The organism is Paenibacillus sp. P22 (genome assembly GCF_000469945.2).
GTDB classification, from domain to species: Bacteria; Bacillota; Bacilli; order Paenibacillales; family Paenibacillaceae; genus Paenibacillus_O; species Paenibacillus_O humicus.
On sequence record NZ_CBRA020000003.1, the window covers coordinates 1 to 56,336 of the forward strand.

58 protein-coding genes and 2 pseudogenes (1 of these 60 running past the window's edge) are annotated in these 56,336 nt (G+C 57.2%); 28 read left to right on the forward strand and 32 right to left on the reverse strand.

The features are described 5' to 3' along the window. Positions 1–205 precede the first annotated feature (205 nt). Complete coding sequence (locus tag BN871_RS00610) at positions 206–1,381, reverse strand: hypothetical protein (protein WP_048743701.1); 1,176 nt, start codon at positions 1,379–1,381, stop codon at positions 206–208. A 359-nt stretch (positions 1,382–1,740) separates the two neighbouring features. On the opposite strand from BN871_RS00610, the gene BN871_RS28125 reads away from it, so the two are divergent. Then, the gene (locus BN871_RS28125; protein ID WP_021880166.1) at positions 1,741–1,914 is read left to right on the forward strand and encodes a hypothetical protein; all 174 of its coding nucleotides are present in this window, start codon (positions 1,741–1,743) and stop codon (positions 1,912–1,914) included. Positions 1,915–1,978: 64 nt separating this feature from the next. Here BN871_RS28125 and BN871_RS00615 read toward each other — a convergent pair whose 3' ends face one another. From BN871_RS00615 to BN871_RS00650, 9 genes are all read right to left on the reverse strand, one after another. Then, positions 1,979–3,169: a Ger(x)C family spore germination protein gene (locus tag BN871_RS00615; protein ID WP_048743703.1), complete on the reverse strand. Its 1,191-nt coding sequence runs from the start codon at positions 3,167–3,169 to the stop codon at positions 1,979–1,981. A 16-nt stretch (positions 3,170–3,185) separates the two neighbouring features. Then, positions 3,186–4,268 (reverse strand): GerAB/ArcD/ProY family transporter, encoded by a 1,083-nt coding sequence (locus BN871_RS00620; RefSeq protein ID WP_053086920.1) that lies wholly within the window; start codon positions 4,266–4,268, stop codon positions 3,186–3,188. A gap of 18 nt (positions 4,269–4,286) precedes the next feature. Then, entirely contained in the window at positions 4,287–5,792 is a 1,506-nt protein-coding gene (locus tag BN871_RS00625; RefSeq protein ID WP_048743705.1) for a spore germination protein, read from the reverse strand. Further along, complete coding sequence (locus tag BN871_RS29545) at positions 5,789–5,923, reverse strand: hypothetical protein (RefSeq protein WP_269745398.1); 135 nt, start codon at positions 5,921–5,923, stop codon at positions 5,789–5,791. Before BN871_RS29545 ends, BN871_RS00625 begins: the two co-directional genes overlap by 4 nt. A 147-nt stretch (positions 5,924–6,070) precedes the next feature. Then, positions 6,071–6,868 (reverse strand): undecaprenyl-diphosphate phosphatase, encoded by a 798-nt coding sequence (locus BN871_RS00630; RefSeq protein ID WP_021880169.1) that lies wholly within the window; start codon positions 6,866–6,868, stop codon positions 6,071–6,073. Positions 6,869–6,937: 69 nt separating this feature from the next. After that, positions 6,938–7,297 (reverse strand): Lin0512 family protein, encoded by a 360-nt coding sequence (locus BN871_RS00635; RefSeq protein WP_048743710.1) that lies wholly within the window; start codon positions 7,295–7,297, stop codon positions 6,938–6,940. Between the two features lie 108 nt (positions 7,298–7,405). Further along, the gene (locus tag BN871_RS00640; protein WP_048743713.1) at positions 7,406–8,554 is read right to left on the reverse strand and encodes a DUF3900 domain-containing protein; all 1,149 of its coding nucleotides are present in this window, start codon (positions 8,552–8,554) and stop codon (positions 7,406–7,408) included. Continuing rightward, on the reverse strand, positions 8,544–9,089 hold the full coding sequence (locus BN871_RS00645; RefSeq protein ID WP_048743715.1) for a hypothetical protein: 546 nt from the start codon (positions 9,087–9,089) through the stop codon (positions 8,544–8,546). Before BN871_RS00645 ends, BN871_RS00640 begins: the two co-directional genes overlap by 11 nt. Then, on the reverse strand, positions 9,079–10,221 hold the full coding sequence (locus BN871_RS00650; protein WP_048743716.1) for a glycosyltransferase: 1,143 nt from the start codon (positions 10,219–10,221) through the stop codon (positions 9,079–9,081). Before BN871_RS00650 ends, BN871_RS00645 begins: the two co-directional genes overlap by 11 nt. A 155-nt stretch (positions 10,222–10,376) precedes the next feature. Here BN871_RS00650 and BN871_RS00655 point away from each other — a divergent pair, with 155 nt between their 5' ends. Then, a complete protein-coding gene (locus tag BN871_RS00655; protein ID WP_048743717.1) occupies positions 10,377–11,876 on the forward strand; it encodes an NAD(P)/FAD-dependent oxidoreductase in 1,500 nt (499 codons plus the stop codon). A gap of 183 nt (positions 11,877–12,059) precedes the next feature. On the opposite strand, the gene BN871_RS00660 is transcribed toward BN871_RS00655, so the two are convergent. The 13 genes from BN871_RS00660 to BN871_RS00720 form a co-directional block, all read right to left on the reverse strand. Then, positions 12,060–12,245, reverse strand: a complete 186-nt coding sequence (locus BN871_RS00660; RefSeq protein ID WP_021880173.1) for a hypothetical protein — start codon at positions 12,243–12,245, stop codon at positions 12,060–12,062. 187 nt (positions 12,246–12,432) lie between these two features. Then, the gene (locus BN871_RS00665; RefSeq protein ID WP_083436164.1) at positions 12,433–12,867 is read right to left on the reverse strand and encodes a GNAT family N-acetyltransferase; all 435 of its coding nucleotides are present in this window, start codon (positions 12,865–12,867) and stop codon (positions 12,433–12,435) included. Between the two features lie 230 nt (positions 12,868–13,097). Next, positions 13,098–13,499 carry a monovalent cation/H(+) antiporter subunit G gene (gene mnhG, locus BN871_RS00670; protein ID WP_021880175.1) on the reverse strand — a complete coding sequence of 134 codons (402 nt, stop codon included), beginning with the start codon at positions 13,497–13,499 and terminating at the stop codon, positions 13,098–13,100. Then, the gene (locus BN871_RS00675; RefSeq protein WP_021880176.1) at positions 13,492–13,767 is read right to left on the reverse strand and encodes a Na(+)/H(+) antiporter subunit F1; all 276 of its coding nucleotides are present in this window, start codon (positions 13,765–13,767) and stop codon (positions 13,492–13,494) included. Before BN871_RS00675 ends, mnhG begins: the two co-directional genes overlap by 8 nt. After that, positions 13,764–14,243, reverse strand: coding sequence for a Na+/H+ antiporter subunit E (locus BN871_RS00680; protein WP_048743720.1), 480 nt, complete (start codon positions 14,241–14,243; stop codon positions 13,764–13,766). The genes BN871_RS00675 and BN871_RS00680 overlap by 4 nt, the downstream gene beginning before the upstream one ends. After that, positions 14,243–15,727, reverse strand: a complete 1,485-nt coding sequence (locus BN871_RS00685; protein WP_021882177.1) for a Na+/H+ antiporter subunit D — start codon at positions 15,725–15,727, stop codon at positions 14,243–14,245. Before BN871_RS00685 ends, BN871_RS00680 begins: the two co-directional genes overlap by 1 nt. Further along, positions 15,720–16,058 (reverse strand): Na(+)/H(+) antiporter subunit C, encoded by a 339-nt coding sequence (locus tag BN871_RS00690; RefSeq protein ID WP_021882178.1) that lies wholly within the window; start codon positions 16,056–16,058, stop codon positions 15,720–15,722. The genes BN871_RS00685 and BN871_RS00690 overlap by 8 nt, the downstream gene beginning before the upstream one ends. Beyond that, positions 16,059–16,463 (reverse strand): Na(+)/H(+) antiporter subunit B, encoded by a 405-nt coding sequence (locus tag BN871_RS29820; protein WP_048743724.1) that lies wholly within the window; start codon positions 16,461–16,463, stop codon positions 16,059–16,061. Continuing rightward, the gene (locus tag BN871_RS00700) at positions 16,421–18,907 is read right to left on the reverse strand and encodes a Na+/H+ antiporter subunit A (protein ID WP_332310193.1); all 2,487 of its coding nucleotides are present in this window, start codon (positions 18,905–18,907) and stop codon (positions 16,421–16,423) included. Before BN871_RS00700 ends, BN871_RS29820 begins: the two co-directional genes overlap by 43 nt. Before the next feature lie 267 nt (positions 18,908–19,174). After that, positions 19,175–19,357, reverse strand: a complete 183-nt coding sequence (locus BN871_RS00705) for a hypothetical protein (protein ID WP_021881273.1) — start codon at positions 19,355–19,357, stop codon at positions 19,175–19,177. After that, a complete protein-coding gene (locus BN871_RS00710; RefSeq protein ID WP_048743726.1) occupies positions 19,354–20,649 on the reverse strand; it encodes a Ger(x)C family spore germination protein in 1,296 nt (431 codons plus the stop codon). Before BN871_RS00710 ends, BN871_RS00705 begins: the two co-directional genes overlap by 4 nt. Continuing rightward, positions 20,646–21,746 carry an endospore germination permease gene (locus tag BN871_RS00715; protein WP_048743729.1) on the reverse strand — a complete coding sequence of 367 codons (1,101 nt, stop codon included), beginning with the start codon at positions 21,744–21,746 and terminating at the stop codon, positions 20,646–20,648. The genes BN871_RS00710 and BN871_RS00715 overlap by 4 nt, the downstream gene beginning before the upstream one ends. Continuing rightward, positions 21,743–23,029, reverse strand: coding sequence for a spore germination protein (locus tag BN871_RS00720; RefSeq protein ID WP_053086921.1), 1,287 nt, complete (start codon positions 23,027–23,029; stop codon positions 21,743–21,745). Before BN871_RS00720 ends, BN871_RS00715 begins: the two co-directional genes overlap by 4 nt. Here BN871_RS00720 and BN871_RS27305 point away from each other — a divergent pair. The 3 genes from BN871_RS27305 (at position 23,028) to sigE (ending at position 25,148) form a co-directional block, all read left to right on the forward strand. Continuing rightward, positions 23,028–23,180 carry a hypothetical protein gene (locus tag BN871_RS27305; protein WP_157060171.1) on the forward strand — a complete coding sequence of 51 codons (153 nt, stop codon included), beginning with the start codon at positions 23,028–23,030 and terminating at the stop codon, positions 23,178–23,180. The genes BN871_RS00720 and BN871_RS27305 overlap by 2 nt on opposite strands. 294 nt (positions 23,181–23,474) lie before the next feature. Next, positions 23,475–24,401, forward strand: coding sequence for a sigma-E processing peptidase SpoIIGA (spoIIGA, locus tag BN871_RS00725; protein ID WP_048743733.1), 927 nt, complete (start codon positions 23,475–23,477; stop codon positions 24,399–24,401). A 27-nt stretch (positions 24,402–24,428) separates the two neighbouring features. After that, a complete protein-coding gene (sigE, locus tag BN871_RS00730; RefSeq protein ID WP_076354877.1) occupies positions 24,429–25,148 on the forward strand; it encodes an RNA polymerase sporulation sigma factor SigE in 720 nt (239 codons plus the stop codon). A 280-nt stretch (positions 25,149–25,428) separates the two neighbouring features. Here sigE and BN871_RS00740 read toward each other — a convergent pair whose 3' ends face one another. Further along, positions 25,429–26,778: an NAD(P)/FAD-dependent oxidoreductase gene (locus BN871_RS00740; RefSeq protein WP_048743737.1), complete on the reverse strand. Its 1,350-nt coding sequence runs from the start codon at positions 26,776–26,778 to the stop codon at positions 25,429–25,431. A 188-nt stretch (positions 26,779–26,966) separates the two neighbouring features. Between BN871_RS00740 and BN871_RS00745 the strand changes: the two genes are divergently transcribed. The 13 genes and pseudogenes from BN871_RS00745 to nfsA all read left to right on the forward strand — a co-directional run bounded on the left by BN871_RS00745 (position 26,967) and on the right by nfsA (position 38,502). Beyond that, positions 26,967–28,685 (forward strand): ABC transporter ATP-binding protein, encoded by a 1,719-nt coding sequence (locus tag BN871_RS00745; protein ID WP_048743740.1) that lies wholly within the window; start codon positions 26,967–26,969, stop codon positions 28,683–28,685. Between the two features lie 317 nt (positions 28,686–29,002). Then, positions 29,003–30,061: a D-2-hydroxyacid dehydrogenase family protein gene (locus tag BN871_RS00750; RefSeq protein WP_083436166.1), complete on the forward strand. Its 1,059-nt coding sequence runs from the start codon at positions 29,003–29,005 to the stop codon at positions 30,059–30,061. Between the two features lie 203 nt (positions 30,062–30,264). After that, positions 30,265–30,699 (forward strand): GntR family transcriptional regulator, encoded by a 435-nt coding sequence (locus BN871_RS00755; RefSeq protein ID WP_021880984.1) that lies wholly within the window; start codon positions 30,265–30,267, stop codon positions 30,697–30,699. Next, on the forward strand, positions 30,696–31,385 hold the full coding sequence (locus tag BN871_RS00760) for an ABC transporter ATP-binding protein (protein WP_048743744.1): 690 nt from the start codon (positions 30,696–30,698) through the stop codon (positions 31,383–31,385). The genes BN871_RS00755 and BN871_RS00760 overlap by 4 nt, the downstream gene beginning before the upstream one ends. After that, entirely contained in the window at positions 31,382–32,215 is an 834-nt protein-coding gene (locus BN871_RS00765) for a hypothetical protein (RefSeq protein WP_048743746.1), read from the forward strand. The genes BN871_RS00760 and BN871_RS00765 overlap by 4 nt, the downstream gene beginning before the upstream one ends. 9 nt (positions 32,216–32,224) lie before the next feature. Beyond that, complete coding sequence (locus BN871_RS00770; RefSeq protein WP_021880986.1) at positions 32,225–33,430, forward strand: hypothetical protein; 1,206 nt, start codon at positions 32,225–32,227, stop codon at positions 33,428–33,430. A gap of 201 nt (positions 33,431–33,631) precedes the next feature. Continuing rightward, positions 33,632–34,195 (forward strand): annotated as a pseudogene (locus BN871_RS00775) (sigma-70 family RNA polymerase sigma factor); the annotation flags it as partial. A gap of 7 nt (positions 34,196–34,202) precedes the next feature. After that, positions 34,203–34,445: pseudogene (gene ureC, locus BN871_RS26420) on the forward strand (urease subunit alpha); the annotation flags it as partial. A 53-nt stretch (positions 34,446–34,498) separates the two neighbouring features. Beyond that, entirely contained in the window at positions 34,499–35,167 is a 669-nt protein-coding gene (locus BN871_RS00780; protein WP_307721775.1) for an urease accessory protein UreF, read from the forward strand. 232 nt (positions 35,168–35,399) lie between these two features. Further along, positions 35,400–36,155 carry an urease accessory protein UreG gene (gene ureG / locus BN871_RS00785; RefSeq protein WP_048743750.1) on the forward strand — a complete coding sequence of 252 codons (756 nt, stop codon included), beginning with the start codon at positions 35,400–35,402 and terminating at the stop codon, positions 36,153–36,155. Continuing rightward, positions 36,152–37,021: an urease accessory protein UreD gene (locus tag BN871_RS00790; RefSeq protein ID WP_048743751.1), complete on the forward strand. Its 870-nt coding sequence runs from the start codon at positions 36,152–36,154 to the stop codon at positions 37,019–37,021. Before ureG ends, BN871_RS00790 begins: the two co-directional genes overlap by 4 nt. Positions 37,022–37,204: 183 nt before the next feature. After that, positions 37,205–37,648 (forward strand): MarR family winged helix-turn-helix transcriptional regulator, encoded by a 444-nt coding sequence (locus BN871_RS00795; protein ID WP_048743753.1) that lies wholly within the window; start codon positions 37,205–37,207, stop codon positions 37,646–37,648. Between the two features lie 104 nt (positions 37,649–37,752). Continuing rightward, positions 37,753–38,502, forward strand: coding sequence for an oxygen-insensitive NADPH nitroreductase (gene nfsA, locus BN871_RS00800; RefSeq protein ID WP_048743755.1), 750 nt, complete (start codon positions 37,753–37,755; stop codon positions 38,500–38,502). A gap of 80 nt (positions 38,503–38,582) precedes the next feature. On the opposite strand, the gene BN871_RS00805 is transcribed toward nfsA, so the two are convergent. Then, a complete protein-coding gene (locus BN871_RS00805) occupies positions 38,583–39,023 on the reverse strand; it encodes a hypothetical protein (RefSeq protein WP_021877866.1) in 441 nt (146 codons plus the stop codon). 246 nt (positions 39,024–39,269) lie between these two features. Here BN871_RS00805 and BN871_RS00810 point away from each other — a divergent pair, with 246 nt between their 5' ends. Then, complete coding sequence (locus tag BN871_RS00810; protein WP_021877867.1) at positions 39,270–40,226, forward strand: 3'-5' exoribonuclease YhaM family protein; 957 nt, start codon at positions 39,270–39,272, stop codon at positions 40,224–40,226. Between the two features lie 91 nt (positions 40,227–40,317). Beyond that, positions 40,318–41,049, forward strand: coding sequence for an NAD-dependent protein deacylase (locus BN871_RS00815; protein WP_021877868.1), 732 nt, complete (start codon positions 40,318–40,320; stop codon positions 41,047–41,049). Between the two features lie 97 nt (positions 41,050–41,146). Here the strand turns inward: BN871_RS00815 and BN871_RS00820 are convergent, their stop codons facing one another. Both BN871_RS00820 and BN871_RS00825 read right to left on the reverse strand, forming a co-directional pair. Further along, positions 41,147–41,392 carry a hypothetical protein gene (locus tag BN871_RS00820; RefSeq protein ID WP_021877869.1) on the reverse strand — a complete coding sequence of 82 codons (246 nt, stop codon included), beginning with the start codon at positions 41,390–41,392 and terminating at the stop codon, positions 41,147–41,149. 13 nt (positions 41,393–41,405) lie between these two features. Then, positions 41,406–41,723, reverse strand: a complete 318-nt coding sequence (locus BN871_RS00825) for a hypothetical protein (RefSeq protein ID WP_021877870.1) — start codon at positions 41,721–41,723, stop codon at positions 41,406–41,408. A 302-nt stretch (positions 41,724–42,025) separates the two neighbouring features. On the opposite strand from BN871_RS00825, the gene sigK reads away from it, so the two are divergent. Further along, positions 42,026–42,727 carry an RNA polymerase sporulation sigma factor SigK gene (gene sigK, locus BN871_RS00830; RefSeq protein WP_048743760.1) on the forward strand — a complete coding sequence of 234 codons (702 nt, stop codon included), beginning with the start codon at positions 42,026–42,028 and terminating at the stop codon, positions 42,725–42,727. Between the two features lie 210 nt (positions 42,728–42,937). Here the strand turns inward: sigK and BN871_RS00835 are convergent, their stop codons facing one another. The 5 genes from BN871_RS00835 to lspA form a co-directional block, all read right to left on the reverse strand. After that, complete coding sequence (locus BN871_RS00835) at positions 42,938–43,807, reverse strand: ATP-binding cassette domain-containing protein (protein WP_048743761.1); 870 nt, start codon at positions 43,805–43,807, stop codon at positions 42,938–42,940. Between the two features lie 2 nt (positions 43,808–43,809). Continuing rightward, positions 43,810–46,221: an ABC transporter permease gene (locus BN871_RS00840; RefSeq protein WP_048743763.1), complete on the reverse strand. Its 2,412-nt coding sequence runs from the start codon at positions 46,219–46,221 to the stop codon at positions 43,810–43,812. An 11-nt stretch (positions 46,222–46,232) separates the two neighbouring features. Further along, positions 46,233–47,441, reverse strand: a complete 1,209-nt coding sequence (locus BN871_RS00845) for a hypothetical protein (RefSeq protein ID WP_048743765.1) — start codon at positions 47,439–47,441, stop codon at positions 46,233–46,235. Between the two features lie 117 nt (positions 47,442–47,558). Continuing rightward, on the reverse strand, positions 47,559–47,975 hold the full coding sequence (locus BN871_RS27310; RefSeq protein ID WP_127506324.1) for a hypothetical protein: 417 nt from the start codon (positions 47,973–47,975) through the stop codon (positions 47,559–47,561). 230 nt (positions 47,976–48,205) lie between these two features. After that, positions 48,206–48,661 (reverse strand): signal peptidase II, encoded by a 456-nt coding sequence (lspA, locus tag BN871_RS00850; RefSeq protein ID WP_048743767.1) that lies wholly within the window; start codon positions 48,659–48,661, stop codon positions 48,206–48,208. 525 nt (positions 48,662–49,186) lie between these two features. Between lspA and BN871_RS00855 the strand changes: the two genes are divergently transcribed. The 7 genes from BN871_RS00855 to BN871_RS00885 form a co-directional block, all read left to right on the forward strand. After that, the gene (locus BN871_RS00855; RefSeq protein ID WP_232312733.1) at positions 49,187–50,986 is read left to right on the forward strand and encodes a sensor histidine kinase; all 1,800 of its coding nucleotides are present in this window, start codon (positions 49,187–49,189) and stop codon (positions 50,984–50,986) included. Next, positions 50,970–52,196 carry a response regulator gene (locus BN871_RS00860; RefSeq protein WP_048743769.1) on the forward strand — a complete coding sequence of 409 codons (1,227 nt, stop codon included), beginning with the start codon at positions 50,970–50,972 and terminating at the stop codon, positions 52,194–52,196. The genes BN871_RS00855 and BN871_RS00860 overlap by 17 nt, the downstream gene beginning before the upstream one ends. 234 nt (positions 52,197–52,430) lie before the next feature. Continuing rightward, positions 52,431–52,901 carry a YhcH/YjgK/YiaL family protein gene (locus tag BN871_RS00865; protein WP_021877878.1) on the forward strand — a complete coding sequence of 157 codons (471 nt, stop codon included), beginning with the start codon at positions 52,431–52,433 and terminating at the stop codon, positions 52,899–52,901. A gap of 52 nt (positions 52,902–52,953) precedes the next feature. Continuing rightward, positions 52,954–54,375 (forward strand): ABC transporter substrate-binding protein, encoded by a 1,422-nt coding sequence (locus BN871_RS00870; RefSeq protein ID WP_048743770.1) that lies wholly within the window; start codon positions 52,954–52,956, stop codon positions 54,373–54,375. Between the two features lie 91 nt (positions 54,376–54,466). Beyond that, positions 54,467–55,342 carry a carbohydrate ABC transporter permease gene (locus BN871_RS00875; protein WP_021877881.1) on the forward strand — a complete coding sequence of 292 codons (876 nt, stop codon included), beginning with the start codon at positions 54,467–54,469 and terminating at the stop codon, positions 55,340–55,342. A gap of 9 nt (positions 55,343–55,351) precedes the next feature. Continuing rightward, positions 55,352–56,191 carry a carbohydrate ABC transporter permease gene (locus tag BN871_RS00880; protein WP_048743772.1) on the forward strand — a complete coding sequence of 280 codons (840 nt, stop codon included), beginning with the start codon at positions 55,352–55,354 and terminating at the stop codon, positions 56,189–56,191. Next, on the forward strand, positions 56,188–56,336 hold the start of the coding sequence (locus BN871_RS00885; RefSeq protein ID WP_048743773.1) for an ROK family protein. It continues 748 nt past the right edge of the window; only the first 149 of its 897 coding nucleotides appear in the window; it begins with the start codon at positions 56,188–56,190; its stop codon lies off the right edge, out of view. Before BN871_RS00880 ends, BN871_RS00885 begins: the two co-directional genes overlap by 4 nt.

Sequence of the window (56,336 nt, forward strand, 5' to 3'; positions counted from 1 at the left end):
CGCTCGTGCCGTGGGCGCTCATTCCGGCGGCGGCGATTTGCGGCGTGAGCCCGTTCGAGCTCGCCCGCCGCAATCTGAAGCCGGTGCTGATCGGACTCGCCGTTACGACGGTCGCAGCGATCTTTCTGCTGTAGGTTTGCAGCCCGCTGAACGACAAAAGCCTGAGGCCCTCTAAGGGCTTCAGGCTTTTCTTTCTTTCAATGCTTCACTGCAAGGATGGCTTTGCCGCCACTCCGATCGTTTTGGTCCAGCTTTTGCCGCTGTCCTTGGTGGAGTAGACCGCCGTCCCGCTGTCGCCGTCGACGGTGATCCAGCCGATGGCGGGGCTTGCAAAGCTGATCGCAGCTCCTCCGAATCCCGGCAGCATGCCGCCGCTGCTCCAGGTCCTGCCTCCATCCGGGGAGCGGCCGATGCCGACCTTGCCTGCCGCAGGCGAATAGCCCGACAGTATGGCCGTGGCGCCGATCAGCTTCAGCTCGCCGGGATGCCCTCCCGGAGAAGCGGGCCCCATGCCGGTGACGGCTTCTCCTTCGCCGGGGGCGTGTCCGCCTCCGGCCGTATTTTGCCCGATCGTCCGGATCCATGTCGATCCCGAATCCGAGGAAGCATACAGCGAGTACGATTGCTGCGACATGCCCGCCCCACCCATGAGCATCGCCCAAACGGCTTGCCCCGACACGCGCACGACGCCTCCGCTCGCCTCTTCCGACGGGGCCGACAGCTTCGTGGTCCAGCTCTTGCCCCCGTCCAGCGTCTGCTCCAGCCGGTATCCCTTGGATGGATCGACGACGATCGCCCAGCCGGTGTTGCGGCTGGAGAATTCAGCTCCCCGCGTGTTCGGAGGCGTCGGAATTCGGCTCCAGCTGACCCCTCCATCCGACGTATAGTAGGAAAAGGCGCGGCTGTACCCGAATCCGCGCGAAGCGTCCAGGAACCGTATGCGCTCGAGATCAGCCGTTTCCGGCTTGAGCTTCTCCCATGTGGATCCGCCGTCGGCCGTCCTGATCAGCGCGTTCGGTCCGGACGCCGCGGATCGGGCCAGCGCCCATCCGGTCGTATTGGACACGAAATCCATCTGCGAGAACTGCCATGTTCCTTGATAGATCGACTGCCAGTTGCAGCCGCCGTCGGAGGTGCCGATCAGAAACCCGTTGCCCGCAGCCCTTCCGGTCGTCGGATTCAGGAAGTCGAGAGTCGAGAAGCGGAAGCTCCCGCCTCCTGCAGGCTCGCCGGAGAAAATGCCGTGGTCTCCGTCCGTGCAGCCGGGAGCCGCCGCTTCGGCCAAGCCGGGTTTGCCCAGGCTGCCGATAGGACCGGCTGAAGCCAGAAGAACGCCGATAATGGCGGCAGAAGCAATGAAAGAGCGTTGGATTGATTTCATGACTGAGTGACCTCTCCTTGTCGCGACCCTGTTCTCAGGGTGTGGTTGATGGCGGCAGCATTTCGTTCCCGAACGGGCTTCGCCTGATATCGTAAATAACGCGATTTGAAGCCGACATGTTGCATTTCCAACCGAACAATCTCTTCAATTTCCGCACGCAAGTCGGGGTCTACGGCCCGGCGGCGATGCTTCTTTTTACCCCCATGCTGCCTGATGAACAACGTTTTGCTCGAAGTGTTGCCAGGCTTTCCTGGCGAAACGGCAATCCTTCGGCTGCAAGAGGTTCAGTTCTTTCGTTTTCCGCCTCGTCCAATCGGTTAATGAGCACATATCCCACCGAAGATCAAGGAGGAACAACGATGAATAAAAAACTGCTCGCTACTGCCGTCGGCGCCGGAGTCACCTACTTGATGCGCAACAAGCCCGCCCGCGACAAATTGTTCAGCACCGTCAAATCATTGGCTTCCGGAGCAGCGGCCAGCCGTCCCGCAGCAACGGGTACGGCCAAGCCGCTGAACGAAACGACCAAGTAATCCAAGCACGCAGGCAGCCGGCCATCCATTGCGATGGCCGGCTGTTTTGCCGTTCGGAAACAAGCTAAGACAGCTCTGAAGCTCCGTGCCCCGCGAGATGGATCCGCACACGCACTTCCACATCCGCCGCCGAAAAATGCTCGTCCCAATGCTCCTGGACCTTCTTCCATGTCCGAGGCATTCTCCTGCGCACCGTTTCATGAAATTCGAGCGGATCGGCATGGTAGCGGCTCTGCAGCTGATCCAGCAACGATTCGATGTTCTGTTTCACTTCCTCCTCCAGCTTCCTCTCCATGCCTCGATAATAGGCATCCGAATACTTGCCCACCGCCGTCTGCCTCCAATCCTCCATGATTTCTCCGTCCCCCTCGACGTCCACCAGGAAATGAAACCGTCCGTTGCTTTCTTTGGCCGCAATCGAGCTTTGAATCGACCCGATTTCCATATCGATCGGCACATTGGACAAGTTCCTTCCGAGCTTGAGCACGCCGCCTCTGCGGTTTCCTCCCCGGATCCAGGATGCGGCCTCAAGCTCCTGGTCGCTCAAATACCCGGCGATCTTCCCCGATTCACCCTTGACGATCGCCGCTCCTCTATATTCAAGTTCGCTGTCCGACTTGACGACTGTCTGGAGCAGAAAGCTTTTTTTGGATCTCAGCATGCTGAGAAGCTCGTAGGACTGGACCGGCGGAAGGATTTTATTGCTGCGGAACCGGTTGCGGACCGTCTCCGGAATCTGGAAGCCGGGAATGTCCGTCTGGCTGTCCGATTCGAGCGTTTTGCCCGCCTCTCCTCTGCTGATCAGGATAAGCGGGCTGAGACGGATATCGTTGTCGCGGAAATAAAAGTCGAGAAACGAGGCGATATCATACCGCTTGGCCAACGCATCGCTGATGATGATGACCTTGAGATGATGTCCCAGAGGAGGCGTGCTGATTCTCTTCGCCAGCTCCCTCACGTTGCCGAATACAGACTCCCCGGTCTGCGAAATATTCCTGTACGGCCTCGTGCTCAGCTCCTCGCTCGTGGATCCCCCGATCCTGCCCACCTGTCCCGGAATGATCAATTGAAACGTATTCGTGATATAATCCCGGGCATGCCGATCCGGATTGACGGCATCCAGTCCGCGCTCGACCTTCGTCGGATGAGGCAGATCCAGAGCGACGGCGATCTGCAGGCTCTGGGTTTCGATTTCCTTGTTGCTCCAGCATCCGGAAGGAAGAAGCATCCATGCCGCCAGTACTGCGGCTTGCATGTATCGCCGGCTCCGCTCATGACTGCGCATGCTTGATCCCCTTGAGGGCCGCTATGCCAAGCAGGATGACCGCAATAACTAGAATGAAGCCGGTTCCCGCCATGGAAAGCAAGTCCCAGATTTTGAACACATCCTCGATCGCTGCCGGCAGCACGTTGATCAGAAACAGGAACGGCAGCTGAATAAACACGGCGGTGCGGTACGGAATCCGGAACAGCTGCGACAAGCCCAGGCTGGAGGCATAGTAGGAAAGAGCATACGTGGAAAAGAACTTCATGATCCATATTGCCAGGATGAGCGATTCATAACGTTCGAAGAGCAGTCCGGGAAGCTCGAAGCTCCGCATCAGATCGATCGTCGGCCAGGTTCTGGCCGTCACGCCGTCGATCGAGAAGGTGCCGACCGTCATGACGCAGTCGATCAGATAGAACAAGGTCACCACTCCGACCGCCACCGCGAAAGCTTTGCCGGCAGACTTCGGCTTCTGCATGAAGGCGACGAGGATGAGCATGATTTCAGGTCCGGAAAAAGCGAAAGCCGTCGCTTTCATCCCTTTCAGAACGGGAAGCGGACCCTGCCCCATCACAGGCAGCAGCCGATGCAGATCCACGACATGCACGCTGAGCATCATGACCGCCAGGAAAATGAGTCCCGTAATGGGGAAAATAACATCGAAGGCCCGCGAGATCGGCTGGATGCCGCCAAGGACAAGGTAAGCTCCCACCCACAGAAACGGCATGACGATCGCCCAGCCGGGAGTACCCTCCAGCAGGAATTTGGATGTGATTTCCTGAAGCGACCTCGCCTCAAGAGCCGAGATGACCATGAAATAGACCACCATAACCGTTCCGAAAAAACAAGCCGGCCATCTGCCGATGAGCTTCCCGGCGTATTGGTAGACCGTCTCTCCCGGAAACAGCCCGCTGAGCCGCGAGAGAATCAAGCCGAAAACCAGGGAAAGAAGGCCGCTAAGCAGGACGCAGATCCAAATATCCGGCGTGCCGGCTTCTTGGACAGCCGTTCTCGGCAGGACCAGAATGGCGGTAGCAAGCATATAGTTGATGATCAGCACCGCTGTCTGGGGCATAGTCAGCTTCAACGTCCTCAGCTCCTTTCTTCAGCCGTTATCTTCGCGGAATTCATTTTGGGGAGATAGAAAGGAAGGCCGCTTGCGAAGCAGAGGCAATGGGAGCCGCAGCAGCAGATCCTTCCAATCTCTAGGCCTGTAAGGGACTAGCGGGCTCAAATAAGGCACGCCGAAGCTTTCCAGCCTCGCCAAATGCGCAAGCAGCAGCAAAATGAACAGAACGACGCCGTACAGCCCGAAGGTAGCTGCGCAGATCATGGCCGCGAACCTGAGAATCCGGAGCGTGATGCCGGCGCTGTATTGCGGAATGACAAACGAGGATATGGCTGTAATGGCAACGACGATGACGAGGATCGGACTGACGATTCCGGCCTGGACTGCGGCATCCCCGATGATCAGGCCGCCGACGATGCCCATCGCCGGACCGATCGGCTTGGGCAGCCTTAGTCCCGCTTCCCGCAGAATCTCGATGGAAACTTCCATGATCAGCGTTTCAATCAACGATGGAAACGGCACTCCCTGCCTGGCTCCGATGATCGACAGCGCCAGCTTGGTCGGAATCAGGCCGGGATGGAAGGAAGTGAAGGCGATATAGAGAGCCGGCGTCAGCAAGCAGATGACGACAGAGGCGAACCGGAGCAGCCGGATCAGGGAGCCCGGAAGCCAGCGGTCGTAATAATCTTCCGGAGATTGAATCAGCATGCTGAACGTCGCCGGCGCCAGCAAGGCAAACGGCGTTCCGTCGAGCAGGATGCCTACTCTTCCTTCCAGAATGCCCGCAATGACGCGGTCCGGCCTTTCGGTATTCTGGATCTGCTGGAACGGGCTCAGGAAATTATCCTCCACGAGCTGCTCCACGTAACCCGATTCCGGCAGATGGTCGATATCGATCGCCGCAATCCTTTTCTTCACTTCCTCGACGAGGCCAGCGCGCACGATATCGGTCATGTACACGATCATGACCTCTTTGCGGATTTCACGTCCGACCGTCATTTTCTCCATCGCCATATTCGGCGCCTCGCCGGCTGAACGCAGCAGCGCCGTGTTGAGCTGGAGCGATTCGCAGAAGCCGATCCGCGGGCCGCGCAGCACGGCCTCGGAGATCGGCTCCTCCAGGCTCCGCGTCTGGTCCTTGACCGTCTCCAGCAGCAAAGCCTGGGACAGGCCGTCCATCAGCAAGGCCGTGCTTCCGGAACGGATCCGGTTCAGGATCAAGGCGTAATCATCGGACCAAGCCGCTCCGATGATGGACGGCAGTGTCCGCCTTACCGCGAGCTCGACGTTCTCGATGCTCCCTTCATCGGAAGTCGGATCGCCCAGCTTGCTGAGGAGCAGCATATCGATCGCCTTCAGATCGGCCAAGCCGTCTACGTACGCCAGGCATGCTTCCCGGCCGTGGCTGATCGTGAACGCCCGGAGCTTGATATCCGCGTTGGTCTCCATGCTCTTCCTGATCAGAGCCATATTGTGGACATAGCTTCCCGACCAGGAAGATTCCACGCCGGCAGGCGCCGATCCGCCGGATTCCCGGCTCATCGCTTCGTCCCTCCCCTGCGAGCCGCTTGCGCATAACCTGCCAGAATGGATATTCCCCATGGAACGGCAATGGCCGCTGCCGCTTCGCCCAGCAGAGCCCAGTCCAGAATCGAATTCCACTGAATGGTCATACGGCAGCCTCCTTAGCGGATGAGATGAGATCGGCTCTAGTCTCCCCTCCCGGTTTCCATTTATTCCAAGACAAAAAGACCGGTTCCTGTGAGGAACCGGCCGGGCAATGGATGAGATCGATGATGCTGGCCTGTCATTTCGCCGTGTTACAGGACGACGAACAGGAAGAAAACCGCCGCAAGAGCAAAGCGGTAATAAGCGAACCAGCTCAGCTTGAGTTTCTTGATCAGGTTGATGAACGTGGTCACCGCTATGAGGCCGACAATGAAGGAGACGACCAGGCCGACTGCGAACAGGCCGTAATCCTCCGGCACGAGCAGGTCGCGGCTCTTGATGAGATCGACGCCGGTAGCGCCGATCATCATCGGCACCGACAGAATGAAGGTGAAGTCGGCAGCGGCCTTTTGGCTCGTGCCCATGAAGATGCCGCCGGAAATCGTCGAGCCCGAACGGGAAAAGCCGGACCAGAGGGCGAGAATCTGGAAGATCCCGATTCCGAAGGCTTGCTTGTACGTAATGTCGTCCACCGTTTCGGCGGAAGGAAGGCGGCCTTTCTGGTACCGTTCGGCGAAAATCATGAGAATGCCGCCGACAATCAAAGCGACAAGAACCGATTTGTAATTGAACAGGTAATCCTTTATGAATCCATGCAGCAGGACGCCTAGAATGCCTGCCGGAATCATGCCGAGAATGATATGGATCAGGTTGAGGCCGGAGTTTTTGGAAAAGTCGAATTTGAGGAAGCCGACGAAACGCTTGAAATAAAGGACAAACACGGCCAGCACGGCTCCGAGCTGGACGACGACCTCGAACACCGTGGCCCGTTCGCCGACGAAATCGAGCAGCTTGGCGGCCAGAATCATGTGGCCGGTCGACGATACGGGTATGAACTCCGTCAAGCCTTCAATAATGCCCAATATGATTGCTTTGATATAATCCAAAATATCCGCTCCCCTAACTTCTTATGTATGGCTACGGCCGGCAGCGCCAGGCTCGGGCTGCCGCCTCCGCCTTCAGTAACCCGCTTCGACGGACGCAAGCACGACATAGATCAGATCGTTCACGTCCTGCTTGTCTTCCAGCACGATGCCGCTGGACGTGACCATGCCTCCGGCCACGACCTCGAAGGAAACTTCCCCGTAGGGAAGCTCCGCGCGAACGGCTTCCAGATCCAGCTTCTCTTCGTCGCAAGGCACGGCCAGCCGCACCCTCACCTTCATATTCTCCAGCTTGCCTTCCGGCAGCACGGTGCGGATGCCGGGCATGGAATTGCGGTGGATCGCATCCTGCACAGCCCTTACCGCAGCCTTGGTCACGTTCTGTCCATGCAGATCCGTTCCCATGCCGAGCTCGATGAACATTACTTGCCGCATGAATTCTCTCCTCCCAATCGATTCAGATCGCTGTCCGATGTCCGGATGACTCCTCCTGCTTGCCTGGAGCGGATGGATATACCGGAAGCTTATGGAGCTGCCGCAAGCTTACCAGGGGACGTCGTCTTCCTCCGCAGAGGCGGCCGCCTCGCTCTGTCCGGTCGCGTCGCCGCCTTGAGGAACGGCAGTCCCGCTCTCCTCCGCGCCGATTACTTTCATCACTTCCTCAAGCTCCGGCGGATGGATGAGCTCGACGGGCGAAATTCCGCGCTCGAACTGGAAGAAGTCTCCTTCCAGGACGGCTACGTAACGGCCGTTGTGACGGGCGAAATGCAGCGATTTGCCGAAGTCGGACAGCAGTCCCTTGACCTGGACTCCGCCAAGCTTGAAGCTGAGCGCGAGATCCTCCTTCTGCTCCACGAGAACGGCCGAAGCGGCGAATACCTGCTCCGGCGTCCATCTTTCCAGCAGCTCGCGCTTGTCCGACGCGGCCCAGATCTCGACCGCCTCTTCCTCTTCCTTGCGCAGATGGCCTTGATCATCCTGCCACTTTTCCTCCATGTATTGCTGCACCATTTCGAGCACCTGCTCGCCCATCACCTCGGGAAGCGGACGCTCATAGCTGACGAACTTCAGGAAATCCTCGAAATATCTCGCATGCGAGGCCTGGTGAAGCTTGACCTCCCAGGAATCCATCATCCCCTCCTCCGGCATATGCGGGTAGAGGATCGATTTCATGCTGCGCGCGCTGATGGCCATCTCCACGGTGGAGATCAAGCTTCTCTCGTCCGCAATGCGGGCTATTTTCGGTTCGAAGTCGCATTTCAGGATGAACAGGAACGGCTGGTCGAACAGCTTGGACAGCGTCGCCTGAACCGCGATGAGCGCGCCGCCCCGGACTGCCGAAGTATCCATGTAGATGCGGACAAGCTCGTCGGCTATGCTGTGGAACCGCTCGGCATCCTCGGCGCTGCGCAGCCGCTGCAGCAGATTGTAGTCGGGATTGCTGTCCAGCTCGTACCCCGGCTCGACGCGGAAGCGTCCGATCTTGGTCGGCACGGATTCCGAAGCGGGGTTGCGCTCCGCCTTGCGCTTGACGATCCGGGCGAATTCGCCGATGAGGAAGTCCTTGAGCGGACTGTCCTCGTAATCTTCTCCGTCCATCGTCTGGAAATGCTTGAACCGCTTGCCGCTGTCCGTGCTCTCCCCGTCCGTCTGGATGACGAAGAAGCTCAAAAACTGCACATCAAATTCCATGGTCTCCGGGCAGCTCCTTCGCGCTGTATTGGTCTGTCCTATTAGGATAGCACAACCTTTCCCGGCGCGACATGACTTTCAGCAGCCGGGCCCGGTTGTAGCGCTGCACGAGAATGCAAGGCAGATTGGCCGCGATCGTATAGGCCGCCATGATCGCCATGCCGAGTCCATTGTTCCAGACGGCGAACAGCGGAAGCGGCAGGAACATCAGCCAATGCGTCAGCTCGCCGCGCCGCGTCTCGGCAGCGAAGCGCCGGAGGTAATCGCGATCGGCGGACAGCAGCCGCTTCTTGGCGAAGCCGCTCCGGATCCAGCTTCCCCCGTCCGGAAGCCTGTCCTTCCATTTGTGGATGCCGAGCTTCCTCTCATACCAGCGCCCGTCCTTCTCGAACGGCAGCAGCCGCGTCAAGCCGGCATCCTTGTCGTACCGCTGCCAGGGACGCCTCAGCGCGGAAGCCACGGAGCAGGCATGCAGCAGGACCAGGACGCCTGCGTCCAGCAATATCGTAGCCGTCGTTCCGGGCTCAAGCCACATCGATATCCCTGCCTTTCCACGATACGCGCCGCCTGACGAAGGAACGATAGAGGCCGTATGCGAATACGCCGCAGAAGTAAGCCAAGGCGAGCGGATAGAGAGCATACGTCCAGGCGACGAACGATCCCGCCAGCCGGAACGCCCTGCGGCAGGTCCATGCGGCCAAGGCGTACAGCAAAAGGCAGGCCGTCAGCTCAGCGGCTTGCGGTTGTCCGGAAACAGCCTTCGCGGCGGCCGACATAGCTCCGATCGCGGCGCCCGACAGCCCCGATATCCATAGGATCGTCAGCGCCAGCATGCGCATCTGCGCGGATGCCGCGCCGAGCGCGATGCTCTTGGCCCAGCCCGCCGCAATCGTCTTCAAGCCGCCCTCATACATGCGGAACGAAAGCCCGCTCCCGCCTGCGTAGGCCCGGCAAGGCAATCCTGCCGACCGGAAACGCGCCGCAAGGCGATCGTTCTCCAGCACCTCGCCCCGTATCGACGCGTGGCCTCCTGCCATCATATACTCTTCCCGGCTGCAGAACAGGCATGGTCCGAACGAGCCCTCCCGGCCGCGCCGCGCTACCGGGGAGAAGCGTCCGGAGCCGGCCAGCACGGCCGCATTGAAAAAGGCGGAGAAATGCTCCGCAGCGCTCCCGATCCGGTGATACGGCTGCACGGTGACGCAGCCGCCGTCAGCGGCGGCTTCCGACAGCATCCGCAGCAGATGCGGCGCTGGCCGCACATCCGCATCCAGGAACAGCAGACGGCTTCCGACAGCCGCGTCCGCTCCGCGGGCGCATGCCCAGGCTTTGCCCTGCCAGCCGGCCGGCAGACGGCCGGCTTCGACCAGAGTGACGCCCCGAGAGACGGCGCTCTGCCGTGTCCCATCGGACGATCCGTCATCGACGACAATGATTTCCATTGGAGCCGGTACCATCGACTGCAGCAGCGGAAGCAGCTGCTTGAGGTTGGCTTCCTCATCACGCGCAGGCACGATGACGCTGATCTCCATTTCGGTTGACGAGCCAGCGCTTGCAAAGGTTTTGCTCCCGAAACGATCCAGGCTGTTCCTGCCGCCTCTCCCCCAGCCGATCAGCAGCAGGCCGCTTCCGATGAGCAGCCCCTGCCAGATCCATCCCATCCACATGCAGATCTCCTCCTTGCCGGTATTCTCGAAATCTTTGAAAGCTCCCCCGTATCGAGAGAGAGAATACGGTCCACAATGGTTATAAATGGTATATAAACCGGATGTTAGCCAGTATCGACGGTTTCGGCATCCCTAATCCAAGGAGGAAAGAGCAAATGAGCAAAAACATCATCATCGTCGGAGGCGGCCTGGCCGGACTGTCGGCAGCGATCCGGCTGAGCGCTGACGGCCATCAGGTTACGGTGCTGGAGAAAAACGAGCGTGCGGGCGGCAAGCTGAATATCCGTTCCGGACTGGGGTATTCCTTCGATACAGGACCGTCCATCCTGACGATGCCCTGGACGCTTGAGAGACTGTTCGCCTCCGCCGGACGCAATCTGCATGATTATATCGACATCCAGAGAATAGAGCCCCAGTGGCGCGGAATATACGAGGACGGCAAGGTGCTGGATCTTGTCGGCGATCTGCCTTCGATGCTGGACAGCATCGCGGAGCTGTCCCCGCAGGACCGTGAAAGCTTCCTGTCGTTCCTCGACTACTCGAGAAAGCAGTACGATCTCAGCATGAAAAGCTTTTACAGCCGCTCCCTGAGCGGTCTGTCCGATCTCAGGCAGCAGCATTCCCTCAAGGAGCTGCTCTCGATGGATCCGATGAAGTCGATGGCGCAGGTTACGGAGAGCTACTTGAAGCATCCGCATCTGCGGCAAATCTTCCAATTTTTCGCGATGTATGTCGGCTCTTCCCCTTACGCGGCGCCTGCCGTGCTCTCCCAGCTCGTCTACGTGCAGATGGGCCTCGGCATCTACTTCGTCACTGGCGGCATGTACGGAATCGCGCAGGCCGAGCTCAAGCTGCTGAACGAGCTTGGAGCCGAAGTGCGCACCGGAGCGGAAGTCGTCCGCATCCTCGATTCCAACGGAGCGGCGGTCGGAGTGGAGCTGGCCGGCGGAGAAAAGCTTGAGGCCGATCTCGTCGTCTGCAATCTGGAAGCGATCCCGGCGCACAGCTCCCTTCTGGCGCAAGCTCCCGGCAGCCGGCGCGCCGCCGAGAAGCTCGTCAAATACGAGCCGTCCGTATCCGGCCATGTGCTGCTGCTCGGCGTGGACCGCAGCTACGAGGCGTTCAAGCATCACAACTTCTTCTTCTCCCGCGATCCCGAGCGGGAATTCCGCGACATGTTCGTCGACAGGATGCCGACGGACGATCCGACCGTCTACGTTGGAATATCGTCCAAGTCGGATTCCAGCCAGGCTCCGGAAGGCTGCGAGAACTGGTTCGTGCTGACGCATGTGCCGCCGCTCGCCGAGGGAGAGAGCTGGGAGCAGCATCGCGAGCGCTATCGCGGCCTCGTGCTCGACAAGCTGGAGCGGATGGGCGCGGAAGGCCTGCGCGGTCATATCGTCTACGAAGAGCAGTTCATCCCCGACGACCTGCGCAGCCTGTACGGGGCGAACGGCGGCTCCATCTACGGCACGGTCACCGACCGGAAGCTGAACGGCGGATTCAAGATTCCGAGCCGCAGCGCGGTGCTCGAAGGGCTGTATTTCGTCGGCGGCTCGACCCACCCCGGCGGCGGCGTGCCGATGGTCACGCTGAGCGGACAGCTGACGGCCGATCTCATCCGCGAGGATCTCGCCCGCTATGAGGCGATGTAGAGCGTCTCGATACGAAATGGATTGAGGCTGCATTCGGATGACGGCAGCCCTTGAAATTCCATGAGCAGCAGGCATGGAATCGCCTTGCAGACAAAAGCCCGCTTGTCGGACCATCCGGTCCGCAAGCGGGCTTGTTGCGCGGGAGAGCCCCATTCACGCTCCGGCCAGGCAGGCTCCGGCCGTTCAAAGCTTCCATTTGCGGCCGTATTTGATCTGGGGCCGGTTATCCGCTTCCTCGATATACATCCAGCCGAGGTGGATGCCGAGCAGAAGCAGGAACAGGCCTCCCAAATACAAGCCGAACGGGCCGAGCAAAATCAGAACATATGTGCATAGCAATACCGCTACACGCCCGAAGAGCGCTATCATCGATTCAACTCTCCCATCACTACAACAGGCAGCAATGAGGCATATTTTACCATACCTGCTATTGTTTCTCTATGCATGCTTTTTTTTTAATCAGAAAATGGTCTTCCATTCCAGCGAGCGCTCGATATGGATTCTAGATCCGATCTCGACCTGTTCCTGCATGCCGTAATCTCTCGCCCCCATTTTTTCATAAAAAAAAGCGCGCCGGGTTGCCTTCCAACACCCATACATGCAAAGTGAGGTAGCCGAGATCCTGCAGCCTTCCCCGCATCGTGCGGAACAGCTCCGTTCCCCATCCCGCTCCTTGGTACGCCTTCAGCAAATAAAGCACGTACAGCTCCGCGCTGCCTTCCTCCGCCATGTCCCGGCTTTTGCCTGCTTTGAGAAATCCGACGATCTTTCCCTCGCCGTTCTCCAGCACAAGCGTACAGGAGCCTGCATCGGGAGCGGCCAGAGCCCTTTCCCACATGTCTTGTCTCGGGCCGGTCTCCATCGCCTGCAAATAGGCCGGATCGACAATGTCCTTGTACGTCGTCTGCCAGCTGCTGACTTGAACGCCGGCTATTCCTGCCTCATCGCCCGGCTTCGCGTCGCGGATGCTCATCAGCGCTTCGGATTCCATTCCCGCATCCCCCGCAAGTTTTTTTCCCACTCTACCATAACTGGACGAGGAGGGAAAGTCTTCCCACCCCCCCGGCGCGGAACAGGGTTGATTTCTTCCTTGAACGTCAGAATGAAAAGTACCGAACCTCCTGGTCTTCCCCCTGTCAAGCAGACAAATGAAAAAAGCCGACTGCGGCAGTCGGCTTGTATAGGCAGGCAGCTACGCTGCTGAACGGACAAGAAACCCCTTCAATCCGCCTCCGAGCGGCGGATGAGCTCCGTTCTTTTCGATTCGGCTTCCTCGCGCTCCTTTTTCAAGGCGGCCTTGAGATCGTCGCGCACGCTTCTGTCCCACATGCCTACACCGGTCCGGTATGCGGCGCGCGCATTCAAATGGCCCGCCACCGGCCCCGTGAGGAAGACAAACACGATGCCGAGCAGCAGCTTGATGCTGAACTGCCCTTGCACGGCCGCGAAATACAGGAAAGCCCCGGTCAGGATGAACAGGACGCCGAGCGTGGCGCTCTTGGTAGCGGCATGCGATCGGAGGTACACATCCGGCAGGCGGATGAGGCCGAAGGCGCTGAACAGGCTGATGATGGCGCCGAACAGCACCATGAGGCCCGATGCGGCGGACCAGAAGTCATTCATCCTCCATCACCGCTCCTCTCTCGATGTATCTCGCAAAAGCCGTCGTGCCGATGAAGGTGACGATTCCGATGACCAGAATGATGTCGAAGTAGGCCGACGTTCCCTCCAGCATCCCCAGCACGGCGATCATCGACAGCAGCAGGATGCCGATCGTATCCAGCGCGGCGATCCGGTCCGATATCGACGGACCCTTGAGCAGCCGGTACATGCAGCCGGCCGCAGCCAGGGACAGCAGCGCCAGCGAGATTTCAAGCATAGGGTTCATCATGTTCTCGTCACCTCCATGATCGCTTTTTCAAAGGTGCTGCGGATCTGCTCCTTCAGCTGCTCGGCGTCCCCGATATCGATGGCATGGATATACAGCACCCGGCTGTCATCCGATACGTCCAGCGTCAGCGTGCCCGGTGTCAGGCAGATGAGGCAGGCGAGCAGAGTCAGCTCCCAGCTCGTCTTCAGCTCCGTGTCGATCGCGACAATGCCGGGACGCATGTCCAGTCGCGGCTTCACGATCTGATAGAGCACCTTGAAGCTGGAGGAAAACAGCTCGCGGATGAAGATGCCCAGCAGCCTGATTACGGCCAGCACCTTGCGCAGATAGAATTCCTTCTTGAGGAAGCGGTTCAGGACGGCGATGAACAGCAGGCCGAGGCCGTAACCCGCCAGAAACCTCGGAAAGGTCAAGTCGTTGTACAGAAACATCCAGAGAAACGCAATGATGAGGTTGATCAGAAATTGGGATGCCATCAGACCGGCTCCTTCAATACGGCTTCAATATATTTCGATGGATCGGACAGCGTGCCGGCGGCGGCGCTGGCGGCCTGATAGATCCACTCCGAGCCGAGCCCCATCAGCACGACGATGGCGCAGAGCGCTCCTGCCAGGACGACATGGCCGCGCAGCGGGACGGCGGCGGCAGCCGGCTGTTCCTTGGCTTCTCCGAAAAAAACATCCATGAACAAGCGGATCAGCGTGTACAGAACGATCAAGCTCGAGGCCAGCGAGATGGCTGTCAGCACGAAGCTGTCCCCCTGCAGGCCTCCTTTCACAAGCAGCAGCTTGCCTCCGAAGCCGCTGAGCGGCGGTATCCCGGCAATCGCGAGCGCGGCCGTGAAGAACATCCAGCCGATCCAGGGCTGGCTGCGGATGAGTCCGCCCAGCCTTGCCGCCTTGTCGGTTCCGCGTGCCTGGAGGATGAGGCCGGCCAGCAGGAAGAGCAGAGCCTTGGCAGCCATGTCGTGGAGCAGGTAGAATACGACGCCTTCCAGAGCCGGGCGGTTCGAGACCGACAGTCCGAAGGCGATGAAGCCGATGCTGATGACGATGTTGTAGTTCAGCACCGACAGCAGGTTCCGGTAGGCCAGGGCGCCGGCGGCGCCAAGCGCCATCGTCGCTCCTGCCATCCAGCCGATCCAGGCATGGGTAATGGCCGGATCGTTCGGGAATACAAGCGTGAACGTGCGGACGAGCGCGTACAGCCCGACCTTGGTGAGCAGGGCGCCGAACAGCGCCGCGACGGCCATCGGCGGCGCGCTGTAGGAGCCGGGCAGCCAGAAGAACAGGAACAGGCCCGCCTTGAGCGAGAAGACGACGAGGAAAAAGACGGCGATGACATTCAGAATCCCCCCCTGCCCGGCCGCTGCGACCTTCACCGACAGATCCGCCATATTGAGCGTTCCCGCAACGCCGTACAAGTAAGCGACCGCCGCCACGAACAGCGTCGAGGAGATGATGTTGACGAGAACGTATTTGATCGTCTCCCGAATCTGGATCTTCGTTCCGCCGAGCACGAGGAGCGCATAAGAGGAAATGAGCATCACCTCGAAGCAGACGAACAGATTGAACAGATCCCCGGTCAGGAACGAGCCGTTGACTCCGGCAAGAAGCAGATGGAAGAACGGATAGAAGTAAAATCTCTCCCGCTCCTTCCCTACCGTGCCGAAGGCGTACAGGAGGCAGAACGAGGACACCAGCGTCGCCGCAGCCGCAAGCAGCGCGGCGAAGGGGTCGGCGACGAAGACGATGCCGTAGGGCGGCATCCAGCCTCCCATGTTCAGCGTCTGCGTGCCGGAGCGCAGCACCTGAGCCAGGAGCAGGCCGCAAGCCAGCAGCGTCGCTCCCATGCCGGCGGCGCCGGCAGCCCGCTGGATTCGGACCTTCTCCTTGAAGAAGAAGAGAATGATGGCTGTGCACAAAGGAAAAAGCAGCGGCAGAACGACGAGGTTATTCATGCTCCCGCCCCCTCAGCTGTTCCATGTCGTCGGTGCCGAGCTTCTTGTAGGCCTGATAGGCAAGGACGAAAAACAAGGATGTCACCCCGAAGCTGATGACGATGGAGGTGAGGATGAGCGCCTGCGGCAGCGGATCGGTATACCGCTCCGCTCCTTCTCCGAGCAGAGGGGCGGAGCCCGCCTTGAGCCTGGACATCGTCAGCAGCAGCAGATGCACTCCATGCGTAAGCAGCGAGGTTCCGAGCACGATGCGCAAAAGGCTTTTGGACAAGATGAGATAGACGCCGACGGCGAACAGGATGCCGACGGCTAAAGACATGAACAGCTCCATTTACTTGTCCCTCCCGATGGCTAGGATGATGGTCATGGTGATGCCGACGACGGTCATGTAGACGCCGAGATCGAAGATTACTGCTGTCGCCAGCTCGTTTTTGCCGAAGACGGGCAGGTCTGCATAGCCGAACGTATGGCTCAGGAAAGGGACGCCAAGCACGATCGAGCCGACACCTGTGAGGACGGCCACTCCGATGCCGGCCGCTGCCAGCAGGCGGAAATCGACCGGTATCGCATCGCGCACCGTCTTGATTCCGAACGCCATGGAGAGCAGCACAAGCGCGGAAGACGTCATCAGAGCTCCGATGAAGCCTCCTCCAGGCTCGTGATGGCCTGCGAACAGCAAATAGAGCGAGAAGGTCAGGATGATGAAGATGATGACCTTGGCCAGCGTGCGCAGGATGACGTCATTGCTGCGGACGTCCTCGTAGACGAGGCGGAATTCCTTCTCCCTGACCGTTCCCTTCCGCCGCTCTTCCGGGGCAGGCGGAGGGTGATCAAGGCGTAGATTGCAAAAGCGGCCACGCCGAGCACGACGATCTCCAGCATCGTATCGAAGCCCCGGAAGTCGACCAGAATGACGTTGACGACGTTTTTGCCCCCGGCCAGCCGATAGCTTTCCTTGAGGTAATAGTCCGAGATCGATTCGAAGGAGCGTCCGCTGAATGCCGCGAGGGCGATCAGCGTCATGACGGCCCCGACTCCCAGCGCGATGATGAAGTTGGGCAGCCGGAACCGCAGCGATTCCCGGTCTCTCTTCAAGGCCGGCAGATGATAGAAGCAGAGCAGGAACAGCGTGACCGATACCGTCTCGACGATGATCTGCGTGAGGGCGAGATCCGGCGCGCGGAAGACGACAAAGAAGAGGACGACCATGTAGCCGACCGCACCGGTCAGGATGATCGCCATCAGCCTCGATCTGGCGAACGGCACGGCGGCGGCGGCGGCGATGAGAGCGGTCAGGATGACCGCTTCATAGACCGTCATCGGCGCCAGTCCCTGCAAGGAAATCGCAACTCCTCCCGTCGCGGCTGCTGTGGCGGTCAGGGCCAGGATGAGGAACCCGAACAAGTACATCGTGTAATGCCGAAGCGAACCGGTCATATAGAGCGATGTCAGCCGGCGTCCTGCCCGGTCCACACCTCCGAGAATCCCTCCATACAGTCCGTTCAGGCTTATTGGCGCAGGCAGCGGATCGCGGAGCAGCGCCGCTTTGCGCTGGAGGAAGAAGATTCCCGCGCCGAGCGCGAAGACGCCGGCAGTCATCCATACTTCCGCGGTAAGGCCATGCCAGAGCGTGAAATGCAGCTCCGCTTCCGCCGCTGCGGGATGAATCGACGCGAGAGCCGGAGCGACGAGCGGAGACGCCGTCAAGCCTGGGGCGAGGCCGAGCAGCAGCGCCGCCGCCCCGAGCACGGCAGGCGGAAGCAGCAAGCCGGCAGGAGCTTCATGCGGGCGCCGGTCCGGATCCCCGCTCTCCCGGCCGCCGAACGTGCGGACAATGAACCGCACGCTGTAGGCAAATGTGAACACGCTGCCGAGCCAGGCGATGAGCGGCACGAGAACGACTGGAGTCCTCAGCGGCAAGCCGTGCCTCCAGGCGTCCAGCGCGGAGGCGAAGAACAGCTCCTTGCTGATATAACCGCCGAATGGCGGTACCCCCGCCATGGACAGCGCCCCCAGAAGCGAAATCGTGAAGGTGACCGGCATCAGAGCCATCAGTCCCCCCAGCTTGCGGATATCCCTCGTTCCCGTCTCGTGGTCGACGATGCCGACAGCCATGAACAGCGTTCCCTTGAAGGCGGCATGGTTGACCAGATGCAGGATAGCGGCGGCAAGAGCCGCTGCGGAGAGCATCGATTCCAGCCCTCCTTCCGATCCGGAATGGACCGATCCGAGCCCGATCAACGCCATGATGAGGCCGAGCTGGCTGATCGTCGAATAGGCGAGCAGCGCCTTGAGATCGGTCTGCTTGAACGCACGGAACGAACCGTAAAAGAGCGTGATCAGGCCGGCTCCGATCAGCATGGAGTACCAGACCGCCTGCCCGGCGAAGACCGGCGTCATGCGGGCAGCCAGGTACAAGCCTGCCTTGACCATCGTCGCGGAGTGCAGATAGGCGCTTACCGGAGTCGGAGCTTCCATGGCATCCGGCAGCCAGATATGGAAAGGGAACTGGGCCGACTTGGTGAACGCCCCGAGCAGAATGAGCAGCATGGCCGGGACGAACAAGGAATGTCCCGGAAGCTCGGGAGCGAGAGCGATGATTTTCCGGATGCTGAACGTGTCCGTCTGCAGGTACAGCAGCAGGAAGCCGGCCAGCATGGACAATCCGCCCAGCACGGTGATCAGCATGGATTTCATCGCCCCGTCGCGGGACTGCGGCCGATGATGCCAGAAGGCGATGAGCAGGAACGACGATACGCTGGTCAATTCCCAGAACGCATACAGCGCGATGAGATGATCGGACAGCACGACGCCGAGCATGGCTCCCATGAACAGCAGCAGGCAGACATAAAAGCGGGTTACCGCTTCCTTGTTCCTGTCGAGATAAAACACCGAATACAAGGTGACGAGCACCCCGATGCCCCCGATGAGAAGCGCGAACAGCAGGCCGAGGCCGTCGACCGCCAGATCGAGCCGGATATCCAGCGAAGGCATCCATGGCATGGAGACCTCGACGGCCGTCCCCCCGCTCACTTCCGGGAGCAGCGAAGCAAAATAGACCAGCAGCAGAGCTGGCGCAGGCAGCGCAAGCCAGCCGGCATGGACGCGTCCGAACAGGCGGGACAGCAGCGGCAGCAAGGCGGCCAGCAGAAAAGGGAAAAAGACGACGATGAAGATCAACTGCTTACCTCCTCTTGCGGACTTCGTTCTCTACCAATGGTTCCCAATCGCAGGCCAAAGTAATTGCATTTCTTGTTACATACCCGAAAAAAACGCAAAAAGAGCCCGCTGGTGGCAGGCTCCTCCGAAAAAAACTTGTATGCGATTGGGCACTCGATTTCTGTCAGTCTACCCTGGAACGAGCAGATTGTCAAATCACGCGGGTGTAAAAACGGAATTCCGAGCCGTATCCAAGCCGAAGAATAGCAGACGCAGCCTATGCCCGTGTCAACCTTCCTTGATCAGCGTAATGGCTACCGGCATCGTCAGAGCCGATGCGGAAAGAATGGCGATGATGATCGCTCCCCGGAAGTTTTTTTGCCTCCACAGCGAAGGGATCAGCACTCCGACATAAAGGCTTGCCCATATCGACAACAGCGCAATGAACGCGATTTTCAGGTTTTGTGTCATTTCAGATTCATCTTGTCTCCTTCCACAGCAGGTCCAACCTGGTCTCCATGCCTGCGCATCTGGAAGCGGATATCCAGCCGATATTTGGTCTCCTTGATATGGTCTCTCCACTTGAATGCGTACCAATCCTGCAGCGTGGGAAATGTCGCCCTGACGTGATTGCCGATATGGAAGCAATCCGTGCTCCATTGATGCATCGTTTTGTCCAGTATTTTTGACGTCCGGTCCCTCAATTGCTCTTCGACGGAAGTCTCCAGCTTCTTCTGGTTTTGCGGAAGCGTATAATCGAGCTTCGAGAACGAACCGATCAGATCTCCCTCCATCCGCACCTTGAACGACACCTCGATTTCATCCTTGTTCCTCTTGATGTCCATGTCGGGCTTTTTCTGGGCGCTCATGATGATGCTGAGCGTGAGCTTCTCGTCGGACGGATCGCGGAATTCCAGCGTCGTCTTCTCGAACTCCCCGCGCAGCATGTTCATCATGATCGTTTCATAAGCCGTAAGAAAGCCGACCATTCTTTCCCCCCGGTATACCGCGCTTCCGAAAAAGTCGATCGGGGTTTCGCCCGACCTATGCAAGGTTCCGGCATACTGGTCGCCCTCTATGGGCTGCGAAGCCTTCTTGTCCGAATCTTCATCCGCAATGCGAGCCTTGCCCTTCTCGATATCGGGCCGAGCCGCGGACAGGATTGTCGTCGCTCCGGTGCCTGGCTGCTCCATATCGACGATGAAATCGTGGAATCGGGAGTGATGCGGAGTGACAGCCCCGATATTGTGGGGGTCCAGCTCCAGCTCGAACCAGAGATTGATGTCTTTTTCCATCGTAGGCTTGATGGAATGGATGAACGTATCCGCCCTCCCCTTCGTCGTGATGACGTTGACCGTTCTCCGGAATTCGTCGTTGCGCACAACCTCGCCCAATACCGGCATGACGCCTTTGCGGGCAAGGCTTTCTCCAAGAACGAACACTTTGGAATGGATCAGGGTCAGCCGCCTCGCGACATAGCTTTGGCTGGCCATCAGCGCCGCGGTCAGATTCGACGCCTCCTGGGAGAAGACGTCGACGATCTGCTCCTGGCTCCCGCCGGAGCTGTCTCCGCCTGCGGCGGCGTTGCTGGACTTCGGCATGGCAACTGCAAACGTATAGATGAAATTGCTGCTCGGGCCGGGGTCGACGCCGACGGCCATGATGAACGCCATGTTCTCGGGATCAAGCCGGTCCCAGCAGCCGGACACTAGAGGCAGTCCGACCATCGGCAGCGCCAGCATCGCTCTCAGAAAGCGCCTCATGTCTGCTGCCCCTTCAGCTTGCTCTTGATCATGCCGAGGAGCCAGGTCAGCATGGGGATCCCGATGCTCACGAGCGAGCCGTACGTCCGCAGATATTGGCCATCCCATAATACGGCCTCCATCTCGCTGCCGGGAAGAATGGAACAAGCGTACACGAGAAGAGCGAGCGGAAAGATAACCGGCTGGACCTTCGGCAGCTTCATCATCTGAGAGAGCGTGGCCGCCGAGCAGTATAAGCCGATGGCCAGCTTCACGACGGCGCAGATGAGCCAGGAAATGAGAAAGACGCTTTCCAGCCTCTGGATCCATCGGCCGAAAATGACGAGCCGGCTGAGCTCGAACATCGGCACATTCAGACGGATGGCCGTCGGATAAGGGAAAACGAATAAGTAAACGAACGTCGTAATGAAGATCGTGAAGGCCGATACCGACATGCACCACCAGGCAGCCTTCGGCCACTGGCTTGTCTTTCTCAAGCGGGGAAGGAGAAAGCCGAAAACGAGCATTTCCGAGAACAAGGAGCTCTTCACGAGTCCAAGCGACAGCACCCGCGAGCGTCCCGTGCCCCAGAACGGCAGCAAGGCGTCCGGCTCGAAATGGGTCATCAGGCCTCCCATGAGCACGATGACGACGCTCGCCACGATCAGGCCAGCAGCCGACCAGCAGAAGCGGCCGATGGCTTCCAGTCCGGCATAGGCCACGACCGCAATCGGAATCAGCATGGCGATCATGATGATGTTCATCGGCGTTCGCGGCAAAATGTCGGAGGCCAGCAGCTCCGAGAACTCGCGAAGCACGAGAAACGTAATCGTAAAGAAAAAGGTGAAATAGACGAGATTCCATATCGTCCCCAGCCAAGGTCCCCATATCTCCTCCGTCGCCTCGATCAAGGTCGAGCCTCCCGAAGCATGGCGGAGAACCCCCCGGATCGACCACCAGGTGAGCGGGCACAGCATGGCGGCGATGAGGGCGATGATCCATGCCGCCGTCCCTCCTATTTCCGCCAGCGACCTCTGAAAAGGAAGAAAAATCTTGGCGATAATGAAGATGATCCCGATCGATGCCGTTTCGCGCACGCCGATACGATGCGTATTCAAGAGGATTCTCCTCCTTTGGCAGGGCCGGATTCCATGCTGTCGTTGCCGTTCTGCTCATCCGGAATTTTATTCATGTCCTTCGGATGAACCGAGATTGGCCGCTTCACCTGCTTCTGCAAAGGAGCCCGGATCAGCGTATCCCGGGTCGGCCGCCGCGGCGCCAGAGGAGACAGGCTCGGCACTCCGAAGCGGTTGCCCGCCATCCAATACGTCCACAGCATGATAGACAGCAGAATGACGCCGACCAGACCGAGGAAAGAGGCGCAGGCCAAATAAACGAATCTCAGGATGCGCGTCGTGAACTGCATGTTGTAATTCGGAATCGTATAGGAGGCAAGCGCCGTGGCCGAGGTGACAATGACGATGATGGGGCTGACGATATTCGCCTGAACCGCGGCTTGCCCAAGAATCAGCGCCCCGACGATTCCGATCGTCGGGCCGATCACGCTCGGGATGCGGACCCCGGCTTCCCGGATCAGCTCGAACATCGATTCCAGCAGGAACGCCTCCGCCGAGACGGGAAGCGGCACGGATTCGCGCGTGCCGGCAATGGCGAGAACGAGCGTCGTCGGAATCATTTCATGGTGGTAATTGGCAATGGCTACATAGAGGGAAGGCAGGTAAAGGGACATGAAGAAGCCGACACTGCGCACGATTCTCAGAAAGGTGCTGTAATGCCAGCGCAAATAGCTGTCCTCGGCTGTCTGCAGGAACAACGGAAATTGGGCCGGCACGATCAGGGCGAACGGAGAATTGTCCACCAGTATGCCGACAAAGCCATCGGCCAGCTGCGCCGCCACCCGGTCAGGTCTCTCCGTGCTGAGAATGGCGGGGTAAATGGAATTGGGATGGTCCTCGATCAGCTGCTCCACCATCCCGCTGTCGCCGATATAGTCGATGCGGATAGACGCAATGCGCCGCCGCACTTCATTGACGAGCTCCTCGTTGGCGATCGACTTCAAGTAGGCGAAGGAAATCCGCGTTCGCGAAAGGCTTCCGATCACTCCCGATTCGACGATGAGATCCGGGGTGCTCAGACGTCGACGGATCAACGATATATTCGTACGGATGTCCTCCGTGAAGCCTACCTGGGAGCCAAGTACGACATTTTCCGTTTTTGGAGCCTCCAGCGCCCGCTTCTCCATGCCCTCGACATCCAGGATGCCCGCCGAGTCGACGCCGTCGATGATGACGACCGCCGAGCCGATGACGATGGCGTTCGCGATGTCTCCCATGAAGCAGGAGGATTCCATTTGTCCGTTCGTAAAAACGGAAGAGGCCATGTCCGAAATTTCCAGCCGGCTCTCATCCGCTCCTGAGCCTCAGGAGCAGCGCGCCCCTCAGCCGAGCGCCAAGCCGTTCACCAATACGCCGAGCGACCAGCTGGAGATTCCCGCTTTCCTGCGCAACAACCGCCCGCGCGGCGACCGCTGATCCGCAGTCCCTACCCAGACCGCATCTTCCGACGGAAGATGCGGTCTTTTTCTATGCCTAAAAACCGACAAGGCCCCGGTCAAAGCCTTGTTCATCTTCATTTTATCGTGGTCGAAAAGAGGAGAATCAGCTCCGCCGCGCCTCTAAGCTTCCGACAAAATTAGTTGCGGCGCCGCGCCAGGTTTAGACAGACATTGTGCTTGGCGCTGCACTATACTTGTTTCTATCGTTCCCCGGCCTGCTCTGCCGACAGAGCCGGACGGTGCCGAAGGGTGGACAGGAGGGTGGCTTCAGCTGGCCGTATACGTCGATGTGCTGTTTCTCAAGGAGCTGATGGTGGACGGCTCCATGCTGCTGCTCACTGCCTGGGTGCGCGGAATCAAGGCCAAGCCGTGGCGGGTATTGACCGCTGCCGCCATCGGCGGGATCTATGTGACCTTGATGCTTTTTCCGCCGCTCTCCATGCTGTTTACCGTCATCGTCAAGGCGGCTATATCGCTGATTATAATCGCGGTCGCCTTCGGTTATGCCGATACCCGAAGCTTTGCCCGTCTTGTGGGAACGTTTTATGCGGTCAATTTCGTAGCGGCCGGCGCCGTTCTCGGCATCTACTATTTTCTTATGCAGGGCTCCGGAAAAGTATGGAGGACGATGACGCTGCTCCGGCATGGAGTCGCATTCGAAGTGCAGATGGGCGGCGTATACGCGTTCAGCTTCCTATGCATCGGCTTGTATGTCTTCCGCAGCGTCGTCAGCGCACGAAGGCAGAAGGAGCTGGTGCTGACTCATCTGGCTGAAGTTTCCGTCATCATCGGCGGCAAGGAGCATCGCTGCACCGGTCTCGTCGATACGGGCAACCAGCTCTACGATCCGCTCTCCCGGACACCGGTCATGGTGATGGAAGCCTCGCTGTGGGAGGACGAGATCCCTCCCGGCTGGATGCAGGGAATCCGGGATTCCCAGGTGGATCGGCTGATCGCCGGGCTTGGACAAGAGGAATTTCCCTGGCAGGACCGCCTGCGGCTCGTCCCCTACCGCGGAATCAACAAAGGGACGCAGTTCATGCTCGCCGTCAAGCCGGATACAGTCGTCATCGTGAGAGAAGGACAACGGAGCGAATCGAGCAAAGTGCTCATCGGACTGGATGGAGGCAAGCTGGCAGCTGACGGCTCTTACCGCGCTATCATCCACCCTTCGCTGGTGGAGCATCGGGCCGGCTGACCAACAAAAGAGGAGATGGGGACTATAATGGTTAAATTCCGGCTGAATATGCAGTTGTTCTATTACCGCCTGCTGTTTTTGCTCGGGCTGAAAAGCCAGGAAATATATTATATCGGCGGCAGTGAAGCGCTCCCTCCCCCGCTTACGCGCGAAGAAGAGGAATACTTGCTGGAGAGGCTTCCGTCCGGGGACAGCGCGATCCGCGCCATGCTCATCGAGCGCAACCTGCGGCTTGTCGTCTACATCGCCCGCAAGTTCGAGAATACCGGCATCCACATCGAGGATCTGGTATCGATCGGAGCCATCGGCCTGATCAAGGCTGTCAATACGTTCGATCCCGAAAAGAAGATCAAGCTGGCTACGTACGCTTCGCGCTGCATCGAGAACGAGATTCTGATGTTCCTGCGCCGCAACAGCAAGACGAGGACGGAGGTATCGTTCGACGAGCCGCTGAACATCGACTGGGACGGCAACGAGCTGCTGCTCTCGGACGTGCTCGGCACCGAGAACGACACGATCTATCGGAACATCGAGGAGCAGGTCGACCGCAAGCTGCTGCACAAAGCGCTCGACAAGCTGACAGAGCGGGAGCGCATCATCATGGAGCTGCGTTTCGGGCTTGCCGACGGGGAAGAGAAGACGCAGAAGGATGTCGCCGATCAGCTCGGCATCTCGCAATCCTATATTTCCCGCCTCGAGAAGCGGATCATCAAGCGCCTGCGCAAGGAATTCAACAAGATGGTCTGATGTGCAGGCAGCGGCCTGGAGCAGACCAAAAGCAGCGGATTGAAGATCGGGCAGGCAGAGCCCGGACATGGAAAAGCTCCGAGCATGCAAAAAGCTCCGAGCATGGCAAAAAGCTCCGAGCATGGCAAAAAGCTCCGAGCATGCAAAAAGCTCCGAGCATGCAAAAAGCTCCGAGCATGCAAAAAGCTCCGAGCATGCAAAAAGCTTCGAGCATGCAAAAGCCGGCCTCTCCATAGAGGGCCGGCTTTTTGTTGGGAAGGACAGGCTGAATGGGGGAGTCTCAGGAAAGGCCGAGCGCGCAGCGTGCGGCATGGATGCCGCTGGCCGCCGCCTGGGAGAGCGAATGGGTCGAGCCGGAGCAGTCTCCGATCGCATACAGCCCTTCGATTTCCGTCTGGAAGCGGCAGTCGACTGCCAGTCTGGGAGCATAGAATTTGCCGTCTAGCGCATAGAGAAGCGCATCGCCGTCAAGACGTTCGCCGAGCAGCCGTTCCAGCGCGGACAGGAATTCCATGGCGGCTCGAACATACAGCTCCGGCAGCTCCTCGGCCAGATTTCCCGGATCCGCCTCGATCGACGGCCTGATCCGGCTGGAGCGGATGCCTTCCGGGCTGGAGGAGCGCCCGCGGCGGAGATCGTCCAGCCTTTGGACGGCCAGGCGATCCCCGCCACGGTTGACCTTCCCCAGCACTTGCCGGGCGCATGCATCGGCCTCCTGCAGGGTTGGGAAGTGGCGCGGAACGAACAGGGTGAAGTTGAGGTTGGCGCTTTTGCTTCCTTGTTCCTTGAAGTTCTGGCCGTCGGCCATGACGAGGCCCTCCTGATGCTTGCGGATGATGCGGCCGCTTGGATTCATGCAATAGGTTGTCGCCGAGAAGCCGTCCCCGTCATAGCGCAGCTTGGTTTCGAACGTTTCCTGAAGGATGGAATCCAATTGCCCTCCCGCCATTTCCAGCCGGATGCCGAGATCCAGCCGGGTCTGCCTCGCTTCCAGGCCGAGCGTCGGAAGCAGTTGCTCCAGCCAGCCGCTGCCGCTGCGTCCCGTGGCGAGAAACACCTTTTTCGACGGCAACGTCCGTCCATCCGAGAGGCGAAGGATGAAGCCTCCTGAATTCTTGTCCAGCGAGACGACCTCGGTCCGGAAGCTGAAATCCGCCCATGCCGACAGAGCTTCATAGAAGCCGTCCAGCACTTGCCGCGACAAGCGGGTGCCCAAATGGCGGACGGTCGAGCTGAGCAGCTTCAAGCCGCCGGCCTCCGCCCTGGCGGCAAGGCTGCTGCTGTGCGTCCGGTAAGGAACGGCTTCGGCGGCCCCGTACAGGCACAGGATGCGGTCGGCCTCGTCCAGCCTTTCCATCGCGAGCCGTTCTCCGAGCAGCCCTTCCAGCTCGCCGCCGAAGTCGGTCGTGAAATTGTATTTTCCTTCGGACCGGCCAAGTCCGCCGAATCCGATGTAGGCTTCGCAGGCGTCGCACTGGCAGCTGCCTCCCTGCTCCAGCGGGCAGCTTCGTTCCCTCGGCGGCTTTCCTTTGTCCACCACCAGCACCTTGAGTCCAGGAGCGGCCTCCATCAGGGCGTGGGCGGCGAAGATGCCGGCGACTCCGGCGCCAATGATCGTGACATCATACATGAATGAACGCTCTCCTTTATGCTTTCATTTTAGCATGGGAACAGGCCTTCGAACATGTTGCGGCGCCGGCGCGAGGGAGGGAAGGTTTGAATAAAGCCAAAAAAGGGTTTGACCCTGAGAATGACTATCAATTAGTATAGAGTTTATACAGAATTTTGTATCAAAACCAACCGGAAAAGAGTGAAGACATGCTCCGCCGATTTTTCTCTCATTACCGCCCGTTCCTGGGCCTCTTCATCCTTGACTTCACCTGCGCCGTCGTCGCGGGCCTGCTTGAGCTCGCATTTCCGGTCGCGGTCCAGCAGTTCATCAACAAGCTGCTGCCGGGCGGGGACTGGCAGCTGATCGTCTGGGCTTGCGTCGGCCTGCTGGCGATCTATGCGCTGAATACAGTGCTGAACTATGTCGTCAACTACTGGGGACATATGCTTGGCATCAACATCGAGACGGAGATGCGGCGCAAGCTGTTCGCGCATGTGCAGAAGCTGAGCTTCCGCTTCTTCGACAACAACAAGACCGGCCACCTCATCGGGAGAATGACCAACGACCTGACCGAGGTCGGCGAAGTCGCCCATCACGGTCCGGAGGATGTATTCATCGCCGTCATGACGCTGCTGGGCTCGTTTGCCCTGATGGCCTACATCAATCTGGAGCTGGCGCTGCTCACGTTCGTCATCGTTCCGATCATGGCCTGGCTCGTTATCTTCTTCGGCCGCCGGATGGGCTCGACCTATGGCCGGCTGTTCGGCAATGTCGGCAGCTTCAACGCCCGCATCGAGGACAATGTCGGCGGCATCCGCGTCGTGCAGTCTTTTGCCAACGAGGAGCATGAGAACAAGCTGTTCGCCGTCGACAACCAGAACTTCCGCACGACCAAGCTGATGGCCTACAAGACGATGTCCAAGAGCATCAGCATCACGTACATGCTCATGCGCCTGATCACCATCTTCGTCATGATCGCGGGAGCCTGGTTCATGATCGAAGGGCGAATCAACCTCGGCGACTTCATGGCGTTCATCCTGCTGTCGAACGTTTTCTTCAAGCCGATCGAGAAGATCAACGCCGTCATCGAGAGCTATCCGAAGGGAATCGCCGGCTTCAAGCGGTATTGCGAAATCATGGACACGGAACCCGATATCCAGGATAAGCCCGGCGCCGCCGAGCTGAAGAACGTCAGCGGCAGCATCGAATTCAGCCATGTCTCCTTCGGCTACGAGCCGGATCGTCCGATTCTGAACGATATCAGCCTCAGCATCAAGCCGGGAGAGACGGTCGCCTTTGTCGGTCCGTCCGGAGCCGGCAAGACGACGATCTGCAGCCTGCTGCCGCGTTTCTACGAGGTGGAAGGAGGCTCGATCAAGGTGGACGGCAAGGACATCCGGGACGTGAAGCTGGATTCGCTGCGCCGCCAGATCGGCATCGTGCAGCAGGACGTCTTCCTGTTCTCCGGCACGATCCGCGAGAATATCGCCTACGGCAACCTGCAGGCGAGCGAAGAGGAGATCTGGGAAGCGGCGCGCCGGGCGTCGCTGGACGAACTGATCCGCAGCATGCCGGAAGGGATGGATACCGTCATCGGCGAGCGCGGCGTGAAGCTGTCCGGCGGACAGAAGCAGCGCATGTCCATCGCGCGCATGTTCCTCAAAAATCCGCCGATCCTCATCCTGGACGAAGCGACGTCTGCTCTCGACACCGAGACGGAGGCGGCCATCCAGGCCGCGCTGGCGGAGCTGTCCGTCGGACGCACGACGCTGGTCATCGCGCACCGGCTGAGCACGGTCCGCAATGCCGACCGCATCGTCGTCGTGAGCAAGGACGGCATCGCGGAGCAGGGCAAGCATCAGGAGCTGATCGCCGCGGGCGGCATCTACAGCCGCCTGCATGTGGCCCAGGCGAGCCAAGCCTAAGGGGAAGCAGGCTGCCGCAGGGGAATCAAATTCCGCAAGCCGGATTCATGCAGATGCGCGAGCTTCCTCCCTGCAAGGCAGGCCTCTCTTATTGGATACTGGATGCAGCTCTGCGTTCTGTCTACAGGTAGAAACCGCCAGGCTGCCTGTTTTTATGTCAGTAGGGGAGCTGGCTGGCGGCGGCGCGCTGGAAAGGCCGCATCGCCGTCTTCAAGGTCCCGCATCCGGCCGGAAGAGGCTTTGGCCCGCATGGAAATGGTTGCTTCCCGTCCGATCGCTTCCTACAATGAAAAGGACGACAAGGGAGGCGACGATCCATGAAAGCGAACTGCACGATTCTCGACGATTATCAGGAAGCGGCTTTGAACTATGGGGATTGGGGCCGCCTGGAAGACAAGCTCGAGCTGTCGGTGCTGACAGAGCATTATGACAGCGAGGACGAGCTGGCGGAGATGCTGAAGGACGAGGAGATTCTTGTCATCATGCGGGAGAGGACGCCGTTCCGGGAATCGCTGCTGGCCCGGCTGCCGAAGCTGAGGCTGCTCGTGACGACCGGCATGCGCAACGCTTCCGTGGACCTGGACGCGGCGCAGCGGCTCGGCATCGCGGTCAGCGGCACGCGCGGCAGCTCGGAGGCGCCGATCGAGCTGACCTGGGCGCTGCTGCTCGGCCTGGCGCGGCATGTCCGCGTCGAGACCGACTCCTTCCGCAGCGGCGGACCTTGGCAGAGCACCGTCGGCAGCGACCTGAACGGCCGCACCCTCGGCCTGCTCGGGCTGGGGAGGATCGGAACCCGCGTAGCCGAGATCGGGCGGGCATTCGGGATGAATATTCTGGCATGGAGCCAGAACCTGACCGAGGAGCGGGCGGCTCAGGCAGGCGTCCGTCTGGCGGCTTCCAAGGAAGCCCTGCTGGCGGAGAGCGATTATGTGTCCGTGCATCTCGTTCTGAGCGGCAGGACCCGCGGCTTGCTGGGCGCGGAGGAGCTGGCGCTCATGAAGCCGACCGCCTTCCTGATCAATACGTCCCGGGCGGGCATCGTCGACCAGGAGGCGCTGATGTCTGCCTTGAAGGAAGAGAGGATCGCAGGCGCGGGGCTTGACGTCTTCGACGTCGAGCCGCTGCCGGAGGACCATCCTTACCGGACGCTGCCGAACGTGCTGGCGACGCCGCATATCGGCTACGTGACGGAGAGCAACTACCGGCTCTATTTCGAGGATGCGGTGGAGGACATCGAGGCTTATTTGGCGGGCCGTCCGATTCGTCCGGTTCAGCCTACAAGGGCTGATGAGACCGGGCATGCCGTGCAGCGTGGCGGCAGGCGGGATTTGCAGCAAGCATTCGGCATCCGGCATGAAGCCGGACGGCATGAATAAACATGCGTCGCCAAGGCTCTGAACGTGTTTCCGCCGGAACGAGAAATTGCATGGCCTATCAAGCTGTCTGTGATCCGCCCCGGGCGGATCAAGACAGCTTGTTTCTTTTTTTAGGAAACGATTGACATTTCTAGTGTATGATGCGCATAATACACTTATCGAGTGTATGAACTACATAGTACACACACGAACCGAGGTGCGAGATGGCAGGCGAAGAGGAGTGGCCGGAAGCGGCATTCAACAGCAGGGATCCGGTTTATTTGCAGGTAGTCAAGCAATTCAAGGAAATGATCGCGACCGGGCGGCTGCGCGGCGGCCAGACCGTTCCTTCGCGCAGGGAGCTCGCCTCCCGCATGAAGATCAACCCCAATACAGCCCAGAAAGCGTACAAGGAAATGGAGGATCAGAACTTGATCGTGACCGAAGGAAATTCGCCGAGCCATATTACGACGGACGCCGACGTGCTGAGGAAGATCCGCTCCGAGCTGCTCGGCGAGGCGGTGGAGGCGTTCGTGGAGTCGGTCCGCAGGCTGGAAGCGCCCGTGGAGGAATTGGTGGAGCTGGTCCGGGAGAAATATGGAAGGCCTTCCGCTGCCGCCGACAACAATCATGATGGAGCAGGAGGGGGCCAGCGATGATCGAGGTCAGCGACATCCGCAAGCGGTACCGCCGCAAAAATGTTTTGAACGGGATTTCGTTCAAGGCGGAGAAAGGTCGGATCACCAGTCTCATCGGTCTGAACGGCGCCGGCAAATCGACGATTCTGAAGGCTATTATGGGACTTACGCCGGTTGATGGCGGAAGCATCCGCATCGGCGGCCAGCCTCTTTCCCCGGAGATCTACCATACGATTGCTTTTGTCCCCGATCGGCTCACGCTGCCGGGTTCCATGAAGCTGCGGGACGGCTTGCAGCTGATGTCGGATTTCTATCCCCGCTGGAATGCCGAAAAAGCCGAGGATTTGATGAGCTTCTTCCGCCTCGAGCGCGGAGAGCGGATCGGCCGGCTGTCGAAGGGGACAGCGGCCAAGTTCAACCTCGTGCTCGGCATGGCGCAGGACGTCGACTACGTGCTGATGGACGAGCCGTTCTCCGGCATTGACCTGTTCAGCCGCGAGAGGATTGCCGAGGTATTCACGAGCCAGCTGGTCGAGGATCGCGGAGTGCTCATAACGACGCATGAGATCGGCGACATCGAGCATCTTGTCGATCGGGCGGTGATGCTGGATCAGGGTCATGTGATCCGCGACTTCGACTGCGAGGAGTTGCGCAGCGATCACGGCAAGTCGATCATCGACGTCATGAGGGAGGTATATCGGACTTGAAAACGTATTTGAAGCTGGTGCATTTGGAAATCTACCGCTTCCGCCTTGTGCTTCTCGGGCTGATGGCCATGACGTCCGCCATCCAGCTGATCGGCTTGCAGCTGGCGATGAGGGATCGGCTTCAAGCCATTCGCGGGCAATTGACCCGCGAAGGATTGTCTCTGGCCCAATATGCGGAGAGATATAACGGTATTCCGCTGGGCGAGATTTGGTCTCATAGAGAGAGCTGGATGACATTCCCGATCGTGATCTGCATCGGCGGGATCGGATTGTATATTTTCCTCATCTGGTACAGGGACTGGTTTGGCAGGTCGGCTTTTGTCTATCGGCTGCTGATGCTGCCGCATTCGAGATTCCTCCTGTATGTGTCCAAATTCACAGCGCTGATGACGTTCGTGTTCAGCCTGTTCGCCCTGCAGATAGGCATCGTAGCCGTTCAGATGACGATGTACCGGCTGCGTATGCCCGACGAGCTGCGCGTTCCGCGAACTCTGGTCGATACGATTCGAGGCATGGATCTCGTCCTCTTCATTCCGGTGCGCCTGCATGAATTTCTGTTGGTCTACGGATTCGGATCGGTATTCGTGCTCTTGCTGTTCACGACCATTCTTATGGAGAGAAGCTATCGGTTCAAAGGATTGCTTGCCGGATTGGCCTACACGGCAGGGACGTTGATGCTGGTCGCATGGATGTGGGGCCAAGCGGAAAGAGGGACGGCCTTGCTGTATCCTTCCGAGCTGCTGGCGGCTGCAATCGCACTCATGCTGCTCAATGCGGCGCTGTCGCTGTGGCTCGGCAGATGGCTGCTCCGCACCAAAGTCGCGGCCTAAGGAGGAACTATGAGAAGAAGATACGGATACAGCATCGGGCTTGCTGTCCTAAGCGCCGCCGTCCTGGCCGCTTATGCGGGAGCCGCCGGCTCCGACAGCAATCCCCCATACAAGCTCGTTACACTGGAAGGAAGCACGGAGGCGATGAAAGGCTTCGTCTTGGAAGGACTCGGTTCCCGCTTGTCGGCGGATGGACGCAGGGAAAGGACGGGAAGCCGGTTTTTATCCGCTCCCTTCGACGATCTGATCCAGCCTGACCGCTATTCTTCCGAGCGGAACCAGCTCATTATCGCCCATCGTTCCTTCATGCGCGGGCATCGGCAGGATGAGTCGTTCTACCGGGACGGGAATTTCGTCATCGGTGCCGATATGGACGACAGCCTTTCGTCCGTCAAGATTCGTATTCTGGATCTTGCCGGTTCCGGCAGCAAGGAATTCACCGTGCCCGTTCGGGCGAATGCTGCGAAGGCGGACAATCCCCTTTACCAGGACAAGACCGTTCTGGACATCCAGCGGATAGAAAACCGCATCCACCTGCTGGTGCGCGGACAGCATGACAGCCCGGGCAATGGCCCGGCGATCTGGACTTTTACGGATTATATCGTCGACAAGGAGAGCGGGGAGCTGCTGCAGGCGGAGGAAATTTACCAAACGGTCCCGGATCCCGACCCTTATACGGAGACTTCGGTCGAGCTGATCGCCGAGGTGCGGGAGCTTGAGCCCTCTTCTTCCGTGATGCTCAATGTGAAGACGATCAAGCGCAAGGGTCCGGATGCCGCTAGGTCCGAACAGGATCTGGTTTTGAAAGATTGGCGCATCATCGGCTACGATTACGCCAGCGGCGATACCTGGGATCTGCCCAAGGCGGGAATGGATCGGCTCAAGCAAGGGCTTGCGCCGAGGCTGCACGAAGGAAAGCTCTATGCATTCAACGAGCGGAATGCCGAGCCGCTCATTCATGTCCTCGACACCCGGACGGGAGAGCCGTTGGCAGAGCCTTTGAAGCTTGATCGTAGCGGCAGCGCGGGATTGCGCAGCATCCGGCTCGAGAAGGGATTGATATACGACAACCTGATCCTGAATAAAATACCTACCGTCGTGGTCTACGAGGAGAAGACGCGCAAGGTTGTATACCGCGGCGCCGTAGAGCGGACGGACAGCGATTCGCAGAGTGTGGACTACCAGTATTTCCAGTTCAACTACTACGGGGAATGACTCCCGTTTTCCTTATTTGCCGAGGCCAAGCGCCGAGGCTTTTTTTTTCGTCGAATTACTGCTCGGCAATTCCACGCCGCCAGTCGTTTGGATGCGTTTCCAGGCTTCTGGCGGCTCTGTCGGACGGTGTCGGAACAGGAATAAAAATGAAGCCCGAGGAGATAATGCTTATTAATGTTTCTCCTTGGGAGGTAGTCACAATTGACCCGAAATAAAGTCGAGATCTGCGGAGTGGATACTTCCAAACTCCCCGTGCTTACGAACGTCGAAATGAGGGAGCTGTTCACCGCTCTCCAGACCCAGAACGAGTGGTCCGCAAGAGAGAAGCTCGTGAACGGGAACCTGAGGCTCGTCCTCAGCGTCATCCAGCGGTTCAACAACCGGGGAGAATTCGTGGACGACCTGTTCCAGGTCGGCTGCATCGGACTCATGAAGGCCATCGATAATTTTGACCTCAGTCAAAACGTCAAGTTTTCCACATATGCCGTCCCTATGATCATCGGCGAGATCCGCCGCTACCTGCGGGACAACAACCCGATCCGGGTATCGCGCTCGCTGCGGGATATCGCCTACAAGGCGCTGCAGGTCCGCGACAGCCTCACGAACCAGAATTCCCGCGAGCCGACGATCTTCGAGATATCCGAGGCGCTCGGCGTGCCGAAGGAGGACGTCGTCTTCGCCCTGGACGCCATCCAGGATCCGGTTTCCCTGTTCGAGCCGATCTATCATGACGGCGGCGACCCGATCTACGTGATGGACCAGATACGGCAGCTGCATCACCTTCGTCTCCCAAGCGGCCCATGACAGCGGCATCGCGGAGCGGCTCGGCCTGCAGAAGCGGGTGGAGCCGGTCAAGGGCTGCCGGACAGTATCCAAAAAAGACATGATCCACAACGACGCCACCCCCGTCATCGAGGTCGACCCGGAAACCTACAAGGTGACGGTGGACGGTATCCATGCGGCCTGCGAGCCTGCGGAAAGCGTGCCGATGGCGCAAAGGTACTTCTTATTCTGACCTCTGGCGCCGGAAGCCGCGGGGCTTCTTCCAGTCCTCCGGCCAACTGGCTCGTGCTGCAGCAGCTGCTGGACTCGGCGCTGCCGATCGGAGGCTTCTCGCACAGCTTCGGCTTGGAGACGCTGATCCAGGAAGGCGGCATCCGCAGCGCTGCCGATCTGGAGCAGTATTTGCGCGCCATGCTGGAGCAGAGCTGGGCGACGACGGATGCGCTGGTCGTCTCCGCCGTCTATCGGGATGCGCCGGCAGGGGAGTATCGGCGGTTATGGGCGGCTGAGCGCATCGTGCATGTCCAGCGCATCGGAACCGAGACCCGCTCCGGGATGGAGAAGATGGGACGGCGCCTGCTGGCGCTGGCGGCGTCGATCTATCCGGGATGCCGCATGGAAGAGCTGGAGAAGGCATACCGGGAAGGGGAATGCCTGCTGACCCATCCGCTCGTATTCGGCTGGATCTGCTGGCAGAGCGGCATCGGGCGGGAGCAGGCCGTGCAGGGGTGGCTGTACGGCAGCATCAGCAATGCGGTGAACAGCGCTCTGCGCCTGATGGCCATCGGACAGACGGAAGCCCAGCGCATGCTGGCCTTGCTGTCGGCGGATGCCGGACGGGCCGCCGGAATAACGCTCGGCATGGAGCCGGAAGAGGCTTGGAGCAACATGCCTTTCGCCGAGCTGGCCATGATCCGCCACGAGACGCTGTACTCGCGATTGTTCATGTCCTGAACCTGTTCAACGGCCGGTTTCCTGCCATCCCATACCGAGAGGAAGAACGAGGGATGAGTTCGGCACGGGATGACGAGTGGACGCGGAAGACGGCCGGATTGGCCGGACGATGGGCGGCGGGGCCTCATTTCCCCGACCCGCACCGTCACCCTGAAGATTAGCGGCAAGGAATGAGCTTGATGGAAGACATAGATTGAATCCAAACCAACTTATTGCCTGGGAGGCGTACATTATGTGCCAAGGACAAGGACATACGCATGTGGAATGGGAGACGAATCCGATCCCGGCGGGGAGGCCGATCCGGATCGGCATCGGCGGACCGGTCGGCTCCGGCAAGACCAAGCTGGTGGAGCGCCTGGCGGAAGCGCTGAAGGATAAATACAGCCTGGCGGTCATTACCAACGACATCTATACCAAGGAGGATGCGCGGATATTGGCGGCGACAGGCGTTCTTCCGGAAGAGCGGATCATAGGCGTGGAGACGGGCGGCTGCCCGCATACGGCTGTGCGCGAGGATGCTTCGATGAATTTCGAGGCGATCGAGGAGCTGCAGAGCCGGTTCTCTCCGCTCGAGCTTATCTTCATCGAGAGCGGCGGCGACAATCTGGCTGCCGCGTTCAGCCCCGAGCTGGCGGACCGGTTCATCTACATCATCGACGTTGCCCAAGGGGAAAAAATACCGCGCAAGGGCGGCCCGGGCATCATGCGATCCGACCTGCTCGTCATCAACAAGACCGACCTTGCTCCTCATGTAGGAGCGAGCCTCGAGGTGATGGAGGCGGACTCGCGCCGCATGCGCGGCGACCGGCCGTTCGTCTTCTCCAATCTGTTCGGAGGCGAAGGGACGGCGGAGATCGCCGCTTGGCTGGAGCATGAAATCGCCCATGCCCAGGGCAGAAGCCATACCCATCACGAGCACGGCCATGCTCATGGCGAGAGCGCCGCGGCCTCCGAAGCGGCTGCCGGCGGATACGGACACTCCCATTGAGCACGGTCCCGGAAGCGGGAGCGCCGAACGGCATCCGGGTATCCGAGCTTCGGGCGACATTCGAGCATCGATCCGGCGCAACGCGGCTGCAGGAGCGCTATCATACTTCGCCCATCAAGATCGCCAAAAGCTTTCCGCTCGGCAGCGGAGCGGGCATTCTCGTCATGGATGTGTCGCCGGGCATGCTGGAAGGCGACGCGTACCGGATGGACTGGACGGCCGGCAGCGATACGATGGTCCAGATATCCAACCAGTCGTTCCTCAAGGTGCATCCGTGTCCTGGAGGCGGCGGCGCATCGCTGCGGCAGCGGTTCAGCATCGGCGAGAATGCGGTCATGGAACATATGCCCGAACCGGTCATGCTGTTCGGAGATGCGTCTTTCGCCTCGGATACGGAAGTGATGCTCGCTCCCGGCGCCTGCTGGATGCAGGCCGAGGCGCTCTGTCCGGGCCGGACGCTGCGCGGAGAAGTATTCCGCTACCGCCGCCTGGACAGCAAGCTTGCCGTATACGAGGATGGAGAATTGATCTATCGCCAGCACCAGCGCATTATTCCCGGCGAGCAGCTGCTAGGCGCGCCGGGAAGCTGGCAGGGGATGACCCATTGGGGAACCTTCTGCGTGTTCTCGTCGCTGGTGGACCGCCGGCTGGAGGAGAAGCTGCGCGAAGCGATGGATTCTCTCCAGCCGGTGCCCGGGCGCGAGGTCGTCAGCGGCGTCTCGCTGACATGGAGAAGCGGCCTCGTGGTGCAGGCCGGAGCCCGCAGCGCGTGGACGCTGCAGCGGGCATTGGAGCATGCCTGGCTGACGGCAAGAAAGCTGTTGAGGCCGGATTTGCCGGACCCGCTCCGTAAAGCTTTGAACTAAACTTTTTGAAACCTGACCGTCCTGCTCTGCGTAGTTCAAGGATTGAGGCAGCCTTTGCCCATCTTGAACGAACGGGGCTGCGTCGTGTCAGGTTTCTTTTTTAGCTTTACATTGAAGATTTTTAGAGGAAAAGGATATAATAACCCCAACTTACTTCCAAAGGGGTCTGGAGGTGAAAGAAGCATGGTCAATGAAGCGGTATCGCAAGAGCTGATCAGACAGCTGGATGACCGGTTCAGACTCGTCCGCAAGCTCATCAACTCCGAATGGAACCGGGATAACGAACATGGACTTGGCCTTACGCATGTCCGCATTCTCAGCCTGTTGTCCTCCGAAGGCCCGCAGAAGGCATCGGTGCTGGCGGATCGGCTCCAGATTACTTCCGGCGCGGTAACCGGACTGGCCGACCGTCTGGTCGAGCTTGGCTATATTTCTAGAGAGCGCGGGGAGCAGGACCGCAGAGTCGTGCTGCTCGATATCGAAGCGAACGGCAAGCAGCTGCTCGAGCAGGTGAGCAAGACCAAGCAGAAGCTGATGTACAAGCTGTACGAGGGGATGGACGGGACGGATATGGAGCAGATGCTTCGGTATTTCGACCGGATGATCGCCAATCTGCAGTCGGAGTGACGGATTCCGCTCAGGCCTGATGGTTTGGACGGCTGCTGGCAGCCCGGCCTCCTGTCCCTTATAATGGACAGGAGGTTTTTTGTCCCCGAAAGGAGGCTGGCATCATGCAAGCCGGCAATAGCAACGAGACTATCAAGCTGCTCATGAACCACCGCTCCATCCGGCGCTACAAAAACGAGCCGGTCACGGGCGAACAGCTGGACGCGATTCTGGCTTGCGCCCGTCAAGCTTCTTCTTCCAGCCATATGCAGGCTTACAGCGTCATCGGGATAACTGATTCCGAGCTGAGGAATCAGATCGCCGATGTCGCCGGCAGCCAGCGCCATGTCCGGGAAGCGCCTGTCTTCCTCGTCTGGTGCGCCGATCTCAGCCGCTTCGGAGAAGCGGTCGCCATGCATGGAGGAAGCTTCGACGCGACGACGGAGTATTTCCTTGTGGCGACGGTCGATGCCTCGCTTGCGGCTCAGAACGCGGCGGCGGCAGCCGAGTCTCTGGGACTCGGCATCGTGTACATTGGCGGAATCCGCAACGACATGAGGAAGATGTCGGAGCTGCTCGGACTGCCGCCTCTCGTCTATCCCGTATTCGGGATGTGCATCGGCGTTCCCGACGAGCAGCCGGATCACCGGCCGCGGCTGCCGCTGGAAAGCATGTATGCCGAGAACCGGTATAGGGAAAATGGTTATGCCGAAGACCTGGAGCGCTACGACAGCCTCTATGCGGATTACATCCGCAACCGGTCCGGCGGAGGCAGGGAATCGTCGTGGACGCGCGAGATGAAAGGGCGCACCGATTATCCGTCGCGCATCTACGGTGATTTCTTGCGGGAACAGGGATTTTCGTTCGAGGATTGAACCGGACAGGCAAAGAAGGGGGCCGCACGGCATACAGCCATGCAGCCCCTGCTTTATTTATGCGCCGGTTACCGGTATCGTCATTCCCGGTCTTCTTCCTCCGGGTGCGCCCCGACTCCGTTCAGCAGATCGGTGCCGTGGAATTCGTCGGGCGGAGCAGCGGGATCGACGGGCGTATCGTCGGCGAGCTCCAGAAGGTCCGGATCGGCGTTCACGGTACGCACGCCGACAGGAACCTCCTCGGCATAGTCGCCGCCGTCGCGCTGCTTGGCGTATTGATCCGGACTCGGCGCTTCCGCCCCGTCGACATCATCCGCCAGCGCGGCGTTCGCCTGGGAGGAGGACACGGTGTAGCTGTCGACCTGAACGGTTCCATAGGTGCCTTCTCCGGAAGGATACGTGCGGAGAAGCTCTTCCTCGGCGCCCTGCACCCGGCTTCCTTCGCGCTGGTCCTCGAACAGGCCGAATCGAGGATCGATGTCTTTTTCCGTCGCGAGACCTTCTTTGTTCTTGTCTTCCATGCTTGTCCCCTCCTGGTTGATGGATCTTCCTTCTGCTGCAGCGTTCGATTGCCTTGATAGGCAGTTTATACCCTGTTGCAAGGGTTTCCAATCGCTCGGCTGTCCATACGCTTCCTGGCGGAGAGGGGGCTGCAAGCGGGAACGGGCGCGCCGAATAGCCTGTCACAGTAAAGCGATGACGAGCCTGGATGGGCCGTTCCGTAGTATACTGGAGACAGGAATGAACACCCGGAAGGAGCCTGCTGCATGACGTTGATTAGCAGTCTGAACGACAAGGACGAATTTACAGGGTTCTATCTGGTCAAGGAACTCGATGTCAAGCTGACCAATGCGACGCCTCCCAAGGATTATTGGGATCTCGTGCTCTCGGACTCCAGCGGCCAGCTTACGGCCAAGTACTGGGATTTGAAGCCGCATGAGAAAGATACGCTGAAGCCGATGATGCTGGCCAAAGTACAGGGGACCGTACAGCTGTACAGGGAACGCCTGCAGATGAAGGTATCCCGGATCCGGCCTGCGGCGCCGGAGGACAATTTGCAGCTGACGGACTTCATCCGTGCCGCTCCCGCGGCCCCCGACGCTTTGATGGAGAACATACGCAGCAAGGTCGACTCCATTCAAGACGTGCAGATTCGTGAAATAACCGCTTATTGCGTCGTGAAGGCGGGAGATCGGCTGGAGCATTACCCTGCGGCCAAAAGCCATCATCATGCCTACTATGCGGGCCTTGCCTACCACATGGTTCGGATGCTGGAGATCGGGGAGTTCCTCTGCCTGCAGAGGCCGTTCCTGAACCGGGATCTCTTGGTTGCGGGCATCATCCTGCATGATCTGGCCAAGCCGGAGGAAATGAACGCGCAGCTCGGCATCGTCTCCGAATACAGCGACCGCGGCCGGCTGATCGGCCATCTGGCGCTCATATCCGGCTGGATTACGGAAGCGGCGCTGAAGCTGGGCATCGAGCTGGAATCCGCCAAGGTAACAGCGCTTCAGCATCTTGTGCTGTCCCATCACAACCTCGGGGAATGGGGAAGTCCCGTGCAGCCGCAAATGGCCGAGGCGGTCGCGCTCCATTTCATCGATTCGCTCGACGCCAAGCTGCAGATGGTCGAGGACGCGCTCGGCTCTACGCCGGAAGCCGACAGCTGGACGCCGATGATCCGCGGATTGGAAAACAAGGCGATTTTCAAAACCAGCCTGTAGAAGCCGGCCGCAGCTAATTTGGCTGCATCGGCGTCAGTCTCCGCCGAAGCGGGGTAAAGGTGGGAAATGAACCTGAAGAGGGAGTGGCCGCATGGAGCAGGCGGATCTGCAGACGATTCTGTCCGACAGCCGGCGCATCGTATTTTTCGGCGGGGCGGGAACCTCCACGGAAAGCGGGATTCCCGATTTCCGCTCGGCGGACGGGTTGTACGAGCAGCGTACGAGCAAAACGTATTTGCCGGAAGAGATTTTGAGCCGGGACTTTTTCATGGAGCATCCGGCTGATTTCTATGCCTTTTACCGGACCCATATGGTCTATCCCGAAGCGCTTCCCAATGCCGCGCATCGAGCGCTGGCTAGGCTGGAGCAGGAGGGCCGGCTGACGGCGGTCGTCACCCAGAATATCGACGGCCTGCATCAGCTTGCCGGCAGCCGCAGCGTGCTGGAGCTGCACGGATCGGTTCACCGCAACTATTGCATGGACTGCGGGCTCAAGTATCCGTTGTCCGCCGTCCTGCGCGATCCGCGCCCGGTTCCTCTCTGCACGGCCTGCGAAGGCATCGTCAAGCCGGATGTCGTGCTGTATCAGGAGAACCTCGATACGGATCTCCTGGATCGCGCGGCATTCGAGATCGAGCAGGCCGACACGCTCATCGTAGGAGGCACGTCGCTGACGGTGCATCCGGCTGCGGGCCTCGTGAGCCTGTACCGCGGCGATAAGCTTATTATCGTCAACCGGACTCCGACTCCGCTCGATGCTTATGCGAACTATATTTCGGACGGAAATGTCGGCGACGTGCTGGGTTCCCTGTACCCTCGATGATGATTTCGGCGTCCGTCCTGTACATGATGGCGAAAAGCCCAGGCAGATCATATCTGCCTGGGCTTTTTTTGGGTTAAAAGATGGCGGCAGTCGTCGATTATTGACCCGATGCTGCTGCGAGAGACAACAGGAAGAAGAGCAGCGAGATCCCCATTACAATCAGGATAAGGATCAGGTAAGCCCGGCTCAGATTGCGCTTGTTGAGATTGACGCCGGAGCCGAACGCCCATACGAACAGCATGATGATATTGACGATCGGAATAGCGAGCAGCAGCATCGTCACCATCCAGGAGCTGGTGCGGATGACTTGGGAGCTGCCGGTCGGAATCGGTTGATAGGACATAGGAGTTCTCCTTTTAAACGTTCATATCGTTCATGGATTTGAAGGCACTGAACATGACAGCTCCGAAAACAGCCAGCAAGATGATGTAGAGGACGATGCCGATCAGCGCCCATAAAAGATACGCCCGCGCAAAGTACTTCCGGTTCAGGTTCGCGCTGTCGCCGAACGCCCAGACGAACAGGAAGATGATGTTGACGATGGGAATCATGAGAATGACAAGCGAGCCGAGCCAGGATTTGACGCTGACGACTTCGTCGCTTGCATAGGGCGGCGCGTATCCCGGCGGTACCGGGGGCTGCTGCCCTGCCGGCGGTTGGAAGGTGGATTCCATACTTTTTAACTCTCCCCTTAACTATGGTCAGAACGATGATTTTATCGACAGGAAGATTTGGAAAGTTAATACCATTTCCTTAAATACTGGAAAATCAACGATTTTATTTATATTAATCGGCTTCTTGCTTCTGCGGCGGTGAAGATGTACCCGATTCAGGCGATTTTGATTTGAATGCGGCCTATTTTGCGTGTGTCTGCTCCGTACAGGCACGTATAGGCGGCAGCCCACATAAACTGTCAGTACACTTGCACCGGTGCCCTCGGCAGGGCCGGTAATACTGCATGGGGGTGGCTCGAAAAATGCCTGGATTATTTGCCGCAATCGCCCTGTTCATCAAGCAGCTCAGCCTGCTCGTATCCTATGTCAAAAACAACGCCTTTCCGCAGCCGCTGCAGGAGGAAGAGGAGCTGCGCCATCTGAAGCTGATGGCCGAGGGCAATCCCGTATCCAGGAACTTGCTGATCGAGCATAATCTGAGGCTTGTCGCCCATATCGTCAAAAAATTCGACAACACCGGCGAGGATGCCGAGGATCTCATCTCCATCGGCACAATCGGGCTGATCAAGGCGATCGAGAGCTTCCAGACCGGCAAGGGGACAAAGCTGGCGACATTCGCGGCCCGATGCATCGAGAACGAAATTCTGATGCATCTCCGCTCGCTGAAGAAAACGCGCAAGGACGTCTCCCTGCACGATCCCATCGGTACGGATAAGGAAGGCAACGAAATCACGCTTATCGATATCCTGGGCTCGGAGCATGACGATGTCGTGGAGAAGGTGCAGCTCAAAATCGAGAAGTCGAAGATCTACAAAAATCTGGACATTCTCGACGAGCGGGAGCGGGAAGTGGTGATGGCCCGGTTCGGGCTGGAGCATGGCGGCGAGGAGCGGACGCAGCGGGAAATCGCCAAGGAGCTGGGCATCAGCCGAAGCTATGTGTCGCGGATCGAGAAGCGGGCGCTCATGAAGCTTTATCATGAGTTTTATAAGGCGAAGAAATAAATCTCTGGCCGTAAATTTAATGAATCATGATGGCAACATCTGAGTTGAACGAATAAATCTGGACAAAGGAAGGTTTTATCATTTCTAAGACGCCTGCAAGGGTGTCTTTCTTTTTATCCTCTTAGGGATTCCATTCCTTGATGAGCTACAGCAATATCCTGCGTAGGCTTCTCGGCCATTTCTCTAGCTTTGATGGAATAAGGAGGGGGATTAATCCTGGAAATAACGAAGATACACGTCTTCCAAGTTGGGCTTGACCGCTCTAGTCTCCAGGTTCAGCAGAGGCTGATCGTGAACAATTCTTGCCCATATCCCCTCACGATCACTTAATATACTGCTTACCTTGAAACGTGCTTGGAGCAGGGGGAGTTCCGCTTCCGATGTATGTACTTCGTGTACATGACCCTCCATGCAAGAAAGCAAGTTCACCGGATCATCCTGCAAGATCAGCGCCCCTTCCTTCATGAGCAATATTTCCTTTGATATAAATTCAATATCTGAAACAACGTGGGTTGCAATGACCACGATTTTATTGAGAGCAATGGTAGATATAAAATTGCGAATGCGTATTCTTTCTTTTGGATCAAGTCCTGCTGTAGGTTCATCCATAATAAGCAGATCGGGATCGTTCAATAATGCCTGGGCAATGAGGATGCGCTGTTTCATCCCCCCGGAATACGCAGCAAGTTTCGTGTCCGCATCTTGCGTTAAATTTACAATCGACAACAACTCATCAATTCTAGTTTTCGCTTGGGCCGTCGGCAGCCCCTTAAGAGCAGCCATATACCATAAGAAGCGCCGGCCTGTAAATTCACGATAAATGCCTTGTTGTTGCGGCATATAACCTAATAATTCTCGATAGTTTTCGCCAAGTCTACTAATATGCTGCCCATTGAATAGAATTTCTCCTTCATCGGGTTGAATTTGATCCGTAATCAGATTCATTAAGGTTGACTTACCCGCTCCATTTGGCCCCAATACACCATATATACCGGGAGTCAGATGTGACGTGAACTGATGCAGGGCTGCTTTACGTCCTCGATCATAGCGTTTTGAAATGGAGTTGATGGACAATTGCATGTTCAGTTTTCCCTCCATTTGAATCTGTTTATAATAGACCAAGCCGCTCGGAATGCTGCCATGCCGACCACAACCAATCCGCCAAAGTACAAGCTTATCCCCGTTCCATAAGATACCGAATTAAATTTGCCGTAGAGCTCAAATGCGAAATTAAAACTATACTTGTCGATTACCGACAGGCCCATGTATTGAAGACAAAGCGGAAGCACGGCTAATGAGGTAGCTGTCAGGAGTAGAAAAGACTGCTTCTTCAGACTTACAGCAATGAACAAAATAACATGAGCCAGCATCAGTACACCAAGCAATTGCAGCAAGCTTGTCACTATCACATAGGTTAAAATGCTAATCGGCCAGTTCACATTTCCCAGAACTTCAATGCTTTGGACAGGCGCGCTCCAATCAAGGCGGGGATAATGAACAATGACATTATAGAATTTAGGTATTTGAACAAGCACCAACAACCATATAGCGAATGCATATGCAATAGCATGTTTCATGGCGAACAAACGCCATCTTCCCCTTGGACTGCTCCAAATGACCCTCATCATCTCATTTTTATAATCCAATGCAAACAAAGGGCCAAGGCCGACAATCAACAGAAGGACGTAAATAATTCCATCAAGAAGGCGATCTTGCTGGCTGTTAAATAAGGCATCACTGGATATTGTATTTACAAAGTTGCCCGTAATTCCTTGCTTCTGCTTTAATTGGAGCAAATAATCTCGTTGTTTCTCGACAAATCGGAATGCTTTGTCTTGCTTCGCATATTCATCGATTTTGAATTTTTCCTGATTGTAAGTAATTAAGTCAATCTCCATATTTTTTAATTTCAGTTTCAAAGCATCGAGCTCCTGAGGCATTGCTGTGAATTTATCTCTTTCCTCACTAAGAAATAAAAGCTTCTCTTGCGTCAATTCTCCATGCAGAGATAATATGTAGCGGTTATATGTACCTGAATCCAGATCAAACGGACGTTCATTCTGATCTATTCGGTTATACATTAGAAAAACGGCGAAAATAAGAACCAGAACAGATTTCCCAACGATCAGAAGTTTATACCATTCATGTAAAAAGAGAGAATTCGTTCTCCTGTGCTTCCATAACGAAGCTTTCCATTTCACAATCCAACGCAGCGGTGCTGGACTTGTTATGGAAACAGGCTGCTTCACAAATAGCCAAGCACAAGCCAAGGGCAAGATCGCCGTCATTATTGCCCATACCCATAAGGTTAATGTATCCTTCCGAACAGGATAGCCCAATATATTCAAGTTGCGATAATCGGAGATGAAATGGAAGGCATCATAAAAAGCCAGAATGTTGATATACTTTAGTACATTCAAATAAGAATTCGGATGAATAAGCGAGTAACACAAATAGCTGGCGCCTAGCAAGAGGGATGTCGCGACATAAATTTTGGAGATATGCCCAAGACCGAGAAATAACGCAGCCATCAGCCAGCCCAATAGTATATTGACCAGGATCTTCAACAACATATATACCAAAAGGTACTGTTCCACTGTCAACGGTTGAACGGCATGATAAAAAGAACTCATGGACTGAATATATCGGGAGAGACTGCCAAACCCATATAATCGCTCTGCAAGAAGTAGAATCGAACCATAGTAAATCAAAGAGAGAAAAATGGTAATAAGCGTCAAGGCAGTCAACTTCGCTCCGAATGTACGCAGTTTACCGTGACGAGTAGAGCGAATGAGGGATGTTAATCCCTCCTCTTTCTCCACATAAAATAGGATGGTGATAAGCAGGAAGATCAACATAGCCAAGCAGAAATCAGTCGACCAAGTATTCGTCCCAGATACAATCCCTTCCTCCAGCCCTAATTGGAATGGCAAGCCGCGTAAAGGCTTAAAATCCTCGACTGTCTTTACAATATTCCGATAAGAGAAGGAATCTTTCTTGTTGAATATGGAGACGGATTTCATTTCATTTGCTTGTTCTTCCATCGAGCTTATTTTGTCATCAAAATGGTCAGCATTTTCAAATTGAAGTCTCAACATATTTAAAAGATAAGAATCCCGTATTATCGCTTGCTCTTGGTTGAAGTAAGGACTTGTTTCATATTGCTCGTAGGCTTGTTGATTATCCCTTTTCAAATCAGCGACAATTTTCTGCCAAGGACTATCCTTTGGACTCAAATAGGCTTGTATGAATTGCCCATAAAGAATGAACTGTTGAACTTGTAGGGTTGTTAATCTCTTCCCATCCACAGGGGGTAATCCTTTATAGGATTGCTCTACCTGTTTGTACTGGTCACGATTTTGAATGAGCAAATGATGATCTTTGCGTTGTTCATTGACGAAGAAAACACTATTTATAAGGAGGAGGATGATGGCTAGCAGCATCACAATTCGCTTGTGTACGATTTTATTCAGCTCGTAACCGATCAGTTTCATCGACACGCCCCTCAGTCAACAAGGGATTCATTCTCAACTTTGCTTTCCAGCAAAGGCTTAAATGAGGCTTGTTTTGTCTCGAATTGACTTTTATCTATGTAGTAATATCCAGTCTTCGTGTCATCACTGTATCTGATAAACATATAACGGTCATCACCGACATAAAGTTGAAAAAATTTTGTTAAAGGCGTTAAGTCAAGCGAATCAATCTTTACATTATCTTTCAAAATGGCTAATTCATACGGGACTCCTTTAGGCAGATGATCCTTGTAAGCATCATTCGGACGAATATACGAATAGTTATTATCTTTAAGAAAATAGGAAATGACGGGTGGATGTTCGATAGGCAATTCTTTTATGTCTCGTCCTTGTAGATCAGATGAATACTTTTTAAGCGTTCTTGGGTCAGCCGGGTCACCATAGAAGTAACTGAAATATAGCCTTTGATCTGAAATACTCAAGATTGAGCTATATCCGCCATCACCACGATCCCACAATGTAGTGACCTTTCCCGTACTGAAATCATATCTTTGCTCTGCATATCCTTTATTTCCAAGACCTACCCAATACAGTTGATTGCCGAACGGGATCATGGCTGATAAGTCTGTAATACCATCTGTGCCCGTATAAATAATCTCTTCTTTATTAGGGTCCTTAAGCTTGGATCGCTTGATCTCAAGCTGCTCAACATTGTCTTTTGTAACGCTAACCGTGGCGTAATATATATAGCCCCGATGGATGGCAATTGTTTTCGGTGATAGTTTAAAAGTCTTGATTTCGTGTCGGTTTTTACCGTCGCTATCCATGCGAGATAATTTCATATACCAACCAAATTTTGATATTTTAGGATCGAATAAGCTTTCTGCTATGTACAAATGAGAATGGTAATATTGCAGCAAGCTTGTCATTTGCTCTTCATTCTTAACAAAAGCATAACAGTTCTTGCTGTCGGGTTTATTCAAGCAGTTGTTGTCTGGCCGATTATCCAGAATTACGGGCTTCATCTTCTCCTTGTCCATATAATAAATTAGATTGTTATGCAGAAGATAATATCCTGTCTCCGAACTAGTCATCCCCAAACCCATAAAACCATCACGGAACTGATAGGGAAAATCCACCTCTGAATGATACTCATTATCGCTGGGCATAACCGAGCGATTACATCCCGCAGATAAGAATGACATCGCTAAAATCATCCCTAAGAAGATTTTTTTCCTCATTTCATGATGCCCCTTTTACTCTGAATTAGGTATGAACTGAACATAGAAGAAGTGCCTTAGAAAAGAGTTTAGGTCTTTTCTAAGGCACTAAATCCTTACATGGCGCATCTTATTTAGTTAAATATTTGTAGATCCAGACCAGGTGAAGTTTTGATTCGAATTATTCGTATAAGAAATACTATGAGACCCTGTGGCGGATTTGAAAACGACAGGGGCATCTTTTGAGTAAGCGGTTGCATAAGCTGAAACCGTATTTGAAGCCGAAGCAGATGAATGCTTGATGTCGTTCACATCGCCAAATACATAATTATAAGTAACCGAGGCGTAAGAGGTGCAGAGAGTAGATCCACACGTAGTGCTTGCTGTAGCGCCGTAACTTGAACCGTTTGCAAATTTGCTGATGGAACCGGAGACAGAAACTCCTCCAACTGTAGACGATATGGAAGATGCTGCAAAAGAGCTGCCTCCTAGCATAAACGCTGCTACAGGTACGGATAAGGCAAATGTTAATAGTTTGGATTTGTGTAATTTCATATAATTACCTCCATCAATCCTATTTTATTCCTATGTAAGATCTTGTTGTCGTATCTACTTTTCTCCGGCCGGATGATGGGGTAGATATCTCTGCAAGAATATATTCTATTACAATTTATGTCAACATTTTAATATAAACCCTTATAATGGAATTTTTGTGGAAGAGATTCGACACTTATCGATGCATGCATCAATCGGAGCTGCGGGCCGTGCATGCGGAGCGGAGGATATCAATTCTTCCACTCTTTGATTGCTAACCTTTTCAGCCAGTTGAGGGCCGAATGAATGAGAAGGAGCAGCACGCCAGCCTCGATGGCATGATCGGCCACGTTGAGAATGCCTCCGGAGCGCACAAGGAAGTCCGTTACGCGTCCGAACAGCAGGCGATCGATTCCGTTGCCTGCCGCTCCGCCAACGAGCAATCCGAAGCTGGCTTCCAGAAGGATGCGTTTCTTCTCCAGGGTGCCGCGATAATAGAGAATGGCCACGACGAACAGCAGAGCCGCAATGCCGAACAGAGTTCCATATCCCTGAAACAGGCTTCCGGCCATCCCGCTGTTCTCATAACGGCTGATTTGGAACGGCCCCCATGGGAATGAATCCCCGATCTCGAGATTTCTGCGGATCAGCCATTTGGTCGCTTGATCCAGCATGAATGTCAGTACCGCGATGCTATAGAACAGCATGGCCGACCTTCTTTCCTTATAGGCTTCTTCCATTCTAGAACATTTGTGCAAGCTTTGTCTTTATCGCGCTTCCCTCCTCTCCGTTCCGAATGGCAGTCAAACCGGTTCAGCCTGATTCATTAAAGGGTCTAACGCAGCGACAACTCCCAATCAATTTCATTTTGCCGATGTTGATGGAAATCCGCTTGTTGCCAATCTGCTTTTTATCGCAATTGTCAAGCGAATAACCGTCGAAATCCAGTCGGCGCAGCGTCGATAAATCTATTGCTTTTAAGATATTTAGAGCTTGTAAAATGCAGTGTAATTCTAAAATCGATATAATGGACGAATCGGGAAAAGATCGTCCCGTTTCCTTTGCTTGGCCAAAAGCCGGTACTGGAACGGATTGCATGATGCGAGAACTGCGGATTGGAGCTAGAATGAGGGGATGAATGAAAGCGCAGTCATCAGGCCTTTGAAAATAACAGGTTCTATCTTTGGGATGACGTTATAGCAGCCAGAGGGACAAAAGGGATGTGAATGCAGTTGAAAACCTTCGATGCAGCAAGCCGCCAAAGCCGCTTCCCCCGCTGGAACACGATCCGCAACCGCGTATTCTTCTCCATCCTCTGCTTTCTGATCGCCCCCGTGCTGATCAGCATGTATCTGCTCGACAAGCCGCTGGAGCGGACGATCGAGCATAAAATCGGGGAATCCAACCAGGATGCCTTGTCTCTGGTCACCTACAACGTGAAGCTTCTGCTTGACGACATGGTCCAGGCATCGGTGGAGATGACGCTCCAGGCCGATATCCGCTCGGTTTTGAAGGATCCCGGCCAATATTCCAAATACGAAAAGCTCAGGCTGTCCGACGCCGCGTTCAAACGGGTGTTCAGCTCTTATTTCACGAACACGGACATCACCTTGATCGACCGCTACGGCGGCTGGCTGAGCACAAGCTACGTACCGGATGCCAAGCTGAGCGCCTATACCGGCTCCGACTGGTACTCTTCGCTCATGAGCCAGCCCTATCGCCAGCTCTGGATGTCCGGAGACTCCCGGATGCTGTACCTGGAGCAGAGGCCGATGGTGACGCTTGTCAAAGCGGTGTCCGACTTTCCCGAAGGCCAAAACCTCGGTTCGATCTCCTTCAGCGTGCCGGAGACGGATGTCCGCAAAATGCTGCGGGGCCTGGACGGGGCCGTCTATTTGCTGGACAAGGAGGACCGGATCGTCTCTGCCGGCGGAGGCGGCATGCAGGGGCAGCAGGCTCCGGAGGAAATCCGGATGGCCGGAATCCACTCGAGCCGCCAAGGACAAAGCATCGTCGAAAAGGACGGACGGAAGTGGATCGTCAGCCATGATACGATCGGCTTGAACGGCTGGACGACGGTCCAGATGGTGCCTTACGACAAAGTGTTCGAGGAAATCGTGACGATCCGGCGGACCAATATGCTTGTTCTTGCTGCGATATTCATCGTGTTCACGATCGTGACGCTGTCGATTTCCAACGGAATGTCCAAGCCTCTGAGGCTGCTGCGCAAGAAGATGACCGAGCTGGAAAGCAAGCAGTTCCATTCCACGATCCAGGTCGCGGGACCTCAGGAGATCGCGGCGCTCAGCCAGACGTACAACGACATGGTGAGGGAGATCAGGCATCTGCTGCAGCGGGTCAAGCAGGAATACGAACAGAAGGAAGACATGCGCTTCCGGGCGCTCCAGTCCCAGATCAATCCCCATTTCCTGCTCAATACGCTGAACAACATCAAATGGCTTGCTTACTTGCGCAAGGACGACGAGGTCGGGGACATGCTGTCCAGCCTCGGCGGCATTCTGGAAGGAAGCATCGGGCGCGACGGCAGTCTTGCGACGCTGCGGCAGGAGCTGGATTATATCGGCAGCTACATGAACTTGATGAAAATGAGCCTGGGCGCCGTCTCTCTCGAGATCGATGTTCCGGATGAGCTGCTGGATCAGGAAGCGCTTAAAATGATGCTGCAGCCTGTCGTGGAGAACTGCCTCATGCATGGGCTGAAGGACAAGGCGTCAGGCGGCGCGATCCGGATCGAGGCTCTCCGAAACGAGGAGCAGGTCATCGTCGCGGTAAGCGACAACGGGGCCGGCATGGCGGAGGCGAGGCTGATGGAGCTGAGGAAACGGCTGGAGGCGGACGCGCAGGAGGAGCCGTCCCGGCGGATCGGAATCAAAAATGTGCATGACCGGATCCGGCTTCAGTACGGCAAGCCCTATGGCATCAAGCTGGATAGCATGGAAGGGAACGGGACGACGGTGACGGTACTGTTGCCGGCAAGGAAAGGGAGGGAAGGACATGGCGGGGAAGCTTAAAGTGATGCTGGTCGAGGATGAGCTGCTGGTCCGGCTCGGGATCAAGTCGCTGGTCGACTGGGAGAGCCACTCCTTCGACTATATCGGCGATGCGGCCGACGGGGAGATGGCGCTGGAGCTGATGGAGCAGGGCGTGCCGGATATTCTGCTGACCGATATCGTCATGCCGCGGATGGACGGACTCGAGCTGATCGCCAGGGTGAAGGAGAAGTACCCGGATATGATGATCATCGTGCTCAGCAGCCACGACGAATACGACTATGTGCGCCGGGCGATGAAGCTCGGCATCGAGGATTACGTGCTGAAGACTTCCATCAAGCCGTCCGTGCTGCTGGAGCTGCTGGGCGAAGCTGCGGCCAAATACGAATCCCGCCGCGGGAGCGGAGCTTCCCCGGCGCCTGCGGAACGGCGGGAGAGCCAGGCTGACCGCATGGGGCGGCAATTGCGAGGCGAGCTCCAGGAGCCCCGGCCAGCCGGGCTGGAGCTGCCGCCGCTGCCGAAAGGAATGCGGCTGCTGCATGTGCGCGTGAGGGGATTCCGCGACGAGTCGCAGCGGGATTCGGCCTTCCGCCTGCTTGACCATCTTGTCCAGTCGGAGCTGCGGGATTTCCTGGGTTCCAGCCTCTGCATGCCCAATCCGCTCGAGATGGCCGCGTTGATTCAGCCGTTGGAATCCACAGCCGATGCCATCGCAGCCGATGCCATCGCAGCCGAAGCCGCCGCGGCGCGGATCGACAGCCTGATCCGAGCTTCCGGATCGATGCTCGGCATGGAGCTCGAAGCCGGCCTGTCGCCGCCTTGCGCAGATTGGGAGGAGCTTCGAGGCTATTATGCGGAGGCGCGCAGGCATGCGGAGGAATCGCCCCCTAACGCCGCATCGCGGGAAGATATCCGCGGCCTGCTGGCGTATCTGGGGGAGAACTACGCGAAATCCTTGTCTCTGAAGGATGCCGCAGCCCGGCTGAGCATGAGCGAGGCGTACCTCAGCACCTTGTTCAAGCGCGAAACCGGAATGAATTTTACCGATTGGGTGAACCGGCTGCGGATCGAGAAGGCTTCGGAGTATTTGAAGAAGACCGATATGCCCAGTTATTTGATTTCGGAGCGGGTAGGATACGAGAACATCAACTATTTCGGAAGGATCTTCAAGAAGGTCAAGGGAATAAGCCCGCAGCAGTTCAGGGGGAAATTTAAAAAAGGCTTGAAATGAAGGCTTGAAATGACTTTATAGGGAGGCTGCCTCGAGCAGGGCCTCTCTTTTTATCTAAATAGAGTGAATGTACGGCTAAAGAATGTGAAGATCGGCGGATAAAATCCATACAGGGTGAACAATTCGCGCAAATCCGTTCCTGTGAGCCTCGAATAGGCCTCGATATAATGAGGGCATAAGCCGCAAAGCCGACATTCATAAAAGGGCTTACATGAATCATGAAGGAGGGCAGGCATGATTGCAGATGCCTTGGACGGGTCCGGACACGATAGCCGTTATCTTCATCCTGTGCTGCAGCGAGCGCTTGCATTTCTGCTTGAAACCGATTTCTCGAAGGTGGAGGACGGCCGCATCGACATCGACGGCGACCGCTTCTATGCGCAGGTCATGAGTCTCCATACCGTCCCGCCGGAGGAGAGGCTTGCGGAAAAGCACGAGCGCTGCATCGATATCCATTTCCTGCTCGAAGGGGAGGAAGACATCGGCTGGAAGCCCCATGACGGCAAGGAAATCCTGCATCTTGCTTATGACGCCGAGCAGGATTGCACGCTGTACCGCGAGCTGGAGCGTGAGCGGCGCATCCGGCTTGAGCCCGGAATGTACATGATGCTGTTCCCGTCCGATATCCATCGTCCCGGGCTGGGAGGCGGGGAGCGGGCGCGCAAGGCCGTCGTCAAGATCGCTTCTGATCTGCTGCAAGCCTGATCCGCAACGGCCGGCATCATCCGCAATGACCAATTTGAAGGGGGAAATACCCATGCTCAAAAAAAGAGCGATGACCGTCCTGACCGCTGCTCTGGCTTTATCCGTGGCCGCCGGCTGTTCCGGCGCCAACTCGAATTCGAATTCCGCCGGTTCAGCCGACTCGGCCGGAGGGACATCCGGTGCCGGCAAAAAGGAAAAGGTGGAGCTTTCCCTGTGGCTGACTCCGCAATGGAAGGGAGTCATGGACGCCACGGAGGACGGCGCCGACTACGACAGCTTTTTCCTGTATGCCGCCGACAAATTCAAGAAGCAGTACGACAAGTACGACGTGAAGGTCAATGTCCAGGTCGTCGCGGGAGACCAGCGGGATGAGCTGCTGAACGTCAACCTCAACGGCGGCACTCCGCCGGATATGTTTTTTGAAAGCGTGTTCGCAATGGGCGATTATGTGCACCGTGGGGCGCTCGCTCCTCTGACCGACATCGTGGACGATGCCGCCAGAAAGGACATCGCCCAAGGCTACTGGGACAACGTCACGTTCGGCAAGGACGTCTACTTCTATCCGTTCGCCCATAACCCGGGAACGCTGGCCTACAACGCCGATATGTTCCGCGCGGCCGGCCTGGACAGCTTGGTAGGCGGGGAAAACGAGATCAAGACGTGGACGCTCGACGAATACAACCGGATTCTGGAGACGCTGAAAACGAAGCTGCCGAAGGACAAGTACCCCAATGCGTACCCGATGGCGCTGTATGCTCTGAACAACCAGGGGGATACGTGGAACCTGGCTTACCTGAGAATGTTCGGCAACAAGTTCTTCGATGACAAGAACAATCTCGCCGTGGACGATGCCGACGGAATCAAGGCGGCCGAATGGCTGAAGAAGGTGTACGATTCCGGCTATTCCAACCCCGGCGCCGAATCCGTCTCCTCCAACGATGCCAACGCGATGTTCCAGAACCAGCAGCTCGGCATCAGCTTCACCAACGCCGTCCTGTACAACAACGCCAAGGCGGACATGAAGGCGGGCAAATCTCCTTCCTTCGACATGCGCCTGGCGAATATTCCATCCGCAAGCGGCAAGCCGCTGGCCTTCACGTATGTCGTCGGCACGGCGCTGTTCAACACGGGCGACAAGGCCCGAATGGAAGCGTCCAAGGACTTCATCAAGTTCTTCTCCACCGATCCGGAGCTGGTGAAGGCATCCAAGAACAGCATTCCGGTGCGCAGCTCGGTCGCTTCCGAATTCGCCTCCCAATTTCCGCTGTTTACCGCCTATGACGCCAACGCCGCCAACATGTTCTCCTTCACCGGCAATGTCGCGGGCTACAGCGAGCTGAGGCAGGTGCTGTATCCGGAGCTGCAGGCGATGTACACGGGAGAGAAGACCCCGGCGCAGGCGATCAAGGATTATCAGTCCAAAGGAAACGCCGTTCTGCAGAAAGCCAGAGAAAGCTCGGTCATCAAGCCCTAAGCCGATCGCGAGGAAGCGAGCGCGCCATCCGGCATCCGGGATGTCCCGCCTGCGGGCGGGAGTTCCGGCCAAGGGAGAAAGGTAAGCAGCCATGATACGGTACAATCGCAATGTCAAAGAAGGCCTGACCGGATATTTGTTCATCGCCCCGCAGTTCCTGCTGTTCCTGATCTTCGTCGTCTATCCGATTGTCGAAGGCTTGCGCCTCAGCCTGTACAAGGTCCAATACCGGACGGAAACGTTCGTCGGATTCGACAATTACGCCGCTCTGTTCGGCGACCCCGTCTTTTTCAAGGCGGTCTGGAACACGGTCATTTTCGTCGTCGCCATCGTTTTGCTGACGGTCGCCTTTTCCTTCTTCGTCGGCTCCGCCGTCTTCGACAAAAACGCCAAGTATGTCTCGTTCATCCGGGGGAGCTATTACATTCCCGTCATGGTGTCCATGGTCGTCATGAGCATGGTGTGGAGCTTCCTGCTGAATCCGGCCAACGGCCTCATCTCGTATATGGCCCGGGAGATGGAAATGAGCACGGTGAATCTGCTCGGCAACAAAAGCACGGTGCTGCCGGTCGTCATCTTCGTCACCTTCGCCACGAACGTCGGGCAGGCGATCATCCTGTACATCGCCGCGATGATCGGCGTCCCGAAGGATCTGTTCGAGGCCGCGGAAGTAGACGGGGCGGGCCGCCTGCATGTCATCCGCCATATTCTCCTGCCGCTCGTGAAGCCCACCACCATCTACATCACCATCATCAACATCATCGCCGTGCTGAAAATCTTCGTGGTCATCCAGCTGCTTACGGGCGGCGGACCGAACAACGCTTCCGTGACCTTGATGTACTACCTCTACAACAACGCCTTCAAGTACAACCAGCTCGGCGTTGCCTCCGCGGTAGGCGTCATCATGTTCCTGCTGACGCTGTTGTTGTCCGTGCCCCAGCTCAAAGCCATGTTCAACGATAAGTGAGGGTTGGCTATGCGGCAAGAAAAAGCAAAGAAACGGGAATCATTCGATATCGCCAGCAACACGGTCGTGCTTCTCTTCGCCCTGCTGAATCTGTTCCCGCTGTACTGGCTGTTCAGCAGCTCGGTCAAGAACAGCTCCGATGTCATCAAGATGCCGCCGGACTGGTGGCCGCGCACGTTTACCTGGTCCAACTACGCCGATGTGTTCACCAATCAGCCGGCTCTGCGCTGGACGCTGAACAGCTTGTACGTGGCCGGATTGTCGACGGCGCTGCTCATCGTCACGAGCTCCATGGCGGCCTACGCCTTTTCCAAGCTTCGGTTCAAGGGGCGCAGCGTCTTCTTTATCGTCTTCATCTCCAGCCTGATGATTCCGAAGGAAGTGATGATCGTGCCTCTGTTCCGGATCTCCCAGGATCTGGGTCTCGTCAACAGCGTGTACGGCATGATCTGGCCCAACGTGGCGACGGCTTTTGGCGTCTTCCTTCTCAAAGGATTTTTCGACACGGCGCCGGATGCGCTGAGGGAAGCGGCAAGGATTGACGGGGCCGGAGAAGTCAGAACATTCTTGCAAATCATGCTGCCGATCGTCAAGCCCGGCATCGGAGCGCTGTTCATCCTGAACTTCGTTCAGGTATGGAACGACTATCTGTGGCAGCTGGTCATCGGCCAGAACAAGGAGAGCAAAACGCTTATGGTCGGAATCGCGACGCTGATGCAGGATCTCAATCCGAACTTCGCCTACAAGATGGCGGGCGCCACGGTCGCCGCGATCCCGATGCTGCTTATCTTCATCCTGTTCCAACGATACTTCACCCGCGGAATCTCGATTGGAGCGGTGAAGGAATGAGGCTGTTCGCCGCTCTCGACGTGGGAGGAACCGACATCAAGTTCGCCGTCCTGGACGGCTCGGCGGACATCGTTTTCGACGGCCGCGCCGCCACGCCGCAGGGACGGGCGAACATCGCCATACCGGAAGCGGCTGCTTCCATCAT

Excerpts from the sequence above, each read along its gene's own strand:
- BN871_RS00615 (WP_048743703.1), bottom strand. The coding sequence starts at position 3,169 with ATGCAAGCCGCAGTACTGGCGGCATGGATGCTTCTTCCTTCCGGATGC.
- mnhG (WP_021880175.1), bottom strand. The coding sequence starts at position 13,499 with ATGAATGACTTCTGGTCCGCCGCATCGGGCCTCATGGTGCTGTTCGGC.
- BN871_RS00635 (WP_048743710.1), bottom strand. The coding sequence starts at position 7,297 with ATGCGGCAAGTAATGTTCATCGAGCTCGGCATGGGAACGGATCTGCAT.
- BN871_RS00795 (WP_048743753.1), top strand. The coding sequence starts at position 37,205 with ATGGTCAATGAAGCGGTATCGCAAGAGCTGATCAGACAGCTGGATGAC.
- BN871_RS27305 (WP_157060171.1), top strand. The coding sequence starts at position 23,028 with ATGTCCGAAATTTCCAGCCGGCTCTCATCCGCTCCTGAGCCTCAGGAG.
- sigE (WP_076354877.1), top strand. The coding sequence starts at position 24,429 with ATGGTTAAATTCCGGCTGAATATGCAGTTGTTCTATTACCGCCTGCTG.
- BN871_RS00820 (WP_021877869.1), bottom strand. The coding sequence starts at position 41,392 with ATGTCCTATCAACCGATTCCGACCGGCAGCTCCCAAGTCATCCGCACC.
- BN871_RS00675 (WP_021880176.1), bottom strand. The coding sequence starts at position 13,767 with ATGATGAACCCTATGCTTGAAATCTCGCTGGCGCTGCTGTCCCTGGCT.
- BN871_RS00680 (WP_048743720.1), bottom strand. The coding sequence starts at position 14,243 with ATGGCATCCCAATTTCTGATCAACCTCATCATTGCGTTTCTCTGGATG.
- BN871_RS00845 (WP_048743765.1), bottom strand. The coding sequence starts at position 47,441 with ATGAGGAAAAAAATCTTCTTAGGGATGATTTTAGCGATGTCATTCTTA.
- BN871_RS00870 (WP_048743770.1), top strand. The coding sequence starts at position 52,954 with ATGCTCAAAAAAAGAGCGATGACCGTCCTGACCGCTGCTCTGGCTTTA.
- BN871_RS28125 (WP_021880166.1), top strand. The coding sequence starts at position 1,741 with ATGAATAAAAAACTGCTCGCTACTGCCGTCGGCGCCGGAGTCACCTAC.
- BN871_RS00685 (WP_021882177.1), bottom strand. The coding sequence starts at position 15,727 with ATGAATAACCTCGTCGTTCTGCCGCTGCTTTTTCCTTTGTGCACAGCC.
- BN871_RS00875 (WP_021877881.1), top strand. The coding sequence starts at position 54,467 with ATGATACGGTACAATCGCAATGTCAAAGAAGGCCTGACCGGATATTTG.
- sigK (WP_048743760.1), top strand. The coding sequence starts at position 42,026 with ATGCCTGGATTATTTGCCGCAATCGCCCTGTTCATCAAGCAGCTCAGC.
- BN871_RS00625 (WP_048743705.1), bottom strand. The coding sequence starts at position 5,792 with ATGAGCCGGGAATCCGGCGGATCGGCGCCTGCCGGCGTGGAATCTTCC.
- BN871_RS00740 (WP_048743737.1), bottom strand. The coding sequence starts at position 26,778 with ATGTATGATGTCACGATCATTGGCGCCGGAGTCGCCGGCATCTTCGCC.
- BN871_RS29545 (WP_269745398.1), bottom strand. The coding sequence starts at position 5,923 with ATGACCATTCAGTGGAATTCGATTCTGGACTGGGCTCTGCTGGGCGAA.
- BN871_RS00865 (WP_021877878.1), top strand. The coding sequence starts at position 52,431 with ATGATTGCAGATGCCTTGGACGGGTCCGGACACGATAGCCGTTATCTT.
- BN871_RS00755 (WP_021880984.1), top strand. The coding sequence starts at position 30,265 with ATGGCAGGCGAAGAGGAGTGGCCGGAAGCGGCATTCAACAGCAGGGAT.
- BN871_RS00815 (WP_021877868.1), top strand. The coding sequence starts at position 40,318 with ATGGAGCAGGCGGATCTGCAGACGATTCTGTCCGACAGCCGGCGCATC.
- BN871_RS00610 (WP_048743701.1), bottom strand. The coding sequence starts at position 1,381 with ATGAAATCAATCCAACGCTCTTTCATTGCTTCTGCCGCCATTATCGGC.
- BN871_RS00760 (WP_048743744.1), top strand. The coding sequence starts at position 30,696 with ATGATCGAGGTCAGCGACATCCGCAAGCGGTACCGCCGCAAAAATGTT.
- BN871_RS00750 (WP_083436166.1), top strand. The coding sequence starts at position 29,003 with ATGAAAGCGAACTGCACGATTCTCGACGATTATCAGGAAGCGGCTTTG.
- lspA (WP_048743767.1), bottom strand. The coding sequence starts at position 48,661 with ATGCTGTTCTATAGCATCGCGGTACTGACATTCATGCTGGATCAAGCG.
- BN871_RS00840 (WP_048743763.1), bottom strand. The coding sequence starts at position 46,221 with ATGAAACTGATCGGTTACGAGCTGAATAAAATCGTACACAAGCGAATT.
- BN871_RS00810 (WP_021877867.1), top strand. The coding sequence starts at position 39,270 with ATGACGTTGATTAGCAGTCTGAACGACAAGGACGAATTTACAGGGTTC.
- BN871_RS00880 (WP_048743772.1), top strand. The coding sequence starts at position 55,352 with ATGCGGCAAGAAAAAGCAAAGAAACGGGAATCATTCGATATCGCCAGC.
- BN871_RS00860 (WP_048743769.1), top strand. The coding sequence starts at position 50,970 with ATGGCGGGGAAGCTTAAAGTGATGCTGGTCGAGGATGAGCTGCTGGTC.
- BN871_RS00835 (WP_048743761.1), bottom strand. The coding sequence starts at position 43,807 with ATGCAATTGTCCATCAACTCCATTTCAAAACGCTATGATCGAGGACGT.
- BN871_RS00665 (WP_083436164.1), bottom strand. The coding sequence starts at position 12,867 with ATGGAATCCGAAGCGCTGATGAGCATCCGCGACGCGAAGCCGGGCGAT.
- BN871_RS00805 (WP_021877866.1), bottom strand. The coding sequence starts at position 39,023 with ATGGAAGACAAGAACAAAGAAGGTCTCGCGACGGAAAAAGACATCGAT.
- ureG (WP_048743750.1), top strand. The coding sequence starts at position 35,400 with ATGTGCCAAGGACAAGGACATACGCATGTGGAATGGGAGACGAATCCG.
- nfsA (WP_048743755.1), top strand. The coding sequence starts at position 37,753 with ATGCAAGCCGGCAATAGCAACGAGACTATCAAGCTGCTCATGAACCAC.
- BN871_RS00640 (WP_048743713.1), bottom strand. The coding sequence starts at position 8,554 with ATGGAATTTGATGTGCAGTTTTTGAGCTTCTTCGTCATCCAGACGGAC.
- BN871_RS00655 (WP_048743717.1), top strand. The coding sequence starts at position 10,377 with ATGAGCAAAAACATCATCATCGTCGGAGGCGGCCTGGCCGGACTGTCG.
- BN871_RS00650 (WP_048743716.1), bottom strand. The coding sequence starts at position 10,221 with ATGTGGATGGGATGGATCTGGCAGGGGCTGCTCATCGGAAGCGGCCTG.
- BN871_RS00745 (WP_048743740.1), top strand. The coding sequence starts at position 26,967 with ATGCTCCGCCGATTTTTCTCTCATTACCGCCCGTTCCTGGGCCTCTTC.
- BN871_RS00720 (WP_053086921.1), bottom strand. The coding sequence starts at position 23,029 with ATGGCCTCTTCCGTTTTTACGAACGGACAAATGGAATCCTCCTGCTTC.
- BN871_RS00710 (WP_048743726.1), bottom strand. The coding sequence starts at position 20,649 with ATGAGGCGCTTTCTGAGAGCGATGCTGGCGCTGCCGATGGTCGGACTG.
- BN871_RS00690 (WP_021882178.1), bottom strand. The coding sequence starts at position 16,058 with ATGGAGCTGTTCATGTCTTTAGCCGTCGGCATCCTGTTCGCCGTCGGC.
- BN871_RS00770 (WP_021880986.1), top strand. The coding sequence starts at position 32,225 with ATGAGAAGAAGATACGGATACAGCATCGGGCTTGCTGTCCTAAGCGCC.
- BN871_RS00645 (WP_048743715.1), bottom strand. The coding sequence starts at position 9,089 with ATGTGGCTTGAGCCCGGAACGACGGCTACGATATTGCTGGACGCAGGC.
- BN871_RS00660 (WP_021880173.1), bottom strand. The coding sequence starts at position 12,245 with ATGATAGCGCTCTTCGGGCGTGTAGCGGTATTGCTATGCACATATGTT.
- BN871_RS00825 (WP_021877870.1), bottom strand. The coding sequence starts at position 41,723 with ATGGAATCCACCTTCCAACCGCCGGCAGGGCAGCAGCCCCCGGTACCG.
- BN871_RS27310 (WP_127506324.1), bottom strand. The coding sequence starts at position 47,975 with ATGAAATTACACAAATCCAAACTATTAACATTTGCCTTATCCGTACCT.
- BN871_RS00705 (WP_021881273.1), bottom strand. The coding sequence starts at position 19,357 with ATGACACAAAACCTGAAAATCGCGTTCATTGCGCTGTTGTCGATATGG.